The 56,549-nt window shown below is 39.0% G+C and carries 65 protein-coding genes, 1 pseudogene and 1 riboswitch (2 of these 67 cut by a window edge); of the genes and pseudogenes, 27 read left to right on the plus strand and 39 right to left on the minus strand.

What is annotated here, in order from left to right; translation table 11 throughout:
* The 3 genes from WKU33_RS03015 to WKU33_RS03025 form a co-directional block, all read left to right on the plus strand.
* A protein-coding gene (locus tag WKU33_RS03015) for a cyclase family protein (RefSeq protein ID WP_445321674.1) crosses the window boundary here: on the plus strand, positions 1 to 636 show its 3' portion. Its footprint begins 117 nt before the window's first position; the window shows 636 of its 753 coding nt (coding positions 118–753); its start codon lies off the left edge, out of view; the stop codon is at positions 634 to 636.
* A 283-nt stretch (positions 637 to 919) separates the two neighbouring features.
* Positions 920 to 1,840 (plus strand): ABC transporter ATP-binding protein, encoded by a 921-nt coding sequence (locus WKU33_RS03020; RefSeq protein WP_156857056.1) that lies wholly within the window; start codon positions 920 to 922, stop codon positions 1,838 to 1,840.
* On the plus strand, positions 1,833 to 2,783 hold the full coding sequence (locus WKU33_RS03025) for an ABC transporter permease (protein WP_188859322.1): 951 nt from the start codon (positions 1,833 to 1,835) through the stop codon (positions 2,781 to 2,783). The genes WKU33_RS03020 and WKU33_RS03025 overlap by 8 nt, the downstream gene beginning before the upstream one ends.
* Positions 2,784 to 2,974: 191 nt before the next feature.
* Here the strand turns inward: WKU33_RS03025 and WKU33_RS03030 are convergent, their stop codons facing one another.
* Both WKU33_RS03030 and crcB read right to left on the minus strand, forming a co-directional pair.
* Positions 2,975 to 3,328, minus strand: a complete 354-nt coding sequence (locus WKU33_RS03030; protein WP_188859328.1) for a CrcB family protein — start codon at positions 3,326 to 3,328, stop codon at positions 2,975 to 2,977.
* 5 nt (positions 3,329 to 3,333) lie between these two features.
* Positions 3,334 to 3,708, minus strand: coding sequence for a fluoride efflux transporter CrcB (gene crcB / locus WKU33_RS03035; RefSeq protein WP_188859323.1), 375 nt, complete (start codon positions 3,706 to 3,708; stop codon positions 3,334 to 3,336).
* Between the two features lie 431 nt (positions 3,709 to 4,139).
* Between crcB and norA the strand changes: the two genes are divergently transcribed.
* From norA to WKU33_RS03060, 5 genes are all read left to right on the plus strand, one after another.
* Positions 4,140 to 5,312 carry a multidrug efflux MFS transporter NorA gene (gene norA / locus WKU33_RS03040; RefSeq protein WP_188859324.1) on the plus strand — a complete coding sequence of 391 codons (1,173 nt, stop codon included), beginning with the start codon at positions 4,140 to 4,142 and terminating at the stop codon, positions 5,310 to 5,312.
* A 61-nt stretch (positions 5,313 to 5,373) separates the two neighbouring features.
* Positions 5,374 to 5,475, plus strand: a riboswitch (TPP riboswitch).
* Between the two features lie 79 nt (positions 5,476 to 5,554).
* The gene (locus WKU33_RS03045; protein WP_336253059.1) at positions 5,555 to 6,139 is read left to right on the plus strand and encodes a YkoF family thiamine/hydroxymethylpyrimidine-binding protein; all 585 of its coding nucleotides are present in this window, start codon (positions 5,555 to 5,557) and stop codon (positions 6,137 to 6,139) included.
* A 17-nt stretch (positions 6,140 to 6,156) separates the two neighbouring features.
* Complete coding sequence (locus tag WKU33_RS03050) at positions 6,157 to 6,762, plus strand: ECF transporter S component (RefSeq protein ID WP_156857049.1); 606 nt, start codon at positions 6,157 to 6,159, stop codon at positions 6,760 to 6,762.
* On the plus strand, positions 6,743 to 8,335 hold the full coding sequence (locus WKU33_RS03055) for an ABC transporter ATP-binding protein (protein WP_156857048.1): 1,593 nt from the start codon (positions 6,743 to 6,745) through the stop codon (positions 8,333 to 8,335). The genes WKU33_RS03050 and WKU33_RS03055 overlap by 20 nt, the downstream gene beginning before the upstream one ends.
* Positions 8,310 to 9,098: an energy-coupling factor transporter transmembrane component T family protein gene (locus tag WKU33_RS03060; RefSeq protein WP_336253060.1), complete on the plus strand. Its 789-nt coding sequence runs from the start codon at positions 8,310 to 8,312 to the stop codon at positions 9,096 to 9,098. Before WKU33_RS03055 ends, WKU33_RS03060 begins: the two co-directional genes overlap by 26 nt.
* Positions 9,099 to 9,482: 384 nt before the next feature.
* Here WKU33_RS03060 and WKU33_RS03065 read toward each other — a convergent pair whose 3' ends face one another.
* Together WKU33_RS03065 and WKU33_RS03070 are read right to left on the minus strand one after the other, a co-directional pair.
* Complete coding sequence (locus WKU33_RS03065; RefSeq protein WP_340453158.1) at positions 9,483 to 10,286, minus strand: MBL fold metallo-hydrolase; 804 nt, start codon at positions 10,284 to 10,286, stop codon at positions 9,483 to 9,485.
* 112 nt (positions 10,287 to 10,398) lie between these two features.
* Complete coding sequence (locus tag WKU33_RS03070; RefSeq protein ID WP_445321678.1) at positions 10,399 to 10,977, minus strand: nitroreductase family protein; 579 nt, start codon at positions 10,975 to 10,977, stop codon at positions 10,399 to 10,401.
* 617 nt (positions 10,978 to 11,594) lie between these two features.
* On the opposite strand from WKU33_RS03070, the gene WKU33_RS03075 reads away from it, so the two are divergent.
* From WKU33_RS03075 to WKU33_RS03085, 3 genes are all read left to right on the plus strand, one after another.
* Positions 11,595 to 12,791, plus strand: coding sequence for a quaternary amine ABC transporter ATP-binding protein (locus WKU33_RS03075; RefSeq protein WP_156857226.1), 1,197 nt, complete (start codon positions 11,595 to 11,597; stop codon positions 12,789 to 12,791).
* Positions 12,781 to 13,644 (plus strand): ABC transporter permease, encoded by an 864-nt coding sequence (locus tag WKU33_RS03080; RefSeq protein ID WP_336253063.1) that lies wholly within the window; start codon positions 12,781 to 12,783, stop codon positions 13,642 to 13,644. Before WKU33_RS03075 ends, WKU33_RS03080 begins: the two co-directional genes overlap by 11 nt.
* 67 nt (positions 13,645 to 13,711) lie before the next feature.
* Positions 13,712 to 14,614, plus strand: a complete 903-nt coding sequence (locus WKU33_RS03085) for a glycine betaine ABC transporter substrate-binding protein (RefSeq protein WP_156857224.1) — start codon at positions 13,712 to 13,714, stop codon at positions 14,612 to 14,614.
* Between the two features lie 610 nt (positions 14,615 to 15,224).
* On the opposite strand, the gene WKU33_RS03090 is transcribed toward WKU33_RS03085, so the two are convergent.
* The 5 genes from WKU33_RS03090 to WKU33_RS03110 all read right to left on the minus strand — a co-directional run bounded on the left by WKU33_RS03090 (position 15,225) and on the right by WKU33_RS03110 (position 17,736).
* Complete coding sequence (locus WKU33_RS03090) at positions 15,225 to 15,341, minus strand: GntR family transcriptional regulator (protein ID WP_340453226.1); 117 nt, start codon at positions 15,339 to 15,341, stop codon at positions 15,225 to 15,227.
* 203 nt (positions 15,342 to 15,544) lie between these two features.
* On the minus strand, positions 15,545 to 16,006 hold the full coding sequence (locus WKU33_RS03095; protein WP_156857223.1) for a DUF3887 domain-containing protein: 462 nt from the start codon (positions 16,004 to 16,006) through the stop codon (positions 15,545 to 15,547).
* A gap of 21 nt (positions 16,007 to 16,027) precedes the next feature.
* Positions 16,028 to 16,645 (minus strand): alpha/beta hydrolase family protein, encoded by a 618-nt coding sequence (locus WKU33_RS03100; RefSeq protein WP_340453163.1) that lies wholly within the window; start codon positions 16,643 to 16,645, stop codon positions 16,028 to 16,030.
* Between the two features lie 47 nt (positions 16,646 to 16,692).
* Positions 16,693 to 17,364 carry an alpha/beta hydrolase gene (locus WKU33_RS03105; protein ID WP_340453166.1) on the minus strand — a complete coding sequence of 224 codons (672 nt, stop codon included), beginning with the start codon at positions 17,362 to 17,364 and terminating at the stop codon, positions 16,693 to 16,695.
* Between the two features lie 261 nt (positions 17,365 to 17,625).
* On the minus strand, positions 17,626 to 17,736 hold the full coding sequence (locus WKU33_RS03110) for a YjcZ family sporulation protein (RefSeq protein WP_156857221.1): 111 nt from the start codon (positions 17,734 to 17,736) through the stop codon (positions 17,626 to 17,628).
* Between the two features lie 417 nt (positions 17,737 to 18,153).
* Here WKU33_RS03110 and WKU33_RS03115 point away from each other — a divergent pair, with 417 nt between their 5' ends.
* The 3 genes from WKU33_RS03115 (at position 18,154) to WKU33_RS03120 (ending at position 19,457) form a co-directional block, all read left to right on the plus strand.
* Positions 18,154 to 18,411 carry a hypothetical protein gene (locus WKU33_RS03115; protein ID WP_188858972.1) on the plus strand — a complete coding sequence of 86 codons (258 nt, stop codon included), beginning with the start codon at positions 18,154 to 18,156 and terminating at the stop codon, positions 18,409 to 18,411.
* Between the two features lie 90 nt (positions 18,412 to 18,501).
* On the plus strand, positions 18,502 to 18,726 hold the full coding sequence (locus WKU33_RS19050) for a YppG family protein (RefSeq protein WP_442946212.1): 225 nt from the start codon (positions 18,502 to 18,504) through the stop codon (positions 18,724 to 18,726).
* A 17-nt stretch (positions 18,727 to 18,743) separates the two neighbouring features.
* Complete coding sequence (locus WKU33_RS03120) at positions 18,744 to 19,457, plus strand: class I SAM-dependent methyltransferase (RefSeq protein ID WP_370459786.1); 714 nt, start codon at positions 18,744 to 18,746, stop codon at positions 19,455 to 19,457.
* Between the two features lie 4 nt (positions 19,458 to 19,461).
* Here WKU33_RS03120 and WKU33_RS03125 read toward each other — a convergent pair whose 3' ends face one another.
* The 5 genes from WKU33_RS03125 to WKU33_RS03145 form a co-directional block, all read right to left on the minus strand.
* Positions 19,462 to 19,974: a DUF6944 family repetitive protein gene (locus tag WKU33_RS03125; protein WP_156857217.1), complete on the minus strand. Its 513-nt coding sequence runs from the start codon at positions 19,972 to 19,974 to the stop codon at positions 19,462 to 19,464.
* An 880-nt stretch (positions 19,975 to 20,854) separates the two neighbouring features.
* Positions 20,855 to 22,750, minus strand: coding sequence for a PTS fructose transporter subunit IIABC (locus WKU33_RS03130; RefSeq protein WP_156857216.1), 1,896 nt, complete (start codon positions 22,748 to 22,750; stop codon positions 20,855 to 20,857).
* Positions 22,751 to 22,765: 15 nt separating this feature from the next.
* On the minus strand, positions 22,766 to 23,668 hold the full coding sequence (gene pfkB / locus WKU33_RS03135) for a 1-phosphofructokinase (RefSeq protein WP_156857215.1): 903 nt from the start codon (positions 23,666 to 23,668) through the stop codon (positions 22,766 to 22,768).
* Positions 23,665 to 24,414, minus strand: coding sequence for a DeoR/GlpR family DNA-binding transcription regulator (locus WKU33_RS03140; RefSeq protein ID WP_156857214.1), 750 nt, complete (start codon positions 24,412 to 24,414; stop codon positions 23,665 to 23,667). The genes pfkB and WKU33_RS03140 overlap by 4 nt, the downstream gene beginning before the upstream one ends.
* A gap of 117 nt (positions 24,415 to 24,531) precedes the next feature.
* Positions 24,532 to 25,044: a GNAT family N-acetyltransferase gene (locus WKU33_RS03145; protein WP_198042668.1), complete on the minus strand. Its 513-nt coding sequence runs from the start codon at positions 25,042 to 25,044 to the stop codon at positions 24,532 to 24,534.
* Between the two features lie 169 nt (positions 25,045 to 25,213).
* Here WKU33_RS03145 and WKU33_RS03150 point away from each other — a divergent pair, with 169 nt between their 5' ends.
* Positions 25,214 to 25,555, plus strand: a complete 342-nt coding sequence (locus tag WKU33_RS03150) for a hypothetical protein (protein ID WP_156857213.1) — start codon at positions 25,214 to 25,216, stop codon at positions 25,553 to 25,555.
* 466 nt (positions 25,556 to 26,021) lie between these two features.
* Here the strand turns inward: WKU33_RS03150 and nadX are convergent, their stop codons facing one another.
* Entirely contained in the window at positions 26,022 to 26,798 is a 777-nt protein-coding gene (gene nadX, locus WKU33_RS03155; protein ID WP_156857212.1) for an aspartate dehydrogenase, read from the minus strand.
* A 115-nt stretch (positions 26,799 to 26,913) separates the two neighbouring features.
* On the minus strand, positions 26,914 to 27,480 hold the full coding sequence (locus WKU33_RS03160; RefSeq protein ID WP_156857208.1) for a DUF4256 domain-containing protein: 567 nt from the start codon (positions 27,478 to 27,480) through the stop codon (positions 26,914 to 26,916).
* 109 nt (positions 27,481 to 27,589) lie between these two features.
* On the opposite strand from WKU33_RS03160, the gene WKU33_RS03165 reads away from it, so the two are divergent.
* The 3 genes from WKU33_RS03165 to WKU33_RS03175 all read left to right on the plus strand — a co-directional run bounded on the left by WKU33_RS03165 (position 27,590) and on the right by WKU33_RS03175 (position 28,586).
* Positions 27,590 to 27,946, plus strand: a complete 357-nt coding sequence (locus WKU33_RS03165) for a DMT family transporter (protein WP_156857207.1) — start codon at positions 27,590 to 27,592, stop codon at positions 27,944 to 27,946.
* Positions 27,947 to 28,010: 64 nt separating this feature from the next.
* The gene (locus WKU33_RS03170; RefSeq protein WP_340453171.1) at positions 28,011 to 28,262 is read left to right on the plus strand and encodes a DMT family transporter; all 252 of its coding nucleotides are present in this window, start codon (positions 28,011 to 28,013) and stop codon (positions 28,260 to 28,262) included.
* A 75-nt stretch (positions 28,263 to 28,337) separates the two neighbouring features.
* Positions 28,338 to 28,586: a hexameric tyrosine-coordinated heme protein gene (locus WKU33_RS03175; RefSeq protein WP_156857205.1), complete on the plus strand. Its 249-nt coding sequence runs from the start codon at positions 28,338 to 28,340 to the stop codon at positions 28,584 to 28,586.
* Between the two features lie 66 nt (positions 28,587 to 28,652).
* Here the strand turns inward: WKU33_RS03175 and WKU33_RS03180 are convergent, their stop codons facing one another.
* From WKU33_RS03180 to WKU33_RS03225, 10 genes are all read right to left on the minus strand, one after another.
* On the minus strand, positions 28,653 to 29,225 hold the full coding sequence (locus WKU33_RS03180; RefSeq protein WP_156857204.1) for a DUF6434 domain-containing protein: 573 nt from the start codon (positions 29,223 to 29,225) through the stop codon (positions 28,653 to 28,655).
* 107 nt (positions 29,226 to 29,332) lie between these two features.
* The gene (locus WKU33_RS03185; protein WP_156857203.1) at positions 29,333 to 30,037 is read right to left on the minus strand and encodes a hypothetical protein; all 705 of its coding nucleotides are present in this window, start codon (positions 30,035 to 30,037) and stop codon (positions 29,333 to 29,335) included.
* A 33-nt stretch (positions 30,038 to 30,070) separates the two neighbouring features.
* Positions 30,071 to 30,910 (minus strand): ABC transporter ATP-binding protein, encoded by an 840-nt coding sequence (locus WKU33_RS03190; protein WP_340453175.1) that lies wholly within the window; start codon positions 30,908 to 30,910, stop codon positions 30,071 to 30,073.
* 32 nt (positions 30,911 to 30,942) lie between these two features.
* Entirely contained in the window at positions 30,943 to 31,488 is a 546-nt protein-coding gene (locus WKU33_RS03195; protein ID WP_156857201.1) for a histidine phosphatase family protein, read from the minus strand.
* Positions 31,489 to 32,114: 626 nt separating this feature from the next.
* The gene (locus tag WKU33_RS03200; protein ID WP_156857200.1) at positions 32,115 to 33,125 is read right to left on the minus strand and encodes an ABC transporter ATP-binding protein; all 1,011 of its coding nucleotides are present in this window, start codon (positions 33,123 to 33,125) and stop codon (positions 32,115 to 32,117) included.
* Positions 33,126 to 33,296: 171 nt separating this feature from the next.
* Complete coding sequence (locus tag WKU33_RS03205) at positions 33,297 to 34,217, minus strand: S66 peptidase family protein (RefSeq protein ID WP_340453178.1); 921 nt, start codon at positions 34,215 to 34,217, stop codon at positions 33,297 to 33,299.
* 853 nt (positions 34,218 to 35,070) lie between these two features.
* A complete protein-coding gene (locus tag WKU33_RS03210) occupies positions 35,071 to 36,753 on the minus strand; it encodes a peptide ABC transporter substrate-binding protein (protein ID WP_340453180.1) in 1,683 nt (560 codons plus the stop codon).
* Positions 36,754 to 36,771: 18 nt separating this feature from the next.
* Complete coding sequence (locus WKU33_RS03215; protein ID WP_340453182.1) at positions 36,772 to 37,776, minus strand: ABC transporter ATP-binding protein; 1,005 nt, start codon at positions 37,774 to 37,776, stop codon at positions 36,772 to 36,774.
* 8 nt (positions 37,777 to 37,784) lie between these two features.
* Entirely contained in the window at positions 37,785 to 38,735 is a 951-nt protein-coding gene (locus tag WKU33_RS03220; protein ID WP_340453184.1) for an ABC transporter permease, read from the minus strand.
* Positions 38,736 to 38,739: 4 nt separating this feature from the next.
* Positions 38,740 to 39,672, minus strand: coding sequence for an ABC transporter permease (locus WKU33_RS03225; protein WP_340453186.1), 933 nt, complete (start codon positions 39,670 to 39,672; stop codon positions 38,740 to 38,742).
* Between the two features lie 164 nt (positions 39,673 to 39,836).
* Here WKU33_RS03225 and WKU33_RS03230 point away from each other — a divergent pair, with 164 nt between their 5' ends.
* The gene (locus WKU33_RS03230; protein ID WP_340453187.1) at positions 39,837 to 40,163 is read left to right on the plus strand and encodes a four-helix bundle copper-binding protein; all 327 of its coding nucleotides are present in this window, start codon (positions 39,837 to 39,839) and stop codon (positions 40,161 to 40,163) included.
* A 135-nt stretch (positions 40,164 to 40,298) separates the two neighbouring features.
* Here WKU33_RS03230 and WKU33_RS03235 read toward each other — a convergent pair whose 3' ends face one another.
* Together WKU33_RS03235 and WKU33_RS03240 are read right to left on the minus strand one after the other, a co-directional pair.
* Positions 40,299 to 40,502, minus strand: a complete 204-nt coding sequence (locus WKU33_RS03235) for a hypothetical protein (protein ID WP_156857193.1) — start codon at positions 40,500 to 40,502, stop codon at positions 40,299 to 40,301.
* Between the two features lie 14 nt (positions 40,503 to 40,516).
* Entirely contained in the window at positions 40,517 to 41,098 is a 582-nt protein-coding gene (locus WKU33_RS03240; protein ID WP_340453188.1) for an RNA polymerase sigma factor, read from the minus strand.
* Positions 41,099 to 41,249: 151 nt separating this feature from the next.
* On the opposite strand from WKU33_RS03240, the gene WKU33_RS03245 reads away from it, so the two are divergent.
* Together WKU33_RS03245 and WKU33_RS03250 are read left to right on the plus strand one after the other, a co-directional pair.
* A complete protein-coding gene (locus WKU33_RS03245) occupies positions 41,250 to 41,417 on the plus strand; it encodes a YvrJ family protein (RefSeq protein WP_340453228.1) in 168 nt (55 codons plus the stop codon).
* Positions 41,418 to 41,862: 445 nt separating this feature from the next.
* Positions 41,863 to 42,381 (plus strand): hypothetical protein, encoded by a 519-nt coding sequence (locus WKU33_RS03250; protein WP_156857191.1) that lies wholly within the window; start codon positions 41,863 to 41,865, stop codon positions 42,379 to 42,381.
* Positions 42,382 to 42,674: 293 nt separating this feature from the next.
* On the opposite strand, the gene WKU33_RS03255 is transcribed toward WKU33_RS03250, so the two are convergent.
* Positions 42,675 to 43,190: a hypothetical protein gene (locus WKU33_RS03255; protein WP_156857190.1), complete on the minus strand. Its 516-nt coding sequence runs from the start codon at positions 43,188 to 43,190 to the stop codon at positions 42,675 to 42,677.
* Between the two features lie 521 nt (positions 43,191 to 43,711).
* Between WKU33_RS03255 and WKU33_RS03260 the strand changes: the two genes are divergently transcribed.
* From WKU33_RS03260 to WKU33_RS03270, 4 genes and pseudogenes are all read left to right on the plus strand, one after another.
* A complete protein-coding gene (locus WKU33_RS03260) occupies positions 43,712 to 43,894 on the plus strand; it encodes a hypothetical protein (protein WP_188857939.1) in 183 nt (60 codons plus the stop codon).
* Positions 43,895 to 44,240: 346 nt separating this feature from the next.
* On the plus strand, positions 44,241 to 44,426 hold the full coding sequence (locus tag WKU33_RS03265; protein ID WP_188857937.1) for a hypothetical protein: 186 nt from the start codon (positions 44,241 to 44,243) through the stop codon (positions 44,424 to 44,426).
* 54 nt (positions 44,427 to 44,480) lie between these two features.
* Positions 44,481 to 44,658: pseudogene (locus WKU33_RS19055) on the plus strand (halocin C8-like domain-containing protein); the annotation flags it as partial.
* Positions 44,659 to 44,751: 93 nt separating this feature from the next.
* The gene (locus WKU33_RS03270) at positions 44,752 to 44,937 is read left to right on the plus strand and encodes a Fe3+ hydroxamate ABC transporter substrate-binding protein (RefSeq protein WP_188857935.1); all 186 of its coding nucleotides are present in this window, start codon (positions 44,752 to 44,754) and stop codon (positions 44,935 to 44,937) included.
* A 464-nt stretch (positions 44,938 to 45,401) separates the two neighbouring features.
* Here the strand turns inward: WKU33_RS03270 and WKU33_RS03275 are convergent, their stop codons facing one another.
* Positions 45,402 to 46,118 carry a hypothetical protein gene (locus WKU33_RS03275; RefSeq protein WP_188857933.1) on the minus strand — a complete coding sequence of 239 codons (717 nt, stop codon included), beginning with the start codon at positions 46,116 to 46,118 and terminating at the stop codon, positions 45,402 to 45,404.
* 439 nt (positions 46,119 to 46,557) lie between these two features.
* Complete coding sequence (locus tag WKU33_RS03280) at positions 46,558 to 47,826, minus strand: cation:dicarboxylate symporter family transporter (RefSeq protein ID WP_336252254.1); 1,269 nt, start codon at positions 47,824 to 47,826, stop codon at positions 46,558 to 46,560.
* Between the two features lie 360 nt (positions 47,827 to 48,186).
* On the opposite strand from WKU33_RS03280, the gene WKU33_RS03285 reads away from it, so the two are divergent.
* Together WKU33_RS03285 and WKU33_RS19060 are read left to right on the plus strand one after the other, a co-directional pair.
* The gene (locus WKU33_RS03285) at positions 48,187 to 48,330 is read left to right on the plus strand and encodes a response regulator (protein WP_340453193.1); all 144 of its coding nucleotides are present in this window, start codon (positions 48,187 to 48,189) and stop codon (positions 48,328 to 48,330) included.
* A gap of 424 nt (positions 48,331 to 48,754) precedes the next feature.
* The gene (locus tag WKU33_RS19060) at positions 48,755 to 49,084 is read left to right on the plus strand and encodes a UPF0715 family protein (protein WP_445321675.1); all 330 of its coding nucleotides are present in this window, start codon (positions 48,755 to 48,757) and stop codon (positions 49,082 to 49,084) included.
* A gap of 246 nt (positions 49,085 to 49,330) precedes the next feature.
* Here WKU33_RS19060 and WKU33_RS03290 read toward each other — a convergent pair whose 3' ends face one another.
* From WKU33_RS03290 to WKU33_RS03325, 8 genes are all read right to left on the minus strand, one after another.
* Positions 49,331 to 49,567 carry a hypothetical protein gene (locus WKU33_RS03290; protein WP_340453195.1) on the minus strand — a complete coding sequence of 79 codons (237 nt, stop codon included), beginning with the start codon at positions 49,565 to 49,567 and terminating at the stop codon, positions 49,331 to 49,333.
* A complete protein-coding gene (locus tag WKU33_RS03295; protein ID WP_445321676.1) occupies positions 49,564 to 50,085 on the minus strand; it encodes an RNA polymerase sigma factor in 522 nt (173 codons plus the stop codon). Before WKU33_RS03295 ends, WKU33_RS03290 begins: the two co-directional genes overlap by 4 nt.
* Positions 50,072 to 50,368, minus strand: a complete 297-nt coding sequence (locus WKU33_RS03300) for a hypothetical protein (RefSeq protein WP_340453197.1) — start codon at positions 50,366 to 50,368, stop codon at positions 50,072 to 50,074. The genes WKU33_RS03295 and WKU33_RS03300 overlap by 14 nt, the downstream gene beginning before the upstream one ends.
* A gap of 145 nt (positions 50,369 to 50,513) precedes the next feature.
* A complete protein-coding gene (locus WKU33_RS03305; protein WP_336252250.1) occupies positions 50,514 to 51,977 on the minus strand; it encodes an Msr family ABC-F type ribosomal protection protein in 1,464 nt (487 codons plus the stop codon).
* 407 nt (positions 51,978 to 52,384) lie between these two features.
* Positions 52,385 to 53,515 carry a bifunctional cystathionine gamma-lyase/homocysteine desulfhydrase gene (locus WKU33_RS03310; RefSeq protein WP_156856529.1) on the minus strand — a complete coding sequence of 377 codons (1,131 nt, stop codon included), beginning with the start codon at positions 53,513 to 53,515 and terminating at the stop codon, positions 52,385 to 52,387.
* A 169-nt stretch (positions 53,516 to 53,684) separates the two neighbouring features.
* Positions 53,685 to 54,641 carry a PLP-dependent cysteine synthase family protein gene (locus WKU33_RS03315; protein WP_336252249.1) on the minus strand — a complete coding sequence of 319 codons (957 nt, stop codon included), beginning with the start codon at positions 54,639 to 54,641 and terminating at the stop codon, positions 53,685 to 53,687.
* 34 nt (positions 54,642 to 54,675) lie between these two features.
* On the minus strand, positions 54,676 to 55,332 hold the full coding sequence (locus tag WKU33_RS03320; protein WP_156856531.1) for a class I SAM-dependent DNA methyltransferase: 657 nt from the start codon (positions 55,330 to 55,332) through the stop codon (positions 54,676 to 54,678).
* 415 nt (positions 55,333 to 55,747) lie between these two features.
* Positions 55,748 to 56,549 carry the 3' portion of a 5-methyltetrahydropteroyltriglutamate--homocysteine S-methyltransferase gene (locus tag WKU33_RS03325; RefSeq protein ID WP_188857918.1) on the minus strand. 296 nt of this gene lie beyond the right edge of the window, so the window shows 802 of its 1,098 coding nt (coding positions 297–1,098); the start codon falls outside the window, past its right edge; the stop codon is at positions 55,748 to 55,750.

Below are 56,549 nucleotides of genomic sequence, written 5' to 3' on the forward strand. Positions count from 1 at the left end.
GATGATGCCGCATTCAAGACACTTTACAACCATGACGATGGGTTCTTTGCCCAACTGTTCTCTTTTGCCGGACAATACGGTACTCATATCGATGCTCCAATTCATTTCGTAAGACATCAGCGCTACCTTGATGAACTTAAATTAAAAGAACTTGTCTTACCGCTCATAGTCATTGATAAATCAAGGGAAGCAGCACATAACCATGACTTCACCTTGACGAAAGAAGATATCCTCAAATTCGAAGCAGTCCACGGTGAAATTGAAGCAGGCACATTTGTCGCCTTACGTACCGATTGGAGCAAGCGTTGGCCAGATAAAGAGCGTTTTGAGAATAAGGATGAAGACGGTAATCCACATCTTCCCGGCTGGGGAATTGACGCTCTCGAATTCCTATTTGAAGAAAGAAAAATCAAAGCAGTCGGCCACGAAACCTTTGACACCGACTCCGCTATCGACGCTGCAAAAAATGGCAGACTCATCGGAGAATATTACGTACTAGAGCAAGACACCTATCAGATCGAACTGCTAACCAATCTGGATAAAGTTCCAACAAAAGGTGCCATCATTTTCAATATCGTTCCAAAGCCTGAAAAAGCAAGTGGATTTCCTGTACGATCGTTCGCAATACTACCCTAAATTAAATCTCTCACAACTGAAGTCACGAGTATTCTTGGTTTATTCATAAAGTGAAACTTCATTCAGTGAGGTAGCACAGAAGCAAAAAAAGTATGGGGTAATATAAAAGCATAGCTCCCCTTAAATCAAAGGCGGAAGTGCCCTTACAGTAAAAGATGATCGGCTAGAAAAACATTTCTGCCGATCATCTTTTTGAATATATTATTACCAAAATCAGTAAAAATGAAACTTTCCCACCCCTTTTTCCGTACCACCTAGAGAACACGATAGAGGAGGGAATAGAATGACCGAAATTGCAATGCAATTGACGAATGTCCGAAAACGTATCGGCAATAAGGAAATCATTAAAGGCCTTTCCTTTACCATTAATAGAGGGGAAGTATTCGGCTTCATTGGACCAAATGGTGCCGGGAAAACAACGACAATCCGTATGATGGTAGGGTTAATGAAACTTACAGAAGGCGACGTACATATTCTCGGCAAAAGTATTAAAACAGAATTTAAAGAAGCAATCCGTGAAGTTGGCGGAATCGTTGAAAATCCAGAGCTCTACCCCTTTTTAACAGGCGCACAAAACTTAAAACAATATGCAAGGATGATTCCAGGGATTACGCAGGAAAGAATTGATGAAACGGTTAAACTTGTCGGTCTGGAAAAAGTAATGAATGAAAAAGTTGGCCGATACTCACTTGGGATGCGACAACGAATAGGAATCGCCCAAGCTTTATTACATAAGCCATCCGTTCTCATACTCGACGAACCGACGAATGGACTAGACCCTGCCGGCATTCGGGAAATCAGACAATATATCCGGAAACTTGCAACCGAACATAATGTTGCAGTTATCATTTCCAGCCACCTATTGTCCGAAATCGAGTTAATGTGCGACCGGATCGGCATTATTAAAAATGGCGAGCTTGTGGCGATTCAAGCTGTGAAAGAAAATACACCAGCAGGCGAACAACAACTGCTGCAAGTGGAAATGGAAGCAACACCACTTGAAAAAGCCCTTGAAGTCGTCAATCGTAAAACACCTGCTGCCCAAACAAACGGTAAAATCACGTTCCAAACCGAGAAGGAGAATATCCCGCTACTCATTTCCGATTTGGTGAAAGAAAATATTCTCATTTATGAAGTGCAAGTCACCAAATCAACTCTCGAAGATAAATTCTTTGATCTGATTGGAGAGAATATCATTGACTAATTTTCTAAATCTCATACAAAATGAAGTGATTAAAATCTACCGTTTGAAATCGACTTGGGCAATGTATGTCATACTGGCATTAATCATTATTGGGGTCGGCCTGTTGGCAAAAACTTATGGGGACTTTATGACATATGAAGAAGATACGTGGAGAGAGACGCTGGAAACAGAGAATGCCGAATACATGAAAGATACGGAAGAATTTCCCGATATGGAGTCCTTTAATTCAACGTTCATTGAAATCAATAATTATTATTTAGAACATGATATTATGCCTGAAAGTTACGGTGCGTGGCAATTTGTAATGGAAAATGAGATGCTGCTTTCCCTTGTCAGTCTCTTTACCATCATCGTTGCTGCCGGTATTCTTGCTAACGAATTCCGCTGGGGAACGATTAAGTTGCTGCTCATCCGACCAATTTCACGGACGAAAATCTTAATATCAAAATATAGCGCCGTACTAATATTTTCATTTATAACGTTTTTATTCGTGCTCCTCTTCTCATGGATTATCGGAGGAATTTTCATCGGCTTTGACGGGATGAATCCTCATATCGTTCTTGAAAAAGGCGATGGAGTGGAATATGTTCCAGTTATTGGGGAGATTATAACCGATTACGGCTTCAGTCTTGTGAACTTGCTCATGATGGCGACATTCGCCTTTATGATCTCTTCCATTTTCAGAAACAGCGCGCTAGCAATTGGACTCGCAATTTTTCTTATGCTAGCTGGAAACCAGATTGTGTTCTTCTTCATAGAACGGGACTGGGCGAAATACATTCTATTTGCAAATACAAACCTGTCCCAGTACTTTAACGGGAACACACCGATGATGGAAGGAATGACACTCGGCTTTTCCGTTACCGTACTAGTTGTCTACTATATTATTTTCGCAGCAATTACCTGGATCTTCTTTGCGAAGCGGGATGTTGCAGGTCACTAACCGTTTAATAAGGTTCCGTCTCAATTGGCGGAACCTTTATTTTAAATAATGCAACGCCTGAAGATGGAGCAGTAACACCGGCCATCGCCTCTTTTTGAAGTATTGGTTACTGAATTAGTTGCATTGCAAGTTCCTCCTTTTTATGGTAAATAGATGATAGAATACCATCCTTGTTTTATAATGCAATCCTCCTAAAAATAACTCCCACAAACAACTCCTAGAAACGCCAAAGCAATCCCCAAAACATACGTCAGCCCAGTGTAAAGGAAAAACTCCCGCTTATTCCCCTTCCTCCACAACACTCCCATCTCAAGTTTCAACGTTGAAAATGTCGTAAAGGCACCAAGAAAACCTGTCCCCAATAAGAGAAGTAATAATTCATCTACCCCTGCACCTATAAGCAATCCGAGCAAGAATGCACCTGTCAGATTGACGAGAAGTGTACCCATTGGTACGGCTTTTTCCGGATCGTTCATCTTCCCCGAAATCGAATAACGCATAATCGCGCCAAAAAACCCACCGACACCAACGATTAATAAATACATCCAGTTCATTTCTCTCCAACTCCCCTACTAACCCGAAAACCAACTTCACACATACCAAGCCCTCCAACCAAACTCACAAAAACATAGACGCACCCAAGTAACATCGACTGATTTTGGAACAACTCAACCGTTTCCACACTGACAGCGGAGAATGTAGTGAACGAGCCGACAAAACCCGTTGTTATCGCTGTTTTCAGCTTTTCATCCAGATGAATCCTTTTAAACAGTCCGTAAGTCAGCCACGCAAGTAAAAAGCTCCCTATCAAATTAACCAATAACGTCGCATAGGGAAAAACATGTTCTGTCATAATTAGAATTCCTATACTATACCGCAGCATCGCACCGAGTGCTCCGACAAGTCCAATATAGATATAAATCATTCATCCAACATCCTTTTTATCACGTATTAACAGTCTGTAATATACCCATCTCTAAACATGAGGGAAAACCAAAATGTTAAGGCGGGCGATATACAGTCCGTAAATCCCTGATTCTGTTCAACTAACATTCAGTGGAGGAGAAGGACCCCCCCCCCCGCTGAATGAAGTTTCACTTTATTAAGATATTAACGCAAGCAACTGTCGCATTTGTAAAAGTCAAAGCAGTTCAGCCATCCTATCAAGCATACATAATGCGCAAAATGGGAGAATAAAACGAGAGATAATTACTACAATTGCTAGCTTGCTTAAATTGTTTCAGGTTGCGAAAATTAAGTTATAATAAATAGTAATATATGCTTGCATCTCTCATCGAATCAGAGTAAAATTTCTATGTTTAGTACAGAATATCATATCACCTAGGAGAAAAAGCTATGAAAAAGAAAGATTGGACATTGACGCTTCTGCTTACAAATATATTCTTTGTATTTTTAGGAATTGGACTTGTTATACCGGTTCTGCCAACTATTATGAATGAACTCGGCATCAGTGGTACTGTTGTCGGTTATTTAACGGCTGCATTCGCTTTAGCTCAATTGATTTTCTCGCCCTTGGCTGGAAAAGCAGTTGATAAATATGGGCGTAAACGCATGATTGTCATTGGTCTTTTTATCTTCAGTTTTTCCGAGTTTTTATTTGGTCTTGGTAAAACAATTGAAGTATTGTTCGCCTCACGAATTCTCGGAGGAATAAGTGCCGCATTCATCATGCCTGCTGTTACCGCATTTATCGCAGATATTACGACGCTGAAAACGCGGCCTAAAGCACTCGGCTATATGTCAGCGATGATTAGTACCGGATTTATTATCGGACCGGGAATTGGTGGCTTCTTAGCAGGGATTGGTACGCGTGTACCATTCTTCTCTGCTGCGGCGTGTGGTTTAATTGTTGCTTTCGTTTCGATTTTATCCTTAAAAGAGCCGAAGTCGAAAACAGACGATATGGCTGATATGACCGAAGAACTCGGCAAAAGTGGCTTGAGGAAAGTGTTTATGCCGATGTTTTTCATCGCTTTTATTGTTATTTTAATATCAACATTCGGTCTTGCCGCGTTTGATTCTTTCTTCAGCCTTTATACTGATCATAAGCACGGATTCACTCCTTCTGACATTGCGATTGCCATTACAGGTGGTGCGATTATCGGAGCGATTTTCCAGGTTGTATTGTTCGATTGGTTAACAAAGTTGATCGGAGAAATCAATATTATTCGCTGGTCGCTCGCCATTTCTGCTATGCTGGTCTTTGCCATGACACTCGCTAATTCTTATTGGCAAGTAATGGCGGTAACCTTCACGGTATTTATTGGGTTTGACCTGATTCGTCCAGCTGTTACCAACTATTTATCAAAAATCGCCGGGAATGAGCAAGGTTTTGTTGGCGGCATGAACTCATTCTTCACGTCCCTTGCTAATGTATTTGGTCCAGTAGTTGGTGGGGTTTTATTTGATATAGATATCAATTATCCGTTTGTTTTCAGCTCGATCGTTATTGTCGTCTGTCTCCTTATCACTATATTTTGGAAGAAACCGGATATTAAAATTGATTAAATACTTTACAAAATACCGAAACATGTATACAATCTGGAATTAGAATAACTGCATATCAAAACATAAGCACTAGGGGAGCTGCGTCATGTGGCTGAGAGGATTAATCCGACCCTTACTACCCGATCTAGATAATACTAGCGTGGGGAAGTGCAGTTTACGAATATTATGTTGTTAAAATTAATGTGTAAACTGCATTCCCCTTAGGAATGCAGTTTTTTTATTATCAATAGGAGGAGATTGGAATGCGTAACAATTGTGGAACTAGTCGAATTGTAGGTTGTCAATTTAGTCTGCACCCGATGAGTGATAATTTTGTTGATATTATTCTATCAACATTAAGTGAGGTTGATACCTCCAAGGTTTGGAAGGAAACAGATGATGTCAGTACGTGTATCCGCGGAAAAATGATCCATGTTTTCGATGTTGCAAAAGCAATCTTCCTACATGCAGCGAATACTGGGGAGCATGTTGCTATGAATGGTACGTTCTCCATCGGCTGTCCTGGTGACACGGAAGCTGACGCGTATATGGATGAAACAGACATACCATTGAACGAAGAAAAAACGAAATCGATCCTCCAAATCGCCGGTTGTAAATTTTCCCTTTATCCAATGGGGCATGAAGATTACATGGATAAAATCTATGAACAAATCAATCTATCAAAGCATCGTAATGTCACGGTTACTTCTACACATTATGCAACAAGATTAGACGGAGACGTTCATGATATCTTCAATGCATTACATGAATCCTTTGAACTCGTCCAAGAAAAAGTCTCTCATGTCACCATGACATTTAGCCTTTCCGCCAACAGTCCTACAAAATAAACCTAGGGAGAAGTGAAATGACAAAGCATTGGAAATTAAAAGAAATTGTTCTCATGTCGATATTAGGTGTCGTCTTCGGGATCATTTACTTAGCATTCTTTCTTGTTGGTCAAGGTATTCGTAATATTCTTGCTCCATTTGGTCTCGCACCGTTTGGGTATGAAATTATTTTTGGCATTTGGTTCATTGTTTCCATCGTTGCAGCTTATATCATTCGGAAGCCGGGGGTTGCCTTTACAGCTGAACTTATCGCAGGAGTTACCGAAGTATTATTGGGAACTGCCGCGGGACCCGGACTTATTCTAGCAGCTGCAATTCAAGGCTTAGGAGCAGAGTTTGCCTTCGCAATAACAAAATGGAAGGATTATCGTTTACGCATTTTAATTCTTTCCGGTGTCTTTGCAGCCGTTTTCAGTTTCACTTGGAATTTATTTTCATCCGGAAATATCGCGTTAGCCCCTGCATTACTTATAGCGATGTTAGCTGTTCGCATCATCAGTGGTGCCCTTCTCGCGGGTGTCCTAGGGAAATGGTTGAGTGACAAATTAGCAAAAACTGGGGTCCTTCGCGGCTATGCCTTAGGAAAGGAGATACAGAAAAAACGTGAAAAAGACGCAGCCTAATCCATTACTTTATGTGGACAATTTCTCATTCGGCTATGAAAATTCGGATAAACCATTACTCAATGAACTGCACTTTTCCTTAAGAGATCATGAGACGACCCTCCTTATTGGAGCAAGCGGTTCAGGGAAAAGCAGTCTAGCTCTATGCCTAAATGGGTTATATCCCGATACAGTAGAAGGCATTTCTTCCGGCGACATCTTTCACCGGGGGAAAAATATACAAGACTATCAAAAAGGAGAGCTCAATCAGAAGATCGGGATTGTCTTTCAAGATCCGGAAAGTCAATTTTGCATGATTACCGTAGAGGATGAACTTGCTTTTACATTGGAAAACAGAAAAATTGCCCCTTCCGAAATGCCTGAGCGCATTTCGGAGGTGTTGTCTGCCGTTGGAATGAATGGTTTTCAAAATCGAAAAATCTACGAGTTATCTGGAGGACAAAAGCAGAAACTTGCTCTAGCAGCTGTTCTTTTATTGGAACCGGAACTATTGATCTTAGATGAACCTACAGCAAATTTAGACCCGGTTTCTCGAATAGAATTTATCCAATTAATTAAACAAATTCAAGAAAAACAAAAGCTAGCTGTGTTTATCATTGAACATCAAATCGAGGACTGGCTGGATATTACCGATCGTATGCTTGTTTTAGGAAAACAGGGTACAATCATCGCAGACGGCAATGCAGCATCCATCTTTGCAAATCATCATTCTTTATTAAAAAAAGAAGGAATATTTTTACCAAAGCAGTTTTCTAACGCTGCCGATCCTTACCCGATTCCTGTGAAATCCCCTCCCTCTATCAAGAGAGATGTCCTAATAACGATAGAGCAGATGAGCTTCCATCATAAGAAACAACCCATTTTACAAGAAATAAACTTAAAAATTCATCGGGGAGAATTCGTCGCCATTGTTGGGGAGAATGGAGCTGGAAAATCTACCTTACTGCAATTAATGACTGGGTTATTAACCCCTCAAAAAGGAACTATAAACTTTTACGATAAACCGGTGGAGCAATGGGAGGAAAAAGAGCTGCGAAAAAGAATGGGATATGTCTTTCAAAACCCGGAGCATCAATTCATCACGGACACCGTATACGATGAATTAACATTTGGAATGAAATTGAATGGATGGTCAACAGCTGAATTAAATACCGCTGCAACCACACTTTTAAAGCAGTTCCATTTAGAAAAAAATAAATACAGTAATCCTTTTTCCTTAAGTGGTGGAGAAAAGCGCCGCTTAAGTGTAGCAACGATGCTGGATGAAACACCAGATATTTTATTTTTTGATGAACCGACATTTGGTCAAGATGCAGAGACTACGAGAGAACTGATGTACATGATTGATAGCTTGAGACAAAATGGAACGGCAATCGTCTTCGTCACGCATGATATGGATATCGTGGATACAGTTGATCGGACGATTGTATTATATCAGCAGCATATTCATTACAATGGCGAGCCGGAAAGTCTTTGGAGGCAAGCTGATCTATTGGAAAAAGCGCGATTACGTCCGCCTTACCGGACTCGAGTACTTCATAAAGAAGGTGAAAGCCTTGATCTCGTTCATTAATCCAACAATCAAAGCACTTGCCATCTTCATTCCTGGCATTTTGCTCAGTTTTACGTTTGATGTGTTTACTCCACTCGTTTATTTTTTATTTATCCTTATTGTGACATTCACGATGAGCGATATCCCCTTCATTAAATGGCTCAAGATTTTTAGCCCATTTCTGCTTGTGGCGCTCAGCTTTGCCTGGATGACCATTCTGTATACAAATCAAACCTTTTCCTATGGCGAAGTTTTATTTACCCTTTTCGGAAGCGAAATTACAAGGGGAAGTATTATAACAGGGATTAGTCTCGCCTTACGATCTCTTTGTTTTGTATGCTTGTCGATCCTATTTGCTTTAACGACAAACTCGACCAAATTCATGCTAAGTTTAATGCAGCAATGCAAGGTTTCCCCTAAAATCACATACGGTATTCTGGCTGGCTATCGCTTCTTACCTATGTTTCGGGACGAACTGCAGATTTTAAGGCAAGCTCACCGGATTCGTGGCTTTGGCAGAACGAAAGGGATAAAAGGTAAATGGCAGCAATTCAGGAGATATTCTATTCCACTGCTGGCAAATGGAATCCGAAAAGCTGAACGAGTTGCCATCGCGATGGAATCAAAAGGTTTTACAGGTGATACAGACCGCACCTACTATCATGAAATGAACGTCTCTCCTAAAGACTGGATGTTTTTCTTTCTTATAGTAGGCGCATTTTTTATCATCCTTGCTTTTTCGTATTACCTTGGGTACTTAAATATATTTGGCAAGCAGTTCTAGTTCTAAGAAGCTCTATAAATACCATCACTTGATTATTTCTACTTGACTAATCATATTAGTTATATTAAATTACTTTATAACAAATTCTCAGGTTTGACACTAAGAATCGCAAAAAACGTTGTGATTTCAATGTTTTTGCGGTTTTTTTGCTGGCTAAAACAGCGTACTATTTTCCTTTTTCGTTTCTTTTAAATTTTATTTCATTTTGGATCACTATTTGAAGTAAAGAACTTAAAGAAACATTATAAAGATTCATCCCAATCCCAATAACACATTTTTTTCTACTTCCCTTTCAATTTAAGAAGATTTTCCCGGATTTTTGAATGAGGGTATTATGTTCAAATAAGACCGGAGATGTTTTTTTGTACGTCCATCGGAAAAGTATTATTTATCCCTTTCTCTTACCACCCTACTTGCATTATCAAAATGAATACTTTTCATCCCTTCAAAAAAAGTATATTTCTCACGTAAAACGTCAATCAGACTTTCATTATCAAGAGGAAGTTCTTCTAAATAATACTTCGAGAAATGAAGCCTACTTACGATTTCCTCTTCGCTTTGCGTAGTAGTCCCATGGCCTGGAACAAGGATCCGAATCGAATGATGATGTAAAATCTGTTCAGCAGTCCGGATCGTCTGTACGTAGTCTTTATAATTACTGAAAATGAATGGAAACTCTACATCGGATAAATAATCACCTGCAAGAAATATTCCATAAGGCTCAATCACTGTAAACAAACTATCCTTTGTGTGCCCAGGCGCAAGATAAAATGTTAAAGTCACTTTCCCCAACCTTAATGTTTGCACGTCTCGGGTTACAACAATATCCGCCGATGGATAGATTGATTTATAATTTCGCTTCAAATAATACATTTGATCAAATGCTTCAATTTCTCGCAATACTGCTTTTTTATTCGGATTTTGCTGAAACACCTTTGTAGCGATGACTTTTGCCTCCGGGAAGGCCCCTGCTCCAATAATATGGTCAAAATCACTATGTGTATAAATAATATATAATTGCCGGTCACCAATCATTTCATCAATACAAGCCCTAATTGTTTCTATTTCTTTAGGAAGCCATGTTGGATCCGTCATTATAACTGCATCCTCTGCTTGAATAATCGCCGAGGTTGTCATATATAGAGCACTTTGGAAAACAGTTATATGTTGATTTTGGAATTGAATCATAAGAATGCCCCCTGATTTTATCACGCATTAACGGTCTGTAATACCCCTACTGAATGAAGTTTCACTTTATGAAAATAGCCCAAATGATAAAACTCTCATTTGGGCACGTCCATTATTTTTTAAACTTTCCATTAAAAATAAAATTCTCTAATGGCATGCGTTGGTTCGGTTGTTCACGCTCTTGTAATACTTCAGGCAGTTTTTCTTTTTCATCCTGATAGCCAATCGCGACGAGCGCTTCTATATTATACTCGTCTGGAATCTCGAGTACGGCCCGTGCTTTATCGAAATCAAATCCCGTCATCGGATGGGTAATCAGTCCTTTCCTATTCGCCTGCAGAGCTAAGAATGCCCAAGCTGCTCCTGTATCAAACGAATGCGAACGGATCACATTCCCATCCTGTTCCTTCTTGGAAATGATCAACGCTAATACAGGTGCACGTGTACACCAAGCTAAATTCCCCTCATAAAGGAATGAATGGAACACTTCCCGCTCTTCCGCTGTCTTCGCAAGGATGAATCTCCATGGCTGAAAATTAAAAGCAGAAGGAGCCCAGTGGGCCGCTTCGAACAAAGCTAATAATGTATTCTCTGGCACCTCTTTTTCCGAAAATGAACGCGGCGACCAGCGCTCAAGAAACATCTCGTCAATATCATATTCAGATGTTCTATACTTCCTCGTTTCTGTCATAACCATTATGCATTTCCTCCTTCATGCTTCTCATTATACAAAAGAAACTGTACTTCTTGTATAAATCAACCTAATGAATAGACTACTACTGAATAAAATGACTTTGGTTGCTTTCTACATGCATAACATTCTTTGAACGCTCACGACTGAAGTTACGAGTATTCTAGGTTTAGTTTATTCATAAGAAGCGAAATCTAACTTTATAAAGTGAAACTTCATTCAGTGGGGATCCTTACCCCCTCCACTGAGTGTTAGCTGAACAGAATCTGGGATTTACGGACTGTATATCCCCCACCTTCACAAGTTAGGCTTCCCTCATGTTTAGAGGTCGGGGGATTACAAACCGTTAATGCGTGATAACAAGGATTTTCTGAATTAAAAGCAGAATGATTTGGAGGATTCTAGAGATAATGGGAGAAATGAGCCAATAAACGGGTTTATACTTTAGGACGCATAAACTCTACATTCTAAATCAACGTAAACAAGAACATACCATGTTTGAGTTAATGTTTTTAAATGCGTATAGTTAATAGGTAGATTATTTTTATGGATAAAAAAATACAGATGTGCATCGTTAGCTTTGTATATCAACAAAAATTACACAAAGAGGTGAAGGTATGCCGATTATTGAAGTTAAGAATCTAACCAAAGTGTTTGGAAGAAATACGAGACAAGCACTAAAACTTCTAGACGAAGGCCGCACGAAGGAAGAAATCTTAAAAGAAACTGGTGCAACGGTCGGAGTCAATCGCGCAAATTTCTCTGTAGAAGAAGGAGAAATATTTGTTATTATGGGGCTTTCAGGTAGTGGTAAATCCACATTGGTACGATTAATCAACCGCCTGATTGAACCGACACAAGGAAATATTTATATTGATGAGGAAGACCTTTCTAAAATGGATAAAAACCAACTAAGGGAAGTTCGCCGTGAAAAACTAAGTATGGTCTTCCAAAAATTCGGTTTATTCCCGCATCGAACTGTATTGGATAATGCCGCGTTCGGCTTAGAAATCCAAAAAGTTGATAAAGCGGAAAGGGAAAATCGAGCTACAAAAGCACTTGAAATGGTTGGACTTGGTGGATACTTGAACCAGAAACCAGGCCAGCTTTCCGGTGGGATGCAGCAGCGTGTTGGTCTTGCGCGAGCCCTCACAAATGACCCCAAGGTCCTTCTAATGGACGAAGCTTTCTCAGCACTTGATCCACTAATTCGAAAAGAAATGCAAGATGAACTCATCCAATTACAGTCGAAAATGAAGAAAACCATTCTATTTATTACACATGACTTGGATGAGGCATTGCGTCTAGGTGACCGGATTGCTTTAATGAGAGACGGGAACATTGTCCAAATCGGTACACCGGAAGAAATTTTAGTAAATCCCGCAAATGATTATGTGGAGAAATTCGTTGAAGATGTTGATAAATCCAAAGTGTTAACAGCCCACCATATCATGAAGCGTCCAGAAACCATTCAAATTGAACGACATGGTCCACGGGTCGCACTGGAAAGAATGCGTGAGGAAGGTATTTCTAGCATTCTCGTAACTGATAGAAACCGTAAATTAAAAGGTTATGTAACAGCAGACGACGCTTCAAAAGCAAGAAATGAAGATGTTAGGGATTTAAATGAAATTATTCGTACAGATATACCGAAAGTAGATAAAGAAACACCTTTACAGGATATCTTCTCTATCATCTATGACTCCCAGACCCCGGTAGCCGTTGTCGAGGATGGGAAGCTATTAGGTATTATTGTGCGAGGTGCTGTAATTGCAGCACTTGCTGGAGAAGGAGAGGTGACAAATGGTGCTTAATATTTCTAGTATCGTACCAAGAATTCCTGTTTCAGAAGGGGTTACTGATGCTGTTCGTTGGATAACAGATACATTTTCCTTTTTATTCAACCCAATTAAGCAGCACTTCGGTAATCTTATGGAATTCATTTCAGAAACTGTATTGATGAATATCCCGCCATTCATTTTCATCCTACTTATTGCAGTTATTGCATTTTTCATAACAGGGAAAAAGCTCGGCCTTGCTGCATTCTCAATCGTTGGACTTTGGTTTGTTTATAACCAAGGGTATTGGGATCAGATGATGAACACGATCACGCTCGTCATTGTAGCGAGTTTACTTTCCATCATCATCGGTGTACCGGTTGGAATCCTGATGTCTAAAAGTAAGATTGCCGAAACTATCATCACACCGATACTTGACTTCATGCAGACGATGCCGGCATTCGTTTACTTGATTCCTGCCGTTGCTTTCTTTGGTATTGGAATGGTACCGGGTGTAATTGCTTCATTAATCTTTGCAACACCACCAACCGTTCGTTTTACCAACTTAGGTATCCGTCAGGTGTCTGCTGAACTAGTGGAAGCAGCCGATGCGTTCGGAAGTACCGGTTCACAAAAACTATTCAAAGTAGAACTTCCAATGGCTCGCCCAACCATCATGGCTGGCATTAACCAAACAGTAATGTTATCATTATCTATGGTAGTTATCGCTTCGATGATTGGAGCACCAGGTCTTGGTAGAGAAGTACTATCTGCCTTACAACGTTCTCAAGTAGGTCCAGGATTTGTATCTGGTGTAGGAATCGTTATTCTTGCAATTGTTATTGACCGTATGACGCAAAACTTAAGTAAAGAGAAGAAATCAAGCTAATGGCATCTTTTCCACGGAAAATGTTCCATAAATAGTAATGAGTTTTAATAAAGGAGAGATTTATATAATGAAGAAGTTCAATTGGAAACGTCTAGGGGTTGTATTAGGCTTATCTACGGCACTATTTGCTGCAGGTTGTGGCTCCGGAGATGATAGCTCATCTGAAACAGGCGACGATGCTGCTGGTTCTTTAAATGGTGAAGTTGAACTAGCTTATGTAGAATGGGATACAGAGATCGCTTCTACACATGTTGTTGGTAAAGTTTTAGAAGACTTAGGATTTGATGTTACATTAACTCCTCTAGATAACGCTGTTATGTGGGAAGCCGTTGCTAACGGTGAAGCAGACGGAATGGTTGCTGCTTGGTTACCTGGAACACACGAAGCTCAATTTGAAAACTATGGTGATCAGATGATTGACCTTGGCCCTAATTTAGAAGGAGCGAAAATTGGTTTAGTTGTTCCAAGCTATATGGATGTTGACTCAATCGAAGACTTATCGGATGAAGCTAACAAAATTATCACCGGCATCGAACCAGGTGCTGGAGTAGTTGCTGCTTCTGAGCTTGCTGTAGAAGAGTATGACAACTTAGACGGCTGGGAGGTTCAAACTTCTTCAAGTGGTGCAATGACGACCGAATTAAGAACTGCTTATGAAAATGAAGAAGATATTATTGTAACTGGTTGGTCTCCACACTGGAAGTTCCAAGCTTTTGATCTGAAATATCTAGATGATCCAAAAGGTACTTTCGGTGAAGCTGAAACAATCAACACTATGGTACGTGAGGGTCTAGAAGAGGACCTTCCGGAAGTTTATCAAGTTCTTGATAACTTCCACTGGTCTACAGAAGATATGGAAGAAGTCATGCTTAAAATATCAGATGGTGCTAACCCTGCAGATGCAGCCGCAGAGTGGGTAGAAAATAACCAAGATAAAGTAGACGAATGGACAGAAGGCATTGAAGAATAATTGATAAAAGGACTGGTATAGTTACCAGTCCTTTTTACTTTGAAAAATAGATTGTTTTTACTATAGAACACTAGTTCCTATTATGATATAATTGCCTTACCCCCAACGGGAAAGGGGGTGGACCTATGGAGGCAATGGCAATAATAGTAGCTTTCCTTGCACTGGTAACCGCAGTAGTTAATCTGACATCGGCTCTACTAAACGCAAGAAAAAAGAAAGACCATCGCTCGGGCAAGCGATAGTCAGCTATTATGGGTAAGGGAATAAACTCCCTTGCCTCCTCCATATTCTATTTTAAATATAACCGATTTATGCATGAATAGCAACAATTTAACGGTCAGCCAAACCAATTAATACGAACGTGGCAATCCTAACACATGCTGACCTAGATAAGCCAAAATCATATTATCATTCACCGGAGCGACTTGATACATCCTTGTCTCTCTAAATTTGTTCGACGACAAGAGCATCCGGCTGATTTTCCCTGATTTTGCGTAAATCCACGAGAAAAAGACTGATTCCGTCTGATTTCTTCTTTACTTTCTCTGAAGGAGTTGTGCGAGCGAGAACAAGGAGTAGATCTGATTGTGTGTGGCTTCATAGTAATGAGTCATTCTATTTCAAGTGTCCGTAATGCCTCTCTAATCGGCATTCTGCTTACCCCGATCATTTCTGCGAGTTCCGTTTGCACAAGCCGTTTTCTCGGCTCAAAGTCTCCTCTTAAAATAGCACTTCTTCAAATACTGCAAACTTGGTTATGTAACATTTCCCGAGTACCGATTTGCAGATTCTTTTGTATAGACATGTTAACGTCTTCCTTACGCGAGCTTCACTATTCTAAATTGTATCGCAGCAAGGAAGGAATATGAAGTGAAAAGTTGAAAGCAGCGTTTTTTCCTCACGAGTTTCAATCTTTTTTAGGCTGCTCCTCTAGACCATATAAAATCCGGCGATTTCCATATTTTCATTGACCGTTACCTGGAAGGTGATATCCGCGTCATTGAAGACTCCTTTAATTAATACCACTTCATGGTCTTCCACTTCCTCCGTCTCCTTATATTCAAAAGCAATGAAATCACCGAGCTGCTCTTCCAGACTCCCCCATATTTCTTGAAGTTCTTCTGCTCCGACTTGTGCAGCCATCGTTTCATCAAAATTTTCCGTTGCTTCCTCGTATTGCCCGTCACTCAATTGGTCAATAAATTCTTCCGCGACGACAACTGCTTCATCCCTCGTACCGTCTCCATTCTCATCCGTCGTCTGTTCTTCCGCTGGCTCTATACCTTCTTCTGGAGTTTCTACGGATTCCTCCGTGTTTTTTCCCCCGCTACAGCCTGCTAAAAATAAGATTGCTGCTATTAGTAAAAAACTTACCACCTGTAATTTCTTCATAAAGACTGTCCACTCCTTATTTTAGTTAAATTTTTCCAAAATCCACTCGCCAATATCTTGTATCACATTTTCATCCACTTGATTCGGATATTCATATTCCCGAAGCGTCCCTTCTCCCGCTCCTTCATAAGCAATGAAAAAATGATTCAATCCGGGATAGCTGATAAACGTTGCGTCATCATGATTTTCCAATAATTCTTGCCAATATGCATAATCTTTATCATAGAAAACTTGGAAATCGTCCTCGCCTTGCAAGATTAGTAACGGCTTATCCAATTCTCCGATATACGACTGGACATCATATTCAGCCATTTCTTTTAAATAATAGCCATTTATCCCAAATACAGTAACTTCTTTGGACTTCTCTGTCGTCAGCTTTTGTAAGTTTTGGGCCTTCTGATACTCTTCTTCTACGGACGCCAGCTGTTCCTTCTGTTCCTCTTCATTTGCGATGAGTTTTTCAATCAGGTATAAATTCTGTTCATAAATAATCTCCCATAAAGGGCGAGGAGAGCCAGCAAGACTGATAAGCCCAGCGAAGTCACCGCCTTCTGCATCGATCCGAGGCGCGAGCATTCCGCCAAGACTGTGACCTGCCAAGTAAACATGTTCCGGATCAATACGGGGATCAGACTTCACTAATTCAGCAGCCCGAATCGCATCTTCTACCGTCTCTTCATAAACCGTCAGATGAGCTCCATCTCGTTACCGTACGCAAGGGTGCGCTTATCATACCGGATAACAGCAATCCCTTGTTCCGCAAGTCCCCAAGCAAGGTCGCGGAACGGCTTGTAGGCAAAAGCTGTCTCATCTCGATCTGATGGTCCGGAACCATGAACGAGCACCACTGCAGGAAATTTTCCTTCGCCTTCTTTAGGAAGTGTAAGCAGTCCTTCTAGCTCATATTCTGTTTCCTTGCCAACAATTATTTCCTCTTCTTTAATCGATTCCGGCAACTCCCTTTTAGTAAATCCGTCTGATAAACTCAAGCCAACTAAACGCGTTTCCTTATTAAAAATCAAGCGAATATCAAAGTAATCCGTTGTGTACTCAAGACTCGCTTCTACAACATCCAGATCTTCCGTCAGGTTGTCCGCTTGCAAGGAACTTAATTCAACAAAGTCTCCCTCTGTTACTTTCTCTTCCCAATCGCGCGCAAGTTCAACCGCAGACAATGATTCCTGCAATTCATTGGAAAACCAAATTTCATATAGCTTATCATATTCCCCTGCTTGTAATAAACCTATCACTTCTTCCCCCGCTTCTTCAACTGTCGGTGCCGGCGGATCATCTTTAGCACAACCTATTAATAAAACAAGGATTATCAAGCACCCCAGCATTAGCCAATTCGTACGCATGGGCGTTACCTCCATTATGTATGTTCAATCACTTGTATTACGGAATAATTAGAAAAAGGTTTCGTCTTTACTTAACTAATCATCACAATTTTTGCTCATTGTTTCACTTAATAAAATTGAATAAGATCCGTTTTTTCCTTTCTTCTATGTTACCATAATGCAAAAAGGATTAATCAGATAGACCTGATTAATCCAAATGCACATAAGTGGTAAAGTATACACTTTTCCGACGGGGAGAGAATCAATGGTTGCAGGCGAATCCTAATAGCCCCAGCCAACATAGGATGTACCTACAATAATTAAAAGGATGAATAACACAACAATCAAGGCGAAACCTCCGCCATATCCACCATATCCTTTCACTTCACTCATTCATAACACCTCCTATCCCTTGATACGATTACTATATGAAATAAAATAAAAACGGTTATAGTTAGTAACCCAGTGATGACAATATGGAAGTCATTACTAGAGATTTTTGTTATTGAATATTTGAAATACCAATTGTTCACGTAATACATTTTTCACGCATTAACGGTCTGTAATTCCCCCACCTCTATACATGAGGGAAGCCCCAACTTGTGAGGGTGGGGAATATACAGTCCGTAAATCCCTGATTCTGTTCAACTAACATTCAGTGGGGAGGGAAGGAATTCCCCACTGAATGAAGTTTCACTTTATGGTTTTTTTGCTTATTATTTTGGCGAAAACCCCAGTATAACTGTCCCTTTAATATTTATTACTACTGCATACAATATTAAGAACTTTAAATATTTTGGAGGTGACATTGTGTCCGTTGAACATTATCATAAATTGTGTAATCAATATATGGGAAGAGCTGTAAGAATAAGAACCCATGATGGAAGGGTTCATCATGGAATTATCCGCCACGTTGACCGTAGAAGAGTATATTTAGAACCAATTCGGTCAAATAGAAATTTAGGTGGTTTTGGTTATGGATATTATGGATATGGATATGGATTTGGCTTTGGAATAGCATTAGGAGCAATTGCCGGTATAGCTTTAGCATCATTATTCTTTTGGTAGTCCTTTATCCCACAATGGCTTGAAAAATATTCAAGCCATTTGTTCCTTTTCACTTCAAGTTAAAAGTTATGTATTGGAGGGGTCGAATACATGTTTCCAGAAAGACCAAGACGACCTATGCCGTTCTATCCATATAGACAACAACGAAGGGCACCTAGGCATAGACACGGGTTTCCAAGGGATTCCAGCTTGTTTACAAATATGCGGACTCCCGATGGGGATTGGGATTTTGACAAAATGATTAAAACTGGAAGAAAAGCCATGGATTTATACAATCAGGTGAGCCCGTATATTACAAGATTTATAAGAAGATAAATAAGGGGGAAATGCTATTGGGTCATACGTACCTTGATTGTTTAGCCGTACTCGGAATTGGTGGAGCACATCCAGGGGGCCTAAAACTAACAAAAGAAATTCTTTCCGGGGAAGCGATAGATCAAAGTAAATCCATCCTGGAAATTGGATGTGGAACTGGTCAAACCTCTGCTTATATTGCCGAACATTATGGATGCGATGTTGTTGCTCTGGATAATAGCAATATAATGCTGGATAAAGCGAAACAAAGATTTGCTGCGATAAATTCAGTTATTGAAACCATCCACGGAAATGTTGAAAGACTTCCATTTGCTGATCATTCTTTTGATTTTATTCTTTCCGAATCTGTTCTGTCCTTTACCAATATTGCCTTATCCATCTCTGAATGCCAACGCTTATTAAAACAGGGCGGTAAATTGCTGATGATTGAGATAGTACATGAACAACCATTATCTGAAAAAGAAGAGAAGAAAATAAAAGATTTCTACGGATTTTCACAATTACTGAGTGAAAATGAGTGGGTAAGATTACTACGGCAAGGAGGGTTCGAGCAAGTAAGCGTCGAAAAACCTACAATAAAATTTGATGAACATGATTTAAAACATGCTACTGAATTTTCTCCATCAGAAAACGTAAGCCATGAATATTTTAATATCCTTAAGGAACATGAGTATTTATCAAATTTCTATAAGGATAATTTAGGTTATCGTATATTCCGATGTAGCAGCTAGTCACTTACTCATTTTTAGAGGTAGTATATTCTCTTTGAAGTTGAATTGCAGAAATCACCGCCCCGATGGCTTGGGTCCACGCCCCCACTTCGTCTAATAAACTAGCATCTACGTTTTCCGTTTGTTCCTTTATTCCAGAGATTGCTTGAATGCTATTGCCGACAACCTGTAAAAAATCCCCTTGAAAAGCAATAAAATCATTTTCTATTATTGCCGGTACTAACGCAAGGCCACCCCCTGCCACCTGAATAAGATTACCTCTAATTTCAAGATTGGCATTCTCTTTATATAACCCTGTAATAACAAAGAGATTTCCAATAGATTGTACCTTATTAGCAATTTTGCTTTCAGGGTTAATTGTAGCATCCGCCATTACAGCACTTCCAACAGCCTGCAAAATGTTTCCGGTCTTCGCTATAACTTTTCCATCATCTTCAACAAAGGGGGGATCAATTGCATTGATGATCGTTCCAACCGCTTGTATCCATGCCCCAATAACGATTTGATTAACAACCATGGGCTCACCTTTTTCGAAATTACTTCTACGCTTATCAGAAAGGTGGGTGGGACTTCTCTCAACAAACGGAGAAAAGTGCTTAAATTATTATATATAGATGTAAAAGAAATTGTGAGGATTAATTAAACTACCCGCTTCATTCTTCTTCAGATTCACGCTACAAATTACTTCACCAAATGGGACAAAGAACTTAAATAATATTGAAAGTGATGCCAATGATGGATATAATTAGATTATTGAAAACGGCATGTGTCAGTCAGTTATTTCTGCTTTACTGCATATAGACAAAATAAGGGGAGTGATTTTCATATATTATCTTACAAGAATAGGAGTAGTGGGTGTTTTTATAATTTTAGTTGTTTCCATTGCTTTCTTATGGGACTATATTGCAGGTAAATTGGAAAAAAGCAGGGTGAAAACAAAAATAGGAAAAATGATAACAGTATTGATAACAATGATTCTCCAATTATTATTTGTGTTGACGATAACTGCAATATATCATTTAACTTTTATTGATACCCTTTTCGTAACATGTTTCTTAATACTAACGATAACATGGATTCTTTCTTATTTCGGTAATTATAATCAAAACAGTCAAAGCATCACGGATAAATATCAAGGAGGCAATGATTATCAAGTTAAAGTATTTAAGTTAAGGTTAAATCCAGTTCTAATAGGTATTTATTTTCGATAGTTGGAATATTATTCGGTTTTCTATACTATGCTCCTTATTTTATTTGAAATCTTGCTTTGGTTGTTTGAAATAGACTAGGAATTCTAACCGTTTTGTGGTTAAAAAACTCCCCATCCAGTAACAGAGAACATAATTATTTCTCCGTCTACTATATGGGGAGCATATCGACATTTTAAGTGTCTCTATTTATTTTTCTTCAACAGGTTTTTTCCATAATCCTAGTACTATTCCCGCAACAACCATGCCGATAATAAGCGACAGTATAAAGAACCAAGGATGTTCCGCAAGTGGGGCAACGAATAATCCTCCATGTGGGGCAGGTATCGCGCTATTCCAAGCTTGAGTCAGTCCGCCTGCAATTGCCGCACCTAAAACAGATGAGCCAATTACGCGTAGGGGATCGGCCGCTGCAAAAGGAATTGCTCCCTCTGTAATAAAGGAAATCCCCATTACATAGTTGGTCATCCCTGACTTCCGTTCCTGATCGGTAAATTTATTTTTAAAGAACGTCGAAGCGAGCGCAATCGCGAGTGGTGGGACCATTCCGCCAGCCATGACAGCAGCCATCAAACTGCCATCACCTGTATCGGTGAAGATTCCAATTGAAAAAGCATAGGCTGCTTTATTAAACGGTCCACCCATATCAATCGCCATCATTCCACCGAGCAAGGCACCAAGCAGAACAGCATTTCCTGTGCCAAGATTTTGCAGAAAATCAAGCATCGCATGATTAACGGTGGAGAAAACTGGACCGATGATGAAATACATTAAAAGTCCTGTAATAAATAATCCGACAACAGGATAAAAAAGAATTGATTTTAATCCGTCGAGAGACTTGGGTAATCCTCGGAATGCCCTTTTTAGAAATACAATTACATAACCTGCCAAGAAACCGGCAACGAGTCCGCCAATAAACCCGGCATCACTTTGAACCGCCATTAATCCGCCGACAACACCTGGCATTAATCCAGGCCGGTCTGCAATACTCATTGCGATAAATCCGGCAAAGATCGGGATGAGGAAGTCAAAAGCACTTCCACCGACTCCATTTAAGAATAGGAATATCTGACTTTCATCCCCAACAAAACGTTCAACTAAAAAGGAAATTGCCATCAAAATTCCGCCGCCAACAACAAATGGAAGCATGTGGGAAATTCCGTTCATCAAGTCCTTGTAGATCTTATTCCAGATAGATCCCGCTGATGTCTTGGCTGTGTTATTTTCAGCTTTTTCTCCTCCATCGGATGAATGATAAATCGGAGCATCCTTCTTAACCGCTTTTGTAATCAGTTCTTCTGCTTTACTAATTCCGTCACTGACAGATCGGTCGAGTAGCGGTTTTCCGTGGAATCGGTCCATCTCCACTTTTTTACTAGCAGCGATAATCACCGCATCCGCCCGCTCGATTTCCTCATCCGTCAATTTATGTTTTGCACCGTCCGAACCGTTTGTCTCTACCCGAATATTTACATTCATTTCGGCCGCTTTTTGTTTCAGCGCATCCTCTGCCATGTACGTATGGGCTATTCCAGTCGGACAAGCCGTAACCGCTACGATGAATGGTTTTTCTTCCTGGGTGACTTCTGTTTTATCAGATTCTGTAGTTTCCTCTTTTTCTTCCGCTTCATCACCCTCTGCTTTGCTAAAGAGATCTTGAACTTCATCTGGTGTTGTAACTTGCTTTAGCTTTTCCACAAAATCCGGGTCAATTAACTTCCGGGAAAGGGCTGCTAATGTTTGCAAATGCGTATCGTCCTCGCCATCCGGCACCGCTATCATAAAAAATAGATACGTCGGCTGGCCGTCCAACGATTCAAATTCAACCCCTGATTTGCTTTTCGCAAATAATACGGTCGGTTCTTTCACCGCTTGATGCCGGGCATGAGGCATTGCAATCCCATCACCGAGTCCAGTAGATGTTTGAGCTTCTCTTGCTAAAATAGCCTCTTTAAAAGAAGCAAAATCATTTACGACCCCGTGAGCTTCCAGGCTCTTTATCATTTCATCAATGACGGATTCCTTTTCCTGTGCCTGCAAGTCCATAATCATAATATCTTTTCGCAGCAAATCGATCACTTGCATCTTCCTCACTCCTTTTTAAAGTTTTGTTACAGTAGTTTGATTAATTAAAGCATTTATTTCATCTGCTTTCGCTAAATCATAGGAAAACGCTGTTGCACTTCCAGCAGCAAGTCCCATTTTAAAGGCTTGAACGATATCATTTGTCTTTACATTTTCTCCGATGAAGCCTGCAACCATGGAATCTCCCGCCCCAACAGAGTTTTTCAATTCCCCTTTGGGACTGATTCCTTTATAAACCGCATCTTCTGTAAATAATAATGCTCCATCTGCACCCATAGAAACGATTGCATGACGAGCACCTGCATCGATTAATTTTTTCCCTGTTTCAATTATGTCCTGCTCCTCCGTCAACTTAACGGAATATAATTGCTCCAACTCTTGTAAATTCGGTTTAACGAGCAGTGGATTGTAAGCTAAAGACTTTTGCAAATCATCTCCAGTTGTATCGATTACAAATTGGGCATTGATTTCTCGAATGATTTTTTCATAAAAGTCATCCGGCAGAGAGGGGGACTTGCTTCCCGATAAAATAACGATATCATCAGAAGAAATCGCTTTAAGCTTTGCCATTAATTTTTCAGCCTCTTCGGGTTGAATGACAGGCCCTTTGCCATTAATTTCTGTTTCCGGATTCGTTTTTAATTTGATATTAATCCGTGTATCGCCTGCAATTTTTGTAAAGTCTGCGGCAATCCCGTCACGTTTAAGCCATTCCGAAATAAAATCACCTGTAAAACCACCTATAAATCCAAGTGCCTTTGTGTCCATGTTTAATTCATGTAATATGCGCGACACATTGATTCCTTTTCCACCGGGAAGCTTGAAATCCCCATCCATATAATTCAATTCGCCTATATTCACTTGCTCCAATTGCACGATATAATCAATGGATGGATTCAACGTCACCGTATAGATCATTGCTCCGCCTCCAATATAGTTGTTTTTTCCTGATAATTTGTTAAAGAACGATCCGTCCTATTTGTAATAATAGTTGCTTCCTCGATATCACCGACCTTGGAGAATGTCACCTTCTCCCACTTTGAATCGTCCGCTAACATATAAGCCATTGCGGATTGAGTTATAGCGGTTTTTTTGAGTGCAGCCTCATCCGGGTCTGGTGTCGTGTAGCCATATTCCAAATGTATTCCATTCGTGCCTAGAAAGGCTTTGTTAAATTGATAGCTTTTCAAATCCCGCAAGCTATCAGTCCCGATAACCGCTTTAGTAGAATATTTTACTCTTCCGCCAAGCAAGAAAGCCTGTATTTCTTTATCCGCAAGCAGGGAAGCATGGGCAACCCCATTCGTCACGACGGTAATGTTTTTAGCTGTTAAAAAGTTAATCATTGCTAGTGTTGTTGTACCTGCATCTATATAAATCACATCATTTTCTTTCACGAGTGAGGCAGCCAATTTGGAAATGGTTTGTTTTTCTTGAATGTTTTTGGATGATTTTTCCGAAACAGATAACTCTTCCTCCAACTGATAGGTACTTCTTGCTCCCCCATGAATACGTGTAAGAAGCCCTTTACTTTCCAACTCGCTTAAGTCTCTTCTGATCGTTGATTCTGAACATTGGAGTTCATTCATTAACGCTTGGGACTTTACAATATTATTTTCCTTTAGTTGTTTCAGTATAAAAGAATGCCTCTCCTCGGTTAACATAACAATCCCTCCATCACCCTTATAATACCATCAAAAACAGTCATAATCAATCATAAAAAGCCATTCATCATGTATGATGGAATGACTTTTTAACACCTATAATTCATGTTCTATTATTTAAGATGCACCATCTGCTAAAAATAATTCCGTATCTAGTACCATGCGAAGAGTCTTTAATATATGCCCGTCAAAATCATCATCGAACACATCGACTACTTGAAAACCTTTTGCATTATAAAATGTGTGTCCGATTTCATTATCTCTTTCTACATTTATGTAGACTTCTTTTACCCCTTCCAACCGACTAATCCCTTCTTTCAGGAAAGCCGTTCCGATTCCTGATCCTTGATTTGCGGGATCAATATAAATTGCTCCAAGTTCAGCTTTACCATCTGAGTCTGCTGGAGAATAATTGGCAAATCCAACTACTTTCCCTTCTACTTCAGCTACGAGCAACAAGGAATTAATCACACGGTGCTCCATACTTGCATCACTATAGGCAGCATTTAAGAATTTTTCCTGAATTGCCGATGGAATAATTTCTTCATAGGTTGCATTCCATGTCTTTTTCGCGATTGCTTGAACGCTTGAAATATCAGATAGCTTCATTTTGCGGATGGTGAATGACAATGAACCCTTCCTCCCTTTATAATTAAATATTTTCCTTAAGTATATACAACTACATAAGCATTACAATCAAATTATATTCGCTTTATGAGACAGCTTCGAAACAAATATCAACTCTTTCAAAATAACTAGAAATCCTCTATAATTATCGTACAAGGGAGGTGAAAAAAGGATGGAACAAGAAACTGTTTTAAAAGAAATACTACATGCATTCAAGCTTCATGCACAACATATTGATGAAAAAATGGATGGCTTGAAAACAGAGCTTGATTCTAAAATGGATAACATGAAAACAGAGCTTGAGTCCAAAATGGATAACATGAAAATAGAGCTGGAATCTAAGATGGACAAAGGCTTTTCACGTGTTGACCATCAAATTACCGAGCTTGGAAAAAAGGTAGATGGAATCCGTACAGAATTAAATGAAACAAATGAAAACGTGGACTATCTATTAAGCAAAAATGCCCAACACGAAAAGAAACTACGTCAAATCTTCGAGCAGCAACAGATATAAGCCACTCATGCTGCACAATCCCTATAATAAGCAGTCCCCTCCTATTTCCTCAGTTTTACAAAACAGTGGAGATGGGAAGGGGTCTGTAATTTTTCTAATTAAAAAATGACCGTTTGGATGAACATTTACTTTATGGCACTATAATCCTCATTTTCAATCCGCGCTCGTGCTTATATATTTTTTGTTTCCTCATTTATTTCATTTTCTCGTTTAAGTTTATGCTGAAAAAAATTTTAAACTGCAGTATTTTTTCACATGAATTGAAAGTTTGTATTAGCGCAAAATAAATGATAAAAGGAGTGATTCAAATGAGTAAAGGTAAAAAGAAAAAGAACAAGAGTAAAGAGGAATTAAACGCGATGAAAGATGACAAAAAATATCCGCAGAATCGTCCACCGAGATAAATGAAATTTCATTCATTGAGGGTACTTTTATTCCCTCAATGAATGTTGATTCATACGTGCACTCAACCAATTCTTATATTCTTACCGAGCCTTTCCAAGGTCCCTAATATACTCAGCGCTGCCAAATAACTCGTTTTCGGATTGGATGGTAGTGGCTTGTTATGAATAGTAAAGGTTGCCTCCCCAAAGTCCCCGGCCATTTCGATCTGGTGGATATTTTTATCAATATGTGGATCAGCAATAATGCGCACCATCGTCTGCTCTATTCCTAAACCGGCAAGGGAGAGAACAATCGAGACATTGATATTTTTAGGAAATTGTTTGATTGCATCTGCTGCTTGCCCTTCAAAGACTGTCTTTTCCTCTGTTATGACCCCATCTATTAGGGAATGGGCTGGCTTTCTTGTCGTTAGCGAAATATTCTTCACCGTTTCCAGAGCGCTAGCATTTTGCAGTAAATCAAGACCGCCGATTGCACCAGATGGTAAGTGGATGACATGATTATGCTTACTCGCAAGCTTGGTAAGTTCGGTTAAGAGTGCTTCATCAACAAGTGCGCCAATACTGATTAAGACAGCATCCTTCTTTCGTATCGTTGCTGGGATCAGATTTCGTACAGCCTCCACGTTCGCCGCTTCCACAACTAGATCAATGCCCGATTCCAAGAAAGTATCAAAATCGGTATAAAGCTTCACGTCAAATTCAGCTTCCAATCTCTGATATTTTTCTCTGTCTCGCACGTAAACACTCGTTATTCTGTGTTCCTCATGACTAGCATGATTGATTTCTTTTAATAAAAAGTTCGCAATGGCCCCGGCACCAATTAAACCGATATTCATGGAGCTCCTCCTTTAATGGGATACGATAATTTCTGTCACTGACATTCTTTTTTATCTGGGACAGTTGCTCTGACCCCCTGTCCCACCTACATTTCATTGTGGCGGATCGTTTCAATCAGACGCGGAGCAATCCTCGAAACCCGCGAGATCCATAATAAGAATCTGCTCCATTATGGTAAACAAACACTTGACCATACCGGTAATCACAAAATATCGCCCCACCACGTTCACGAATCGATGCTGGGGTCTTCACCCAACTTGATGTTTTCTGATCAACTGCCTCAAGCTCTTGTAATTGGCGGTATTGCTCTTCAGTTAATAACTCAATGCCCATCTCTTCTGCCATGTCCATAACACTCGTTTTTGGTGGGTACTTTTTCCGGGATTCCAGTGCCTCGCGATCATAACAAACACTCCTGCGACCTTTAGGGCTTTCTTTCGAGAAATCGCAGAAAATAAACTCCTCTGTAGTCTCATCGTACCCCATGACATCCGGCTCTCCCCCTGTCGCTTCCATTTGCTCTAGGGATTTTAATTTTTCAGGTAGCTTCTGCAACTTTGCAGCTATTTCTTCCCAATCTAAATTCTCGTGTCGATGCATATTCGCTTTAAAACGTTCTTCCAATGTATGGAGAAGCTGTTCTTTTTCGTTGTTCACCATGTTCATACTCCTTTCGCTCATCCTTCTTTATAAAACATTATATCCGACTAGAAACTGATTTGATAGACTTTTCCCCTATTCTGTCGTTAAGATAGTAGTAATTGCTTTTGATTAAAGGAGGTTCCCTAGCATGGGATGGATATATGTTTTATTCGCTGCAATTATTGAAGTAGTATGGGTGCTTGGTTTAAAGTACTCGGATAACTTCTGGATGTGGACAGGGACAGTGATTGCAATTATTTTTAGCTTTTACTTTGTGATCAAAGCGTGTGAAGTGCTACCGTCAGGTTCGGTCTACGCCACCTTTACAGGTTCCGGGGCTGCCGCGATTGCAATCATTGACTTCTCCTTTCTGGGAGAGGCATTTACACTAGGAAAAGGTTTCTTTATTTTACTCATCATCATTGGTGTTGTCGGTATTCAATTAACGACAGATGAAAAGGATCGATCCGATGATTCGCTTGCAGCAAAGGAAGGTGACGTGTAAAATGGCTTGGTTTTATTTATTTCTTGCAAGCTTCGGTAAAATCTTCTGAGTGGCAAGTATTAATATGTATTTAAAAAAGAGAGCATGGAGTTGGCTCCTCGTATTAGTTGTGTGCTTTTCCCTTGGCTTTTATTTCCTCGGACTTGCCATGCGTGACATTCCACTCGGAACAGCCTATGCGATTTGGACGGGACTTGGGGCAACAGGTGCAGTAATCATGGGGGTTACGTTTTTTAAAGAAGCGATGAATTTAAAGCGGGTTCTTTTTCTACTATGCATTATTAGTGGCGCTGTCGGTTTAAGGTTGGTTTCTTAAATGGTAGGAACAAAGAGCTTCTCAACTTAATAAGCTATATTGGGTAATTATCACGAGAATAGGAGTTGGGAGCTTATGAAGAAGAAATGGCTAAAAAGCTTAAAAACAAACACGCCCCAGGAAGGGTTCGAATTAGCAATCTTACTGGCCCAAAAAGGGATTGAATATACCCAGCCATCTGAAAGCATCCGAAAAAAGATACGTCCAAAGTATTCAAGAAATCCAGATAATCTTATCGCCGCTTCCGAGGTGATTGCGATTCATTATCAAACGGTTGCCGCTGCGAATGACTACTGGAAATCAAGTACAAAGGTACATTTTTAGAGGGTTATTTTAAAGGAAGTTTCTCTTTTGTTTGGAGGTACTTCCTTTTTATATTGAGATATGAATCTAATAATTTTTTGGCTTATACTTGTTGCTTCCAGGAAGTCTCTTAATTTTATTCCAGGCTTCAACCGCTTTTTTACGGCTTTTTCCTTTATTATTCGGATCAGCAAAAAAGTCACGGATAAATTGATTATACTCAAATTGAGGTGCGATTTTTTTCTTGTACGCAGGGTCTTTCTTTCGTTCTTCTTCCTCATACCAAGCATTTACTGCATCCCGATACGTTTTTCCAACATTGTTCTTAAAATAGTTTTGTATGTAAGTTGAAAAGTGAAACGTTGGTATAACAGTTTTAAAAAAAGTTCGCACATGTTGACTACAACGATGGTTTTCTGTAATGACTGTATCAAGACTTAATTCCACTTGCGATGCCACTTTCTTAGTAGTTTTTGAACTCTTAGCAGGTTTTATTTTCTTTCCTGTTAAAAGATAGGTTTCGATTCTATCAGAAATCTCTATTTTGGAACCAGAAGGACTTAATCCATTCTCTCTACAAAATATTTGTAATTCTTCTTTTAACCAATAGAAATCTTTAAAGCTTTGGACACTAATCTCTTTCGTTAAACTGGGCTTCAAAAACATCACCTCCAAATATGCTTAACAACATATTAGAGCATACGTTCCCGTTAGTCAAATTTCATAATTTCCTTTTTAATTTGGAGTGTTTAATATATTAGGTCGCCCTAGCGCAACCGCTTTGCTAACTGCAAAAATAAGAAAATGATTATAAATGAATAAATAATAACCCAAATAAAAGGAAATCGTGCAAGATCATAGATATAACCGCCATCCCACTTCAATAATGGTGTTTGTGTAATCGTTGCAGGAGGCATAACCCATAGAACATTTTTCAAAAATGAAGGTAAGACACGCTCAACTCCAATAGCTGCTAGAGATAATACGATAGTTAGAGTAAGCCCACCAAAAGAATTAATTGCGCTTTTCATAATTACTTTACTAAATAGGCTTGCAAGACTAACCCCTAAAATACCCAAAATAAGGTAATTAGCAAAAGAAACTAGCCCAATTGTTAAGGTTACCGGTTCACTAAACATGTTAAAGACAATTGGATATAACAAAGCATAAACCGAAAGGATGCTGGAAATTATAACAGCAGAGATTAGCTTTGATACATAATAACGATTCCAACTTCTTACTTGAATGGCCATCAATTGTCTTTGAACAGGTGGATCAAGTTGTAAAATGCTTAAACAAACCCATGCAGATATGATATATAGAATTACTGCTGTTACTGCATAACTGTCGATAATCGGATTAGGTGTATAAGTATAAAATACAAAAATTAAAATCATAAAAGTTGAAATAGGCGGGAAGTATTTATGAGACCGAATATAATCATGTAACGTATATTTTATTAAATTTTTCAACCGAACCTCTCCTTAAATTGACGGAAGCAAATGTCATCGTTCAGCATTTTCTTGCGTTTGTACCGGCACGACACGTTGAATACTTGCTTGTAATTGAAGTATTCGATACAACACTTTATTACTGTCTTTCGCATGGACATAGAGTAACAGTTTATCTTCCTTTTTCTCTACGTTAATTATTTCCTTCCATTTTTCCACATGAGAATTATCCAGGTATTCTACTTCCACTAGTTTGATAGGCTCGTTTGTAATATCGATCGCTTTTGTAAGCAATCCATTTTTCACATGGTATGTAGTATCAATCACTTTCTCAAATAAATTGGATTCATGATAGGTAAGTAGAATCGTAGTACCTTCCTTTTTAAACTCTTTGATGATCTTGAGTAATTCTTGCTGAGCGAGGGAATCAAGTCCTGAAAGTGGTTCATCAAGAATCAACAGGTCCGGTCGTTGCATAATGGCTTGGATAATTCCAACTTTTTGAATGTTCCCTTTCGATAAACTCATCACCCATTGACTATTGAATTGTTCCAGTTTAAAACGTTCAAGCAATTCCGGTATAGACTTTTTGATAATGGATTCAGGTATTCCACTAATCTTGCCAACATAATTTAAATATTCTCCAGGAGTAAAACGAATATTCTTTGGAAATCTCTCAGGGACATACCCAATGTTAACTTTTTTGTTTTGAAAAATTATCTTCCCTGTAGAAGGCCTTTCAATTCCCGCCATGATTCGTAATAGCGTACTCTTTCCAACCCCATTTCCACCTAGTATAGCAATAATCTGTTGTTTATCGATAGTTAATGAAATATCATGTAAAACATTTTTCCTATCATAGGTTTTACCGATATTTCTAAGTTCAACTAGCATATTACTTCCCTCATCCAATTCCATCACCTTCTCTATTCATTCCATATGCGCTTGTATTGGAGTTTATCTTTCATTATACTTAAGAGAAATACATCAGGATTTGAGAGTTCTTTCCATTGTTCAAAACCGAATGTTTCATCGTAATAATGCAATAGCAAAGAGATAATACCACCGTGCCCCACAAGTACCATATTTTCAAAGTTACTGCTAAGCATTTCTTCTACAACCTCTACAATCCGGCGCATCGCTTCATTTCCAGACTCTCCCCCTTCATATTTCAAATCCATGTTTTGGTACGCGGCTTCAAGTTTAACTTGCCAATCGGGAAAAAACTGCGAACTCAATACTCGTTCTTTTAACCGATGATCTGTCTCGATTTTTAATTGATGATTTTCCGCAAACGGCTCGATTGTTTGAACAGCTCGTAAATAGGGACTGGAAACTATTTTATCTACTCTTATATCCGTTAAAAAGTTACACAATTCTTCCGCCTGCAAGAAACCCTTTTCCGTTAAGCTTGCATCAGGCTCCTGTCCGGTTGCTTCACAGTGCCTTATGACATAAATATTTTTATTCATCGTGGTTCACCTTTCATGAGAATCCTCGAGCACATGAACAATGAATGTCACCTGCTCCCCTTCCTACGATCAATGGTATGTTTCTATTTTCCAATAACTCTACACGAATATTAAAAGTGGGTCAAACAGAGAAAAATGAAATCCTTAATGGGAAGCCCGTTGCAATCGTTTGGATGTGATATCCTATTGCTAGACAGACAAGAGTTGACACTTTAAACCATGCATTTCAAAACTGGGAGGCGCTAAGTATGACCCCGGAAGAATCGCTTGCATATGAATCGCGATTCAAACAATATTTTAGGTGAAGAAGCTACTCAGCGGGAAAAAATGAGGTAGAACAGACCAAAAAGGGGATAGAGAAGACCAAGCATGAAGTAGATCGGATAAAACAAGAAGTAGAACAAAGAGAGCATCAGCTTGAGCGGAGAACGAAGGAAGCGGACAGGAAAATAATAAAAGCCAAAGAGGCATCAACCAAAATAGCTCATAAGCTTTTAGCAACTGGGATGAATGGTGATTTCTAGAAACCAAGTGATTGAAATGAAGAAAAACATAAAAGAGATGAATTGAAAGGAAAACAAACCCCCTGGGTTCACAGGGGGGTTGTTCCATCTCCACCCAAAAATCTATTGTATATTCACAGTCGGCACCTTCGCCTTTTCATTTTTCATCTCATTATTGAACAAGTGACATGCAACAAAATGGTTATCGTCCACTTCCTTCCAACTTGGCTTTTTCTTTTTGCAAATCTCCATTGCAAACGGACAACGCGTACGGAAAACACAGCCACTTGGAGGGTTAATCGGACTCGGAAGTTCTCCCCGCAAAATAATTCGTTCTCGGGACGCTTCTACATCCGGGTCGGGTATAGGAATAGCGGATAATAAAGCTTGTGTATAAGGATGAAGCGGTTGTTCATAAAGTGTTTTACTACTTGTCAGTTCTACTAAACGTCCTAAATACATGACCCCAATCCGGTCAGAAATTTGCTTCACCATGGAAAGGTCGTGGGCGATAAACAGGAAAGTAAGCCCTTTCTCTTCCTGCAGTTGTTTTAACAGATTCACAACTTGAGCTTGCACAGAAACATCAAGTGCTGAAATCGGCTCATCAGCGATAATGAAGTCTGGATCTAATGCAAGAGCCCGAGCGATACCAATTCGTTGGCGCTGTCCACCACTAAACTCATGGGGGTAACGATTGGCATGCTCACGGTTCAAGCCAACCACTTCCAGCAATTGATACACCTTTTCATTTTGTTCTCTCTTTCTTTTATACAATTGATGGACTTCCATCGGTTCAGAGATAATTTCCCGCACGGTTGAGCGTGGGTTTAAGGATGCATAAGGATCTTGGAATATCATTTGCATTTGCCGGCGCAGTATAAATAATTCTTTTTCCGTTAATTCATGTACATTGCTATTACCGAATAATACATCGCCTGCCGTCTTCTGATAAAGTCCCATAATTGTCCGCCCGATTGTTGATTTCCCACAGCCCGATTCACCGACTAGTCCAAATGTTTCTCCTTTATTTATATGAAAAGTTACATCATCAACTGCTTTCAGAATGCGATTTTTACCGAGGCTGAAATGTTTCTTCAAATTTTTAATTTCTAATATTTTCTCTTCTGCCATCGCTACTCCCCCTCTCAATTTTTTTCACGTATTAACGGTCTGTAATACCCCCGCCTTTAAACAAGAGGGTAAACCAAGATGTCAAGGTGGGGGATATACAGTCCGTAAATACCTGATTCTGTTGAACTAACATTTAGTGGGGAGGGAAAGAATCCCCCACTGAATGAAGGTTCACTTTATGACTCCGGGCATCATTGATAATGTTTTCGTTTGGGTATTCATCGTTGCTGGAACACCTAGCGGAATACCAATGTTCGGGGAACAATGCCCTATTGCAAATCCACTCATTACTGGGGCGGACAAATCACTTAAATAATGGGAGAGAATGTCTTCTAGATTGCAAGATGGTTTCGTATTTGATTTTACTTGAGTAAAGGAGCCAACAACCACTCCAGCAGCTTGGGTGAGTTTACCAGCGACTTTTAATTGATTCAGCATGGAGTCAATCCGGTAGGGCGGTTCATTCACATCTTCTATAAGTAAAATTTTCCCAGCTGTATCGATTTCATAAGGGGTCCCTAAGGTGCTGGTGAGTAGCGTTAGGTTCCCACCGACCAAATTCCCACTTGCCTCCCCTTCTGCGAGAACTTCTAGCGGTGAGACTTCCTCGCTATATTGCAGGCTGGTCGGTTCAAATAGCTGTGACAAGGATGCAAGGGTTTGCTCATCAATATCTGGTGATGCTAAATCAGAAGCAGGCATTGGACCATGAAATGTGATGAGTCCCGTTTTTTGTTGGATCGCTACATGTAAGTACGTAATATCACTGTAGCCCCAGATGATCTTAGGATGTTGTGCTAGTAAATCATAGTCAAGGGATGAAGCAAGTCTTGGAGTACCATAGCCCCCGCGGGCAAAGATAATTGCTTTTACTTCCTCATCTGCTAACATTTCATTAAAGTCAGCTAACCGCTCCTCATCTGTTCCAGCTAAATAACCGGATACTTTTGCGATATTTCTCCCTACCTTCACCCGAAGACCGAGATTCGTGAAAAAAGGGATCGCTTTTCCTAGGCGCTTCATATTTGGCGGACTTGCCGGGGCGATAATTCCAATGGTATCACCTTTTTGTAACGCTTTTGGCCGTAGCATAGTATACCTTCTTTCTAAAGAATTAAGAACAGGTTTTATTTAAAATATTTCTAGTGTCTTGTAGGATATTGATTTCAGGGTGGGAATGCATTCTCATACCGTGAAAAGTGATAGGGGAATACTGATACGATTAATTAGAGTGTCCCAATCAACTGTAGCAATCAGAATACAAATACTTCAGGTAATTAAAGCGCTTCTCATCAACTGAAGATAGTTGAACGCCAATAGTTTAAGCAATTAGAACAGCCCTCATTGGCCGAAGAAAGCTTAACGTTAACAATTCAAGCGATTAGCGCACCCCTCATCCACCGAAGAAAACTAAACACTAATGATTCAAACGATTAGAAGACCCCTCATCCACCAAAGCAAGCTCAACACTAACGATTCAAGCGATTAGAGCGTCTTTCATCAATAAAGATGAGCAAAACGCTGACGACTCAAGCTTTAAGTGCACCTCCAACTTATAAAATAAGAGCGAGTCTGGGACATAACTTCTTAGTATAGTTATAAATCCGAACGAATGATAAGAAAGAGCATCAACAATCGCTCCGGGAATATACTTCGCGCATCCTTTGGCGGCTGGAGAACCTCGACGCATAGGACGTTAATGTCAGACGTTGCCACATACGAGAGCGTTATTATTCTGCCTCGGGCTAAGCACTAAGGGGGTTTCACCGATGCCGGCCGACGAACAGGGGTTTCTAGTGCCGGCGTTGGTCACAGGACGTGACCGTACTTAGCCGGCCTCCTGCTGGAGTCTCCGCATATTCCCAGAGCTAGTTAGCAGTTTTGTTCGGATTAATTCATATTAGAATCGTTATGTCCCAGCCTCATCCTTTCAATTAAGTGTACTTTATTTCTTCTCCGCATATTTCAGGTCAAAATATCCGACCGGATGGCGCAGAATTCCCTCCACTCCATCTGCTTCAAGTACTACCGTATTGTAATAGCGTAAAGGTGCAGCAATCATTTCGTCAGCTAACATTTTCTCTGCTTCATATAAATACTCCCAGCGCTTTTCTTCATCTGCTTCCGACTTACCTTTCACAATCAAATCATCATATTCGGGATTGGAAAAGCCAGTACGGTTCATATAAGAATCTGTGATGAAACTCTCAAGGAAGTTAATCGGGTCATTGTAATCGTTAATGAATGAACTGCGGGAAAACTGCAGTTCGAGTGCCTGCTGTGCGTCTACAAAGACATTCCATTCGAGGTTCTCCAGGGTAACTTCAACACCCAAGTGTTCCTTAAACATCCCGTGCAATGCTTCTGCCACCGCTTTATTTGTGTCACTTGTATTATAACTTAACGTAATTTCCGGTAATTCTTCATATCCTTCCTCAGCCATCCCTTCCTCGAGTAACTGCTCTGCCAACTCGGGATCAAAGGTAACAAGGTCACCATTTATATCACGGAAATCTTCGCCTGTTGGACTTTGATGACCTGGGTTAATAAACCCGAAAGCTGGCTCCACCCCGTTTTTCACTACAAATTCCGCAATATCATCGCGATTAATTGCATGCGAAAATGCTTGGCGGATTTTCTTATTTTGAAATGGTTCCATTTCGACATTAAATCTAAAAAATTCTAGCCCACCACTCGGTCCGATAAATACATTATCCCCGTCTATCAACTCATCGGATAATTCTGGTGGAATGCTCGCCGTATCCAGCTCACCTGCTTCAAACATCTGATATTGGGTATTTGTATCATTCACCATCGCGAAGTGGATTTGATCCAACTTCACTGCGGCGGCATCCCAATAATATTCATTTTTTGCAAATAGCATTTCTTCATCATGATTCCATTCTTCTAATGTAAAGGGACCATTTCCTACAAAGGTTTCCGCCTCGGCATGCCAATTCGGATCAGACCCAGCTACCTGCTGGTTGATTGGGAAAAATGCCGGATTCGTCAGTAAATCAAGAAAAAAACCTGTCGGTTGCGCGAGCACGACTTCAAGTGTCTTTTCATCGACCGCGCTAACTTTTACATCATCAACCGAGCCTTCCCCACTGTTATATTCTTCAGCCCCCTCAATGAAATAGGCTAAGAATGCTGCCGGTGAAGCAGTTTCTGGATCAAGCATATATTTCCATGCATATTCAAAATCCGCTGCGACAACCGGGTCACCATTCGACCAACTCGCTTCTTCTCGTAAATAGAACGTGTATGTCAGTCCATCATCCGAAATATCCCAGCTTTCTGCTGTCCCAGGACCTGGTAGGTGTTCCTCATCTAAGCGGGTCAACCCTTCCATTAAGTTATTAAGCGGGTCCCAAGATACCTCGTCAAAGCCAATCGATGGATCTAGTGAAGCTGGCTCCGTTCCGTTATTCAATCGCAATACATTTTCACCAAGGGTTATTTCCTCTTCCGTAGTCTCCTGTTCCCCCTCTTGTTCCCCTGTTTCCTCCTCTTCATCTACCTGTTCCTTTGGCTCAGCTTCCCCTTCCGGATCCTCTGTCGCCGTACAAGCTGCTAGGAAAAACACAATAAATACCGCTGATAGAAAGATGAGTAGCTTTTTCATTCATATCCCCCTAAATGTTTATTTATTCTTGGCAGTAGCGGCCAGCAATTTCTTCGCCCGAACATCCTGCAGCCAGCAATCTACCACATGGGAATCACTTAGCCTCGCAGTTTTCGGGTATACTTTATCACACACTTCCATGGCAAACGGACACCTTGCTGTAAAAGGACATCCCCGCGGAGGTGAGAAAAGATCTGGTGGTGTTCCTTCAATTGGCTGCAATTTTTCTTTGGCATCCAGGCGTGGAACCGAGTGGAGCAACCCTTTCGTATACGGATGCTTCGGGTTATAAAACACTTCCCGCTTTGTACCTGTCTCGATAATCTTACCAGCATACATAACAGCAACCCTGTCGGCAATTTTTGCAACAACCCCAAGGTCATGGGTAATGAGAATAATTGAAATACCGGTTACTTCCTGTATTTTTTCAAACAGCTCTAAGATCTGCGCCTGAATCGTTACATCAAGGGCTGTCGTCGGTTCGTCGGCAATAAGAAGCTCCGGTTCACAGATGAGGGCAATCGCAATAACAATCCGCTGCCGCATGCCACCGCTGAATTGGTGTGGGTATTGTTTCAGTCGTTCTTCCGGATTCGGAATCCCGACAAGCTTCAACATCTCTAATGCTCGCTTTTCCGCTTCCTTGTCCGATAAACGATGATGCTGTTTCACTCCCTCTTTCAACTGGGTGCCAATTGTTAAGGTCGGATTCAAAGCGGTCATCGGATCTTGAAAAATCATCGATATATCCACACCGCGAATCGCCCGCATTTTCTTTTCTCTTAATCTCGTTAAATCTTTATTTTTAAACAAAATCCTTCCGCCGGTAATTTTGCCAGGAGGATTTGGAATGAGTCCCATCACGGCATTCACGGTAACACTTTTTCCACAGCCCGATTCTCCGACGATCGCGAGCGTTTCCCCTTTATTCAGATGAAAGTCTACGCCCCTTACAGCTTGGACGGTACCACCGTAAGTTGTGAAGGTGACGTGCAGATTATGGACTTCGAGAATTTTTTCCATCCCTTCACCTACTTTCTCAATTTCGGGTCTAAGGCATCTTGTAATCCGTCACCTAATACGTTAAAAGCAAACATCGTAAGCGAAATGAAAAATGCAGGGAAAAATAAAGTCCACCAGTTCCCGGAAAGGATAGCACCGAGGGAATCACTTGCCATCACGCCCCAACTCGCATTCGGTGAAGATATGCCAAGTCCGATAAAACTTAAGAACGCTTCTGCAAATATGGCGGATGGTACCGTCAATGTCATTTGCACGATAATCGGCCCCATCGTGTTCGGCAAGAGACCTCTCCTAATGATTCTTGATTGCTTCGTACCGAATGATTGGGAGGCGAGAATATACTCATAATTCTTAATCTGCATGACCTGTCCTCGTACGATCCGTGCCATCCCGACCCAACCAGTGACGGTAAGGGCAATAATAATCGTCGTTAAACTTGGTCCCATTACAACGAGTAATAAAATAACAACTAATAAATACGGGATCCCGTAAAGGATTTCAATAATGCGCATCATTATATTATCTGTGCGCCCACCCTTATAGCCGGATATACCTCCCCAAATAATGCCTATCGTGACATCAATTAAAGCCGCCATAAAGCCCACGAATAAAGAAATCCTTGCCCCTTGCCAAGTTCGCGTGAATATATCCCGACCAGCATTGTCTGTCCCAAACCAATGCTTAGCAGACGGTGGCTGGTACTGCTCTGCTAACACGCCCATATTTGCTTCATAAGGTGAAAAAATTGGACCAAAAATCGCTAAGGATACCAAGACGATAATAAATGCCATGCCAGACATAGCTAAGTAATTTTTTCTTAATCTTCGCCAGGCATCTTTCCAATAGGAAAGGGAGGGCCTCGCCAATTGTTCTTGTTCCTTTATATTCTTTTTGCGCCAGGTAAACCATTCATCTGGTATTTGGTCGTTTGTAAAATCACGGGGATGTTGGTTGTGCATCTTGCTACTCCCCTTCCTTCTTGTTTACTTTGATTCTTGGATCTAGTATTCCATAGGCGATATCAACGAGAAATAGCATAATGATAAGAAATGAACTGTAAAATACAGTCGTACCCATAATGACAGGAAAGTCACGATGGTTGATACTTTCCACGAAATACTTTCCCATTCCCGGAATGGCAAAGATTTGTTCAATAACAAAGGATCCGGTCATGATTCCAACGAGTAATGTTCCCATAATCGTAATAACCGGCATGAGTGCATTCCGGAGCGCATGTTTCACGATAATTTTACAGGGTGCCAATCCTTTGGCTGTTGCCATTTTTATATAATCCTGTGTCAATACCTCTAACATGGTTGATCTCGTGAGTCTTGCGATAATTGCCATCGGACCAGTTGCGAGTGCCAATACTGGGAGGACCATATACATCGGCCCTTGCCAAGTCGCGACAGGGAAAATGTCCCAGTTAACTGCTAGCTGCTGGATTAATAGGGTAGCGAGAATGAAGTTCGGGATAGAGATTCCGAGAACGGCAATCCCCATCACAACATAATCGATGATTCGATTATGCCGAAGGGCCGCCAGTATCCCGATTGCAATTCCGGAAATAAGTGCAACAATAATTGTCACAAGTCCGAGTTCTGCAGAGATGGGAAACCCCCTTCCTAATAAGTCATTTACCGTCTGATTCGGCTGCTTGATGGACGGACCGAACTCTAAGGTGATGATTGATTTTAAATAAAGGACATACTGAATAGGTATAGGCTGATCGAGGTTATAATGCCTTTCCAAGTTTTGCTGGACGATTTCATTCGAGCTGCTTTCACTGTTGAACGGGGAACCTGGAACTGACACCATTAATACAAAGGTTAAAGTAATGATGATCCATAACGTGAATATCATGATGAGCAATTTCTTTAAAATGTATTTGAACATGGCTCCAACTCCTGTAAAAATGCTAGGCGCTAGTTTTGTCTAATACACTATATGCTTGTACTTTCATATAAATGAATGCTTGTTTTAAGCGAGCCAGCAATTCCGTTTATCAAGAGCGTTTTGGGGAAAAATATAACTATAGACTTTTTAGGAGGGTGTAAAAGATGTCACATGTACAACATCAAGAATTGATCGAGACACTGCATGAATGCGTGATGGCATGTAACCATTGTTTTGATGCATGCTTGAAGGAAGAAGACGTGAAGATGATGGCGGAGTGCATCCGCTTGGACAGCGAATGCGCGGAAATCTGCGCTTACTTTGAACAAGCTTTGGCACGGAACACGCCGTTCGTAGCTGAACTCGCTACCCTATGCGCGCAAGTGTGTGAAGCTTGTGGAAATGAGTGCAAGAAGCATGATCACGAACACTGTCAGAAATGTGCGGAAGCTTGTTTCAAATGTGCAGAAACTTGTAAAAAGGTTGCATAAGCAAAAAAATGCTGGAGGTATAGGCACTAAACCTGTCCTCCAGTTATTTTATCTTTTTAGTTCTTATATATTTAAAATGTTTATTACACCAAAGGATGGCTAACTGTTTTAGGCTACGAAGGTTGAGCGATTATACTAAGTTTTATTTTTCACCTGTTTTATTAAGCACCAAAAGTTAGGTGGTTCCTCAAACTCAATTGTTTTGAGTTTTTCTGTTATTTTTGTTTTAATTTCTTGCTCTAGATCCTCGCGTTCTTGATAAGTAGTATTCCTTAAAGCTTTCTTTATTTTAAATTCAAAATTATTTATTACGTTTTCTATTTCCTCATTATTAAACATAATAACACTCCTCTTCACTGATTTCTTAATATTTCCTTGAGTCTCTTGAGTGCTTTTCTATGTTGGTTCGAAATGTTTTGAGGACTTGTTTTGAATAGAGATGAGATTTCTTGTAATGAAAGTCCATTCAAATAAATTAACTCTAGTATTTGCAGTTGTTTAGATGTAATTTTTTCTAATGCTGAAATTAAACATTCATTTCCTACTTGATCTTTCAATGTAAAACCATAAATGGAGTCAAAATCTTTATGAGTGGTTGATTCTATGAGGTCTTTTCCAACTATTGAATTACTGCTATCACCATATGAAACAGGATTATCAAGAATTAATAAGGAGTTATTTTTATATCTGTTTATCCTTTTGTCATAATCGATACTATAGAAGTGAATTAAATTACTAGTATATTTAATTACCTTTACTTTTTTGCAATGTTCTTTAAATGCATTGTTAACTTCTTTTTTATTTCTTTCTGTCGGGTTGTCTAAAGCTTTTTGTAGGAGCTTGTAATTTGCACCATGAGATAGAAAACTTTCTAATAGGCGTTCAGAATACTCTAACATATGGGAATCCTGTGTTTTGCAATCTTCTTTCTTCAAAATAAAACCCCCTTCATATTTTTTCCTATATCTATACAAAGAGATTTATAATTCATATTATAAACCAAAAAGAACGAATGTTCTAGTTTGTTTTTTGAAATTTTTATCACTTTATACAGTAATAGACAATATCGAAAGGAGAAAAGGCATGATGACACCTGAAGATGTACCTGTTTGGGTATCTATAATTGGGAACTTCGGCTTCCCAATTGCAATAACTGTATATTTATTTATGCGATTTGAGCGGAAACTTGGGGATTTAGAAAAGGTTATAACTAATCTATCTGAGACAATTAAAACATTGACTAACAGACAATAATTAACTTTTAAAATGTGGTTTACTTTTTTATAAAATATTCTCTTTCTATTAACAGATGTACATCTAATAAATATTCAAAAAGGAGAGATGTAAACAGGCTCATAGTTTACCTGTATTCATAAGACCGGCACACAGGCTTATTACGTAACAACAGCAACTGGTTCGTATATTGTTCAAGTTGAAAGGTTCGTTGATGGTTTATTTGTAGTGAAAAGGAGTTTTCGAGCATCTGGTCATGACGGTGCTATTAGTCACCTACAACCCAAAACTATTTTTGGATGGGTGTATATAGCAACGAAATTTGAGCGTATAACACACTAAAGGTAGTGAATGATTCTTTTAAATTAAGCCCCCCTAACAATTTCAATATCATAATAGAATTCTTCTTAGAAAACGATAAAACCTATAGTGTAAATGTTAAAAATTCAGAAAGGGAAGATAAAAAATGGCACAACCTAGATTTGTTGTAAATCGTATGGGACGAACAATCAATGTGTATAATTACAGCGGTAATATTGGAGGAAGGATTTTAAATAATGAATGCTATGTAACTCGTGGAGACATAGATGGTACATGGAGCACAGATATTTATTATTATAATGCAGCGGCAGGAGGATGGAAAACTGGGCAAGTTTCATATGAAGACACTTCCGCAAATAATGCGTATAGCATAGCTAACGCAGAGGCAACATCAAGTAGCGGGGCAACATTTTTAATCAGGTCAGGTAGAAGGTGCAGAATTTATCAAGGTACGATATGGATTGATAGTATTTACGGGGCTAACGGTGACCGCATAAATACGAGCGGTCTTTCTTATGCTGGTATGACTTATCCAGACCGACTATCAATAAGGTCATACAGAAAAAATGGTCAATGGTTTGTAAAAAGTAATTTATGGTGTGATACTGACATTTTGTTTGGATACCCTACCGTGCCAACTGTTTATTCATCAAAAATGCCTTGATGAATAATAATATTGATATAAACTGGAAAGAGCGTTTACAAGACGTTCCTTCCGGTTTTATTGATAATTAATAGCTTAATTACTAGTGAAAAGGTTTGACTGACCGTGGAAATTAATTGAGTTATTCTCATGGGGGATTAAGTATAAACAAATTCTAACTTACTATTGTTTAAATAAAAAAGGTAGGCGATTGCCTCCTAATTAAGTTTAACTTGTCGTTGTTTTGATTTATTTTTTTCATCATATTGGTATTTTTTCTTTACCTTTGTCACTTCATTCTATTCGTCAAGACTTTAAAAGTTAGACAACGCCTTTATCATTCTTTGTTTTCTTTCTTCTACTGTTTCTGGATCAGCTGAAAATGTTAATTCTCCAATTTCGGCTATTTCATTTAATTTATTGACCTCTTCTTCATTATTAGATAAGGCTGCGAAATGTTTTGCATAAGCTGCTGAACTTGTTAGCAAATGAAAGTCATAATCATATTTAGAAGCAGCTCCACCTAATGAATCACTCTGTAAGTTGTTTAGAAGATCTTTTATATACTCATTAACATTATAATACTCGGGTGCTGCCAAGATATACTCATTAGTATCTGTGTCTGTTTTAATTATCTCCTTTTTGTTCCTATTTTTAATTGCCAGCTCAAAATGATCCTGCACTATTTTCCCATGCTGTTCTGCAGATACATTACTGTTATTATCATTAAGAAGTACTTCTGTAATAAGAAAATAGACACTAATAAAACAGAAAGACATTCCAAACAGTACTAATATAGGTTTTTTTACAAATTTTAATATTGTTTTCATGTTACCCCCCTCGTATATCTTATTTAAAACTTACCATATTCTAATTTAAAATACAATTTTTTATTTCAAACTTCTATTTGAAGATGTGTTGGTCGTACTTTTAACCTTAGCAAAAATGGGTTCTTTTTTCATTTATTTGATGAATTTTATTTTTAACTTGACTTAAATGCTTGATGTACCTATCTTAGAAGGCTAGTAGGGATTTTCTATGAATACTCAGGATATATAGTAAACTCATTCTAGCAAGGTTTAATTGCTTTGCGATTTGTGTCATGGTTAATAGTTGTTTTTCCAAATGAATCACTCCGGGTTTAGGGAATGGAATATAAATTCCTTTTGATATAATTCGATATATGTTAAAGAAATGCCTTTTTTAGCTTTTCAACAAAATGGATTAAGTCGTGGGAGAGGGAGTATTTTTACTCTTTTTTTATTTGATTCTATGTTTTTAAAAAATTGAAAGAGGTATAGTGCTCTAGTGGTTTTGTTTGAATATTCTTTCCACTGAGGGAGAGTGATGTATGAAAAAGTACATTTTGAACTCTACGGTCGGTATATTGTGTGGAACTGTTATAGGTTTCTTTCTGTATGGTTTTTTGACAAAGGAACAGTCTGAGTGGAGTATTTTAATAGGTTTAATACTAGGTACGGTTATTGCTGCACTTGTCAGTAGAATTTATTTCAAAAGACTGTATTCGAAATGACTTGGCATTTGTTAAAAAATAAGGAAGCGATATTGTGGTTAAAAAGCTATGACATTGTTTGCTGTATTACTGGTTTTGTTACTTCCGTTAAACAATATACAAAATGGGGTTTCAGCTTCGGAAAAATTTGAATGTCAGGGTGGAGATTGTATAGCAAAACCTGGATCAAATGTTACTCAAAAGAATTTAATAATATTTTAAACAAGGTTAAGAAAACTGACGAGTACAAAAAACTGTCCAAGGAGACAATAATAAATGAATTACCTAAAAAGGATATTGTGATTCATAAAGAGGATTATAGAGTAGTGGTTAGCTTTATTATAGGAGAAAGAGTAGGGCCGACAATTTGGCTTATATTGAATTACTATATGATTTGGATCAAAACACAGTTGAAGCTTATAAATTGCTCTATGGTGAAGAAAAAGATAATGGATTAATAAATATAAGAATGAAGGTAAATGGGGAAAAAGTATTTTCAATGGATATTAATGAAAACGGGGAAATAATTGAAGACGGCCAAGTTATAAGCTAAGAAGCTTTTTATGAAAAGGTCGTAGGTGGTCAAGGCGACGGTTATACAACTTTTGGTTGGCGTGAATGGGCTGTTGGTGCTTTATGTGGAGCAGGTGAAGGTGCCGGATGCTATCCGTTAGCAGTGAGCTTTAGAGATAACAACTGGTATAGGTGGTTTATCACTTGCTACAGTATGTGGTTTGATTGGTTCATTGGGATGTACTGCAGCTACGAAGAAGATTTGTGGTTAAATTAAAATCTTTAGAAGGGTAGCAAAATGCTACTCTTTTTCTTTCTTTTCGTAATGGTTGAATTATATTGACTTTGAAAAGGGAGGGGTGTAAATGATTAAACGTAATTTATATTGTTCTGTTTGCGGAAGAGAAGTAGAAGGCGATGAAGAAATTTATGCAAAGATGAAAGCTCCAGAAAAAACAGCTATGGTAGAAATTAAAGCATATTTGAAAAAAAATAGCGAAATAATTTGTAAAGATTGTTATAAAAATAATTTAAAAATCAAAGGATCTTAAATTGAAAAGAGTAGTGGTTGCTACTCTTTTTTATTTTCTGTATATTCCGATGTAAAGTATGCTTATGCTTGGGGGTGGGTAGGTAGTAAAAATGAAGGGCATTATAATTTTAAAGTTAGAAATAGAAGTTTGAATTTGTATAGTGTAAATGGAAGAAGGATTGGTTCTGTTGCAGCGGGACAACAAATTGCAATCAAGTCATCTAGTCCTACAACTGGTGTCCACAATCCCCAATGGCTACAGATAAACTACGCTAGTAAGACTAGTGGAGGTTGGGATCAAATAAGCGCTGATGATGCTAGTTATGGATTTATAGACACTGGACTTGCATATGGTTCTCGTTGGAATTCGATACCATGCGATGCTCTGTGGTCACCACATTTTTAATAAAAGAGTTAACTTCAAGAATTAAATAAAATTAACGCTCAGAGAATAATTAAGTAACCTCTGAGCGTTCGTTATGTTTAATTACTTATCAAGTTATGGCTTCCTTCCAAGGTTTTCGAGGCTTTAAAATACATATCGTGGATAATATCTCCATCATTAACAAATATCCCGCCATCTTGAAATAAATGGTGAGAAATATCATATAATATACGATGTGCATCCACTATTTTTAGAACATCTCTTTGTTCTACCCCTTCTTCACAAAGTTTTATTACCATATTTAAGTCATCAAGCAAGGGCTGATGATCAGATACTTGATGTGTTATAGTTTCTAGCTTTTCACGAGTATAATAACAATTGCTTACTTCTAAAGCATCCCATTTTGAATCGCTTGGGTTAATTAAATTTTTATATAAATCGTTCGCAACGGTACCTGTTAACAATAGTGATAAATCTATGATTGTGTCACTCATTTTATCCATCTCTTCTTCGGATAAACTCTGATACAACTCTTCTCTTATCTTGTACCTTTCCTTCGCTGTCATGGTGGGTTTCAATACATAAGGGTCAACCGATTCGACTAAATTAACAATATCATATTCCGATGATTCAGAATAACCCTCTTGTGGAGAAACTTGTTGTGCGTCTGGATTTTTATCCGTATTAGTTGCAACATTGGGTTCTTCAGTCTCAGGCTTGTCGTCTGGATTTTCTTGTGTATCTTCTTCACAAGCTATTAAACCAACTGATATGCCTATAATAACAAAAAGAAGAAATAACCCATTTTTTTCCAAACCTATCAACTCCTAATTTGGAAAATAACCTTGTGGAAATAGAATTAATTATAATTATATTCCCTATATACCACTGTTTCAATATTTATTCCTTAAATTAATATATAGCATATATGCCTAACATCAAACAATTACCAATCAGACCATACAGTCGATGCGTCAACCATCCTTGATATGCGAACCGCACAGCTTCTCCGCGATAATGGATATGGGATTATCGGGCGTTGCTTAACAGATACGGTAGGCGGCGTTCATTCAAAATTTATCGTGTCTTCAACTTGGTCAGTCAAATCGTTGTAATGAATCATAAAACTTCTCGACGGACTTGCTAAATTTTCATTCCAAAACTGTAAAATGTTTGCATAGACAAAAAATACTGGAAGACAGGTATGAAACCTATCCTCCAGCATTTTTATTTCTACAACTATTAAATTGAATGCTACTTCCGAAGTGCTGCGAGATATGCATCCCGTTTATTCACTTCAAATCTGCCGCTAGACTTCGACATAACTACCGCAGCCAACGCATTTCCAAGAACATTCACCACAGTACGTCCCATATCAAGCAGTCTGTCCACACCAGCAATGAAAGCTAGTCCTTCTAACGGAATTCCAACTGTTCCAAGTGTTGCCAAGAGAACAACAAACGAAACACCGGGGACACCAGCAATCCCGTTCGATGTAATCATTAATACTAAGACTAATGTAACTTGTTCTATGATACTTAAATCTATTCCATATAACTGCGCTATAAAGATAGCCGCAATCGCCTGATATAATGTAGAACCATCCAAGTTAAACGAATAACCGGTTGGAATAACAAAAGAAACAATGTCTTTTGGACATCCTGTCTTCTCCAGTTTCTCCATCAGTTTTGGTAAAACAGTCTCGGAACTTGAAGTAGAGTATGCCAAAAGCAATTCTTCTTTCAATACTTTTATAATATTAATAATGCTCGAACCTACCACTTTCGCAATTGTCCCTAGGACAACTAAAACAAAGAAAATCATTGCCCCGTATACAAGGAGCATTAACTTACCTAAGGGAATTAATGATTCTAAACCGAATTTAGAAACAGATACACCGATTAATCCAAATACACCAACCGGAGCAAATTTCATAATGAAATTTGTCACCCAGAACATAGCGTCTGCCGTGCCTTGGAAAAATGCGAGTACAGGTTTACCTCTTTCACCAATTGCCGCCACACCTAATCCAAACAATACAGAGAAGAAAATAACGGGCAACATATCCCCTTCTGCCATTGATTGGATAATGTTACTAGGCACAATACCTACAATGACATCCATAATCCCTTCATTCTGCACACTTTCAGATGTCTCAACATACTCATTGATTTCAGTTTTAGCAAGGGAAGACATATCGATCCCTTTACCAGGCTGAAAAATGTTTGCTGCTGCCAGTCCGACTACAATAGCAACAAGGGAAACAACTTGGAAATAAATCATCGTTTTTGCTCCAAGTTTTCCTAATTGTTTTAAGTCTCCTGTTCCGGCCACACCGACGATTAGTGTAGAAATAATAATCGGAACGACAATCATGCGGATCATATTAAGAAATATTGTCCCAAGCGGCTGTAAATAAGTTTCCACCGCAGGATTTCCATAAAAAATAGCCCCTACAATAATCCCAAGGACTAATCCAATCAGAATTTGATATGCTAAAGGAATTTTTATTTTTCTTTTCATATATTCACCTCTTTATTTCTGTTAAACCCACTAGACCGTAATAGCAGCAATTAAAAAACGTTAAACTAGCCCTTTATACCATATTAGAGAAAGAAGATAAAAAAATATACTTTGTAAATATACTACAATTTTAGTCAATTATCAACATTTTTCATGTAGGTTTGCGATGTACCATTTCTTTCCATTTTTTTAGTTTTATTGAAAAAATATAAAAATGAAGTTTGCTTGTCAAGATGTTAAGAAATTTTGATTTCAAAAAGTATATAAAGCATGTATATTATGATCTAATACATTTAGATAATTAATCTTCAGAAAGTAGATTCTCCTTAAAGGGTCGGATAGAATGGGTAATGAAAAATTATGATAGTAGACAATGATCTTGATATGTTAGAGGTTCTCGGTCTTTACCTGAAAAAAGAAGGGTTTATTGTGGCGACGACTCGTCATGGCCGCTCGACGATAGAAATTATTAAAAATAAACAACCCGATTTAATATCATATTAGATGTAACTTCTGCCCCATATAGATGGCTTTGAATTATGTCAAATGGTACGAAAAGAGACAGATATTCCAATCCTTTTCATCAGTTCGAAAGGCGGGGATACAGATCTAATCACTCTTACGTATCCTATTGCCCCCCTAAATATATAAATGCAACAAAATAGTCCACTCCCATATTTCAGGCGTGAACTATCTAAGTCTTAAAGTATATTATCTAACTAATATTCTAGAAAATTTACATATCGTACGTCCATGATTCATATCCAATACCAGGGAATAATTTCCAAAGATCGATTTCTTTTGTTACCATATATTCATGTATTCTAATTTCTCCCGCGGGATAGAGTTAAATCCAGTTAGAAGGTCGTGTTTTTATGAAGAGAATATTTACTTTGCGGTACTTATGTTTTGCTTTATTGTGTGCTTTATGTACATCTATAATTTTAAGTATGATAACTCTTTCGCTATCTACCTTTTCTTTGATTGGTACTCTTTACTTAACTCTTTACTTAACTTTTTTTATTTGATCTTTTCCTTGATTTTTACAGCACCAGTTCAGTTTGTATTGAACATAAAACCTAAGAGATTCAATATACTTTACCTCTTAATCTATGCAACTATCGCGTTTATTGCTACAGCATTCGCTATGATACTTTTGGGAGAAAAGCCTTTTAGTATGTTATCTCATTATATATTTAGTACTCTAGCCGCCATTTTATTTTGGTTTTTTGATTCAATTCTACTTCAAAAAGAATAGATATTTAAATAAAAGAAAACGTAAACTCAAATATAAACCAATTACCAGAGCTTCGTACCACAGACAAAAAAGTATGCTCATGTTGTTTCTCATACGGTTCAAATGACGTAATCTATTCGAACTGGTGAGAAGAAGAGAAGCTTTAGTCGGGAAACAAGAACACTCTTGCATAAAAAAACATACGCAGAATGAAATGGGCACCCTCTAACTAGGTGCCCTATTCTTTTTTACTTTAACGCTTCCTACTCAAATCAATAGAAGCGGTGCTAAATAAATAAAAAATATGAGAACCATTGGGTACAATACGAGTTTTATGATAGAATCCCCTTTAATCCGAAGCACATCAAGCGGGTTCTTTGCCGGCGCATGAATCCAGTTAGCAAGACGTTCCCATTTACTCCTCTTTAACGGAATATCCGGTACTTCCACATGGAACTCATCCAATTTACTTTTAAGTTCATCTGGAAATTCATTTTTACTCATTCTCCTACCTCCAACATTTCCCTTAATTTCTTCAACAAAACATGTAGACGTGATTTTACTGTTCCTAAAGGGATTCCAAGAATCTCGGAAATATCCTTTTGGGTTAAATCGTGATAGTAGGTTAGTAAAATAACTGCCCGCTGTTCAGATGGTAATTGTTGAATTGCCGCTTGTATCGTTAATCTATCTTCCGTCGAGACGTTATCTGTTTGATTTTGTATATACAAGAACGGCAATAATTTCTTCATCCGGTTACGTTTGTTCAAGCGGTTGATCATAAGCTGATAAGCCATTCGGAATAAATAGGTTTTAATGCTCGATTTTCTCTCATCAAAGCGTCCCCGATATTTGGAAAATTGGACAAAGGTATCTTGTACAAGATCGAGACTCATTTGCTCATCTTGACAATATCTATAGACGAATTGATAGATCGCAGTTTTATAAGTCGCAAAAAGCGCTTCTGCCGAATACGGATCTTGCTTCTCCATACAAGAATCTATTTCCTTATTCAAATTCATCGGACCACCGCTCTTTAATTCCTTTAAAGACATATGCAATTCTGGTGACGAACCAAGTCAATGTGATTAGAGAAAACACAAAGGTTTGATGAATAAAAAATTGTATCCAAGGGCTATCTATATTATCGCCACGTAGCAAAAATACGAATAAACCTGTTATACATAAAAATGTATAAGCTGCAGCGATAATAATCACATAATCCCATCTCGTCCACTGGAAATAAATATCCGATTTTTTAAAATCAATATTACCCAATTTGTTTCGAACTACCTTTTTATTCATTGTAGCAATGATTATAACAAAAACCGTTCCTAGAACTGCTGCTACAACACTGCTTATTAACCAGCCTAACGCAATCGATTATCAAACTCCTTTTCTTCCTTTACTCACTTATACAATGATTAGGATGAAAAGGTTCAATTGTTTTTTAACTTTTTAACGATAATTTCTTATTCTCCAAACGATACTCACAATCCGCAACATGTTCAATAAAGGTGTGGTCATGCGACACAAGCAGAACAGTTCCCTCGTAACCTTTTAAAAATCGTTCCAATGCTTCAATACAAAACACATCAAGAAAGTTTGTCGGTTCGTCCAGTATCAATAGATTGTATCTGCCTAAAAACAACTGACAAAGTACTAAACGAGTTGCTTCTCCCCCACTCAGCTCTCTGATATTTTTCTTCAAATCATTACCTGTAAAGCTCATGGCATGCAGAACGGAGCGAATTTTACTTTCTGCGTGGTCACTACGATCTTTCATATAATCAAGGACTGTTTCATCTTTCGTAAATTTATAATCCAGCTGCTCATAAACTCCGATTACAGCTTTCGGAGAGATGGTCAGCCCCTCGCCTTGATTCATTATATGTCGGAGTAACGTTGTTTTTCCTGAACCGTTCTTTCCTGTGATTGCAATCGTCTTACCAAGCGGGAATTGAAAACTTGCTTCCTCAAGTAATGCCTTCTCCCCTACCTGCAGGTTCAAGCGGTCTGCCATGATTGGAAATCTATTATGAAGTTCGAGTGCTTTCGACTGGTGAAAACGGATGATTTTCTCTTCTTTTGGTGCTTCCACCTCATCCAGTTGTTCCGCCCTTTTTTCCAGTGCTTTTGCTGCTCGCTCAACAGATTTTTGACTTGTTCCCTTTGATTTCGTCTCAAACATCCGGTTCGCCTTCGCTCTTGTTTCCTTTTTAGACTTTTGGCCACTCGCCTCGGTTATTTTCTCTGCCTTCTTCATCTTTTCTCGAGCAGCTTTCATTAAACGTGACTTCTCTTTTTGATACTTTTCATGTTCTTCTGCTTGCTGATCTCTTTCCAGCTCTTTTTGCGCGGTATAGTTCAAGTAATTTCCTGCATACTCCTTTACTCTACCATCCTCGACTTCCCAAATTTTGTTCACCAATTGGTCCAGCACATAACGGTCGTGGCTTACGAGGACTAGAGCACCATAGTAGTAAGTTAATTCATCGATTAAAAACTGGGTCCCATCCGCATCAAGATGTGTCGTCGGTTCATCCAGAAGTAAGCCTTCATGATAATCAGAAAAGATTTGCGCAAGTTTCAATCTCGTTTGCTCTCCACCGCTGAAGTTATCAAGCGAAGTTTCCGGGATCGCTAATTTCCCGATTAATTCATAATCAATCGCACTTTTTTCTGGCGCCGACAATTGATCAAAATAGGCAAAATCTGCATGATGATGCACCTTTCCACGTGTTGGCTGAATCATCCCAGCCAAGAGCTTTAATAACGTACTCTTACCTGCACCATTCTTCCCAACAATACCGATTCGGTCAAACTGGTGAATTGCTAATCGTTCAATCTCTATTATCGTTTGATCAAAATAAGTTAACGCTATATTTTCTAATTCAAAGCATATTTTTTCCATCTCTGCTACCTCCCGAAATAGTTAAATTTCGTATCGATAGCTAGGATCGATACGAGCTCAAGTCTAATGCGAGCTCGTATTAAAAGAATAATAACATTTGCATTTGGTTTTCCTCCTCCTCTTTCATTTTCTGTTAAAAAAGGGCACAAAAAAAGAAGGCAGAATAAGCCGCCTTCCTCATTAAAACAGAGTAAGATTAAAAATGAAGTTGATTAAAAAAGGACAGACTAATCCCGTTTACCCTGCACAAACAAGCAGAGTCTTTGAACGTATTTAGTTACTGGTTCAAAGTTTGGAATCGTAGTCTCATTTTCTAATCATCCTTCTTAACGTTTAATTTTATACTAATCATTATACCTTTTTTCTAGAAATAATCAACTATCTAAAAGTTATGAGAGTTCTCACATCTAATCTAACGCTTGTTGCAGATCCTCCATTAAATCCTTTACATCTTCTAAACCAACTGAAAGACGAATCAAACCATCTTCTATCCCTAATTCAATTCTTCGCTCTCTCGGGATAGAGGCGTGTGTCATCTTTGCTGGAAGTGAAATAAGGCTTTCGACAGCTCCCAGACTCTCAGCAAGAGTGAAATATCTTACTTTATTAAGAACTTCCATTGCTTTTTCTTCATTGTCTACCGTAAAGGATACCATCCCGCCGAAACCACCTGATTGCTTGGCATGAATTTCACGGTTCGGATGCTCTGGTAAACCTGGATAGTACACGTTTCCAACTTGTGGATGGTTTACAAGAAATTCAACAATTTCACTCGTATTACTTTCGATTTCTTCCATTCTAACTCCTAATGTTCGGATTCCTCGAATCAGCAACCAACTATCATGAGGAGCTAGAACACCACCGGTCGCATTTTGAATAAAATGTACTGCTTCACCAAGCTCTTCGTCGTCTACTACTACTAGACCCGCTACAAGATCGCTATGGCCTCCTAAATATTTCGTTGCACTATGGATGACAATGTTTGCTCCATGATCAATTGGCGATTGCCAATATGGCGTATGGAATGTATTATCAACAATTAATGTTAAGTTATTTCCTTTTGCAATATCCGCTAACGCTTCAATATCCGTTATTTTCAACAATGGATTTGTCGGTGTTTCTATAAAAATAGCTTTTGTCTCCGGGCGAATGTTTTCTTTAACTTCGTCCAAATTACTTGAATCTGTGAAGGTTACATCGATGTTCCGGTTATTTAAGATCTTTGTCATGTAGCGATAAGTTCCGCCATATACATCATCAGTAATCAGGATATGATCTCCCGATTGAAATAGATCCATTACCGCTGCAATTGCAGCCATTCCAGAAGCAAAAGCAAAGCCACGCTTCCCTTTTTCCAGATCAGCAATAAGTGTTTCTAAAGCCTCTCGCGTAGGGTTTCCCGTCCGTGAATATTCATAAGTAAAATTACCGACACCATTTTGCTTAAATGTGCTTGCCTGATAAATCGGCGGCGACATCGCGCCAACATTTTTATCAATAGCTGCTCCACCGTGAATTAATTGCGTTTTCTTTCTCATCTTATTCTATCCCTCCTTAGAATGAAACTTCATTCAGTGGGGGTTTCGATGCACTGGACGTGCTAGTGTCGACATTGCGACAAGACGTCGCGTATTTAGTCGACGGCCCTTCTCCCACTGAATTCGCTTTCGTGAATCAGGGTGGTAGCGTCCGCCTAAATAAATTTGATTAACCTCTTCCTTTTGATGCGGAAGTGTTACGGACGTTTTCCCCGCGATAGATTCCCGTACTCAAGTAGCGTTCACTACTGTCCGGAAAAATAGTTACGATATTTGTTCCAGGCTCCGCGATTTCTGCTTCTTTTAAAGCAGCTTCTACTACAGCACCGGAAGAACTGCCAACGAGTAATCCTTCATATTTTGCTATCTCAGCTAATCGGGCAAATGCTTGTTCGTCGGTAACCGTATAAATTTTGTCAAATAGACTCCGGTCCATAATGTCTGGTATGAATTCTACTCCTATTCCCTCTATTTTATGGGGACCCGGGTCACCCCCATTTAAAATGGATCCTTGAGGTTCCACAATTACTGTCTTTACTTGTGGCTGCTTTTCTTTTAGATAACGTGCCACGCCAGTAAACGTCCCACCCGAACCGGCACCAGCAATAAAAATATCAACTCTTCCATCTAAGTCAGCTATAATTTCCGGCCCAAGTGTATCATAATAGGTGTTTGGATTATCTTTATTATAAAATTGATTAGGAATATAGGCGCCCGGACGAACGCTTGCAAGTTGTTGCGCCTTTTCTATTGCATAGGCCATCCCAAACTCTGTCGGTGTATTGATTACTTCAGCGCCTAATGCCCGCATAAGGGCCTGTTTCTCCTGACTAAATTTTTCAGGAGTAACGAAAATAGCATGTAATTGATAATGGATTGCAGCAAGTGCCAAGCCAATCCCCGTATTACCCGCGGTCGGCTCAATCACGGTGTCTCCCTTTTGTAATTCCCCTTTTTCGATAGCTTTTTGAATGAGATAAAATCCGAGCCGATCCTTGATGCTCCCACCAATATTCTGGAACTCCAATTTCGCAAACAGCCTTACATCTTTTGGTAAATCATATGCAGTGATTTCAAACATTGGCGTGTTCCCAACCAACTGGCTGAGGTTTTGTATGATATTCATTCTTTCCACCACCTGCCTCATATGGACATTTTTCTTATGCGAGCTTTGCTTCTCTATTCAATTGCGCTTCCATAATCCATACATAATCATTGATTTGTTCAAAACTTGTTGTAAACCCATACTGATGAAGTATCTGTTCCATCTTAGGGATGGTCGTGTAATATTCCGTATTCAAATCCTCTGCTAATCGATGATAACCCTTCTTTTTCGCCTGTAGATAGGCTTCATTTTTCTTTTTATCATTCTCAAAGATCGTATCACCGAAGATAATTTTCCCTTGCGTGTCTAATATATTTGTGTAGAGTTTAATCGCTTGCTCCTTTTCCTTATCCGTCAAGTGATGAAATGCATAGCTACTCACAATTGCGTCTACCTTTTTATTTTGTCTGGGAAAGGATAGAAAATTGCCTTTCATAATTTTCGTGTTAGGAAGTTTTTGTTGGGCAATTTTCCGCATATTGTCTGAAGGCTCAATCCCAACCACTTCTAACCCTTTTTCCATAAGCTTTTTTGTTAAATTACCTGTTCCTACGCCAAACTCAATGACAAAACCATGCACACGATCACTAATCTTCTGAAGAATTATTTCATAATTTCTGAATACTTCCCGATATTCCATATCAGCCCCCTGAACCGTATCATCGTAACTCGCTGCCCACTCGTCAAATAAACGATTAAACTGCTCTCCCAATCCAACCACACCATTCATATAAATTTACTTGGTATTATGATATTAACAAAGTATAATAATTGTTACAACTCTTACGATTAAAATCCAAACGTAATGTCCACCAATAAAAAAAGCAAACTTCCAGCAGCTACATACTGCTCGAAATTTGCTTTTTTGACCTTTTTCATTCACTATTAAATAATTCTTAAAGTGAAACTTCATTCAGTGGGAGATTCTCCTTACCTCCCCACTGAATGTTAGTTGAACAGAATCAGGTATTTACGGACTGTATATCCCCCACCTTCACATTTTAGTTTTCCCTCTTGTTTAGAGTGGGGGGTATTACAGACCGTTAATGTGTATAAAACACGAGAGTCTTCTGCTTGTTAAATAACAGGTGTACCGTCCAAATGCTTAAGATTATCTCATTTTGGTATCACCAAATTTCTTTTGATAACTCAACGATAAAGCGTAATTTCTCCCATTGCTGTTCTTCCGTTAACTTATTTCCGTGATGGGTTGATGAAAATCCGCATTGTGGGCTTAAGCAAATTTGCTCCTTGGGAATGTATTGTGTCGCTTCTTTTATTCGATCTTTAAGCTTTTCCTTATCTTCCAGTTCACCTGACTTCGAAGTAACTAATCCAAGGACCACTTGTGGCCCACCCTTAGGAATATGGGCTAAAGCTTTGAAATCCCCAGAACGTTCGTCATCATATTCCAGGAAAAATCCATCCACTTTTTCCTTCGCGAGTAAGGTTGGTGCAATCAAATCATAACTACCACTGAACATGTATGCAGACTGGTAATTTCCACGGCATAAGTGCGTTGTGACAGTTAAATCCGCTGGTTTACCATCCAACACTCCATTGATTACGCGGAGGGCCAAGTCGATGTATTGCTCTCTCGAGTAGCCATCTTCAGGGAATTCCTTCTCAGGAGAAGAGAGTCCTGCAATGTATACGTCATCCAATTGCAAGTAACGGACACCTGCATCGTAAAACGCTTGAATCGCATCACGATATGCTTGAATAACATCTTTCGCATAAATTTCAATATCGGAGTAAACTGTCTCGTCCATCATGCCAGGGTGGAATAGCTGATTCGGACTTGGAATCGTTTGTTTTGCGACTGCACGACCATCAACAATTTTATTAAAGACCTTAAAGTCCTCAATAAATGGATGGTTCGGATTGAATGACACTTTTCCGTTGTTGCGAATTGTGTACTTTTCTGTT

This window comes from Oceanobacillus sp. HCA-5259 (assembly GCF_037892815.1).
GTDB lineage: Bacteria > Bacillota > Bacilli > Bacillales > Amphibacillaceae > Oceanobacillus > Oceanobacillus indicireducens.

Excerpts from the sequence above, each read along its gene's own strand:
- WKU33_RS03295 (WP_445321676.1), bottom strand. The coding sequence starts at position 50,085 with ATGAATTTGAATAAGGAAATAGATTCTTGTATGGAGAAGCAAGATCCG.
- WKU33_RS03270 (WP_188857935.1), top strand. The coding sequence starts at position 44,752 with ATGATTAAACGTAATTTATATTGTTCTGTTTGCGGAAGAGAAGTAGAA.
- WKU33_RS03225 (WP_340453186.1), bottom strand. The coding sequence starts at position 39,672 with ATGTTCAAATACATTTTAAAGAAATTGCTCATCATGATATTCACGTTA.
- WKU33_RS03210 (WP_340453180.1), bottom strand. The coding sequence starts at position 36,753 with ATGAAAAAGCTACTCATCTTTCTATCAGCGGTATTTATTGTGTTTTTC.
- WKU33_RS03130 (WP_156857216.1), bottom strand. The coding sequence starts at position 22,750 with ATGCAAGTGATCGATTTGCTGCGAAAAGATATTATGATTATGGACTTG.
- WKU33_RS03170 (WP_340453171.1), top strand. The coding sequence starts at position 28,011 with ATGTATTTAAAAAAGAGAGCATGGAGTTGGCTCCTCGTATTAGTTGTG.
- WKU33_RS03125 (WP_156857217.1), bottom strand. The coding sequence starts at position 19,974 with ATGGTTGTTAATCAAATCGTTATTGGGGCATGGATACAAGCGGTTGGA.
- WKU33_RS03285 (WP_340453193.1), top strand. The coding sequence starts at position 48,187 with ATGATAGTAGACAATGATCTTGATATGTTAGAGGTTCTCGGTCTTTAC.
- WKU33_RS03290 (WP_340453195.1), bottom strand. The coding sequence starts at position 49,567 with ATGAGTAAAAATGAATTTCCAGATGAACTTAAAAGTAAATTGGATGAG.
- WKU33_RS03245 (WP_340453228.1), top strand. The coding sequence starts at position 41,250 with ATGACACCTGAAGATGTACCTGTTTGGGTATCTATAATTGGGAACTTC.
- WKU33_RS03030 (WP_188859328.1), bottom strand. The coding sequence starts at position 3,328 with ATGTATTTATTAATCGTTGGTGTCGGTGGGTTTTTTGGCGCGATTATG.
- norA (WP_188859324.1), top strand. The coding sequence starts at position 4,140 with ATGAAAAAGAAAGATTGGACATTGACGCTTCTGCTTACAAATATATTC.
- WKU33_RS03045 (WP_336253059.1), top strand. The coding sequence starts at position 5,555 with ATGCGTAACAATTGTGGAACTAGTCGAATTGTAGGTTGTCAATTTAGT.
- WKU33_RS03220 (WP_340453184.1), bottom strand. The coding sequence starts at position 38,735 with ATGCACAACCAACATCCCCGTGATTTTACAAACGACCAAATACCAGAT.
- crcB (WP_188859323.1), bottom strand. The coding sequence starts at position 3,708 with ATGATTTATATCTATATTGGACTTGTCGGAGCACTCGGTGCGATGCTG.
- WKU33_RS03175 (WP_156857205.1), top strand. The coding sequence starts at position 28,338 with ATGAAGAAGAAATGGCTAAAAAGCTTAAAAACAAACACGCCCCAGGAA.
- WKU33_RS03250 (WP_156857191.1), top strand. The coding sequence starts at position 41,863 with ATGGCACAACCTAGATTTGTTGTAAATCGTATGGGACGAACAATCAAT.
- WKU33_RS03020 (WP_156857056.1), top strand. The coding sequence starts at position 920 with ATGACCGAAATTGCAATGCAATTGACGAATGTCCGAAAACGTATCGGC.
- WKU33_RS03095 (WP_156857223.1), bottom strand. The coding sequence starts at position 16,006 with ATGAAGAAATTACAGGTGGTAAGTTTTTTACTAATAGCAGCAATCTTA.
- WKU33_RS19060 (WP_445321675.1), top strand. The coding sequence starts at position 48,755 with ATGTACATCTATAATTTTAAGTATGATAACTCTTTCGCTATCTACCTT.
- WKU33_RS03230 (WP_340453187.1), top strand. The coding sequence starts at position 39,837 with ATGTCACATGTACAACATCAAGAATTGATCGAGACACTGCATGAATGC.
- WKU33_RS03315 (WP_336252249.1), bottom strand. The coding sequence starts at position 54,641 with ATGAATATCATACAAAACCTCAGCCAGTTGGTTGGGAACACGCCAATG.
- WKU33_RS03070 (WP_445321678.1), bottom strand. The coding sequence starts at position 10,977 with ATGACAGAAACGAGGAAGTATAGAACATCTGAATATGATATTGACGAG.
- WKU33_RS19050 (WP_442946212.1), top strand. The coding sequence starts at position 18,502 with ATGTTTCCAGAAAGACCAAGACGACCTATGCCGTTCTATCCATATAGA.
- WKU33_RS03195 (WP_156857201.1), bottom strand. The coding sequence starts at position 31,488 with ATGAATAAAAATATTTATGTCATAAGGCACTGTGAAGCAACCGGACAG.
- WKU33_RS03190 (WP_340453175.1), bottom strand. The coding sequence starts at position 30,910 with ATGCTAGTTGAACTTAGAAATATCGGTAAAACCTATGATAGGAAAAAT.
- WKU33_RS03080 (WP_336253063.1), top strand. The coding sequence starts at position 12,781 with ATGGTGCTTAATATTTCTAGTATCGTACCAAGAATTCCTGTTTCAGAA.
- WKU33_RS03310 (WP_156856529.1), bottom strand. The coding sequence starts at position 53,515 with ATGAGAAAGAAAACGCAATTAATTCACGGTGGAGCAGCTATTGATAAA.
- WKU33_RS03050 (WP_156857049.1), top strand. The coding sequence starts at position 6,157 with ATGACAAAGCATTGGAAATTAAAAGAAATTGTTCTCATGTCGATATTA.
- WKU33_RS03300 (WP_340453197.1), bottom strand. The coding sequence starts at position 50,368 with ATGAATAAAAAGGTAGTTCGAAACAAATTGGGTAATATTGATTTTAAA.
- WKU33_RS03110 (WP_156857221.1), bottom strand. The coding sequence starts at position 17,736 with ATGAGTGAAGTGAAAGGATATGGTGGATATGGCGGAGGTTTCGCCTTG.
- WKU33_RS03200 (WP_156857200.1), bottom strand. The coding sequence starts at position 33,125 with ATGGCAGAAGAGAAAATATTAGAAATTAAAAATTTGAAGAAACATTTC.
- WKU33_RS03105 (WP_340453166.1), bottom strand. The coding sequence starts at position 17,364 with ATGCGTACGAATTGGCTAATGCTGGGGTGCTTGATAATCCTTGTTTTA.
- WKU33_RS03215 (WP_340453182.1), bottom strand. The coding sequence starts at position 37,776 with ATGGAAAAAATTCTCGAAGTCCATAATCTGCACGTCACCTTCACAACT.
- WKU33_RS03065 (WP_340453158.1), bottom strand. The coding sequence starts at position 10,286 with ATGATTCAATTCCAAAATCAACATATAACTGTTTTCCAAAGTGCTCTA.
- pfkB (WP_156857215.1), bottom strand. The coding sequence starts at position 23,668 with ATGATCTATACGGTGACGTTGAATCCATCCATTGATTATATCGTGCAA.
- WKU33_RS03075 (WP_156857226.1), top strand. The coding sequence starts at position 11,595 with ATGCCGATTATTGAAGTTAAGAATCTAACCAAAGTGTTTGGAAGAAAT.
- WKU33_RS03150 (WP_156857213.1), top strand. The coding sequence starts at position 25,214 with ATGGAACAAGAAACTGTTTTAAAAGAAATACTACATGCATTCAAGCTT.
- WKU33_RS03205 (WP_340453178.1), bottom strand. The coding sequence starts at position 34,217 with ATGCTACGGCCAAAAGCGTTACAAAAAGGTGATACCATTGGAATTATC.
- WKU33_RS03160 (WP_156857208.1), bottom strand. The coding sequence starts at position 27,480 with ATGAGCGAAAGGAGTATGAACATGGTGAACAACGAAAAAGAACAGCTT.
- WKU33_RS03235 (WP_156857193.1), bottom strand. The coding sequence starts at position 40,502 with ATGTTTAATAATGAGGAAATAGAAAACGTAATAAATAATTTTGAATTT.
- WKU33_RS03085 (WP_156857224.1), top strand. The coding sequence starts at position 13,712 with ATGAAGAAGTTCAATTGGAAACGTCTAGGGGTTGTATTAGGCTTATCT.
- nadX (WP_156857212.1), bottom strand. The coding sequence starts at position 26,798 with ATGAATATCGGTTTAATTGGTGCCGGGGCCATTGCGAACTTTTTATTA.
- WKU33_RS03140 (WP_156857214.1), bottom strand. The coding sequence starts at position 24,414 with ATGTTAACCGAGGAGAGGCATTCTTTTATACTGAAACAACTAAAGGAA.
- WKU33_RS03260 (WP_188857939.1), top strand. The coding sequence starts at position 43,712 with ATGAAAAAGTACATTTTGAACTCTACGGTCGGTATATTGTGTGGAACT.
- WKU33_RS03305 (WP_336252250.1), bottom strand. The coding sequence starts at position 51,977 with ATGGAAAAAATATGCTTTGAATTAGAAAATATAGCGTTAACTTATTTT.
- WKU33_RS03165 (WP_156857207.1), top strand. The coding sequence starts at position 27,590 with ATGGGATGGATATATGTTTTATTCGCTGCAATTATTGAAGTAGTATGG.
- WKU33_RS03255 (WP_156857190.1), bottom strand. The coding sequence starts at position 43,190 with ATGAAAACAATATTAAAATTTGTAAAAAAACCTATATTAGTACTGTTT.
- WKU33_RS03280 (WP_336252254.1), bottom strand. The coding sequence starts at position 47,826 with ATGAAAAGAAAAATAAAAATTCCTTTAGCATATCAAATTCTGATTGGA.